Genomic DNA, 56675 nt, shown 5'->3' with positions numbered 1-56675 from the left:
CAAGTCCAACGGTGCCATCGGCTTCAACAGCACGATGCGCTATGTGACCAACAGCAAGGGTGAGCTGGTGGTGATCGCCCGTTCCGGCGAGATCATCATCCATGACGAGCTGGGCCGCGAGCGTGAGCGCCACAAGGTGCCCTACGGCGCTACCCTGGCCATCAAGGCCGACCAGCAGATCAAGGCCGGCACCATCTTGGCCAACTGGGACCCGCTGACCCGACCCATCATCACGGAATTCGCCGGCAAGGTGAAGTTCGAGAACGTGGAAGAGGGCCTCACGGTTGCCAAGCAGGTCGATGAGGTCACCGGCCTGTCCACCCTGGTGGTGATCGACCCCAAGCGCCGCGGCTCTGCCAAGGTGGTGCGTCCGCAGGTCAAGCTGATCGACGCTGCAGGCCTCGAGGTCAAGATCCCCGGCACCGACCACTCGGTGACCATCGGCTTCCAGGTCGGCGCGCTCATTCAGGTGCGTGATGGTCAGGACGTGGGCCCCGGCGAAGTGCTGGCGCGTATCCCGATCGAAGGTCAGAAGACCCGCGACATCACCGGCGGTCTGCCCCGCGTAGCCGAGCTCTTCGAAGCTCGCTCGCCCAAGGACAAGGGCGTGCTGGCCGAGATGACCGGCACCGTTTCTTTCGGCAAGGAGACCAAGGGCAAGATTCGCCTGCAGATCACCGACCCGGAAGGCGGCGTTCACGAAGAACTCGTTCCCAAGGAAAAGAATATCCTGGTGCACGAAGGCCAGGTGGTCAACAAGGGCGAGAGCGTGGTCGACGGCCCGGCCGATCCGCAGGACATCCTGCGTCTGCTGGGTTCCGAGGAACTGGCGCGCTACATCGTCGACGAGGTGCAGGACGTCTACCGCCTCCAGGGTGTGAAGATCAACGACAAGCACATCGAGGTGATCGTTCGCCAGATGCTGCGTCGTGTGGTCGTCGAGAACACCGGCGAGTCCTCCTACATCGCCGGCGAGCAGGTCGAGCGCTCCGAGATGCTGGATACCAACGACGCCCTGCGCGCCGCTCGCAAGATCCCGGCGACCTTCAGCAACCTGCTGCTCGGTATCACCAAGGCCTCGCTGTCCACCGACTCCTTCATCTCCGCGGCCTCCTTCCAGGAGACCACCCGCGTGCTGACCGAGGCGGCCATCATGGGCAAGCGCGACGAGCTGCGCGGCCTGAAGGAAAACGTCATCGTCGGCCGGCTCATCCCTGCCGGTACCGGCATGGCCTACCACGCGGCCCGCAAAGTCAAGGACGCCATGGACGACGCCGAGCGCCGCGCCATCGCCGAGGCTGAGGCGGCCGAGCTGGGCGGCGAGGAGGCTGTCCTGCCCGAGGCCAGCGAGGGCGCTGCGGCCGAATAAGCTACGTCCCTGGCACTTCGTGCCCCAAGCGCCCCGTGGTCGGCTCGCCGGCCCCGGGGCGTTTTTTCTTCTGTGGCGGAAGATCCCGCACTTGGCTTCTTCAGGCCGCTCCGCTAAGAGTCCGTCGAGCGTTTCGACCTTGTTAAGCTTGTGCCATGAGTGACTCCCTTCTGCTCTGGGCTCTCGCCGTGGTCGGCGTGGCCTGGGCCGTGGGCGCCTACAACCGGCTGGTCCGGCTGCGCTCGGAGGTCAACACCTCTTTCGCCGCGGTCGACGGGGAGCTGCAGCCTCTGGCCCGCCTGGTCGACGACATGCTGGCAGGTTTCAATCCGCAGGATGAGGACCGACAGCAGCCCTCCGAAAAATTCCTCGCGCCCATCCGTGAGGCCTCCTCCGAGCTGACCGCAGCTTTGGTCGCGGCGCGCGCGCGGCCGCTCGACGGCGAGCGCATCGCTGCGGTTCGGCTGGCTGGCGAGCGCTGGGCCCGTGCCTGGGACCAAGCCGAACGCCAGGACGCTCACGACCTGGCCGGCCCGCAGCTGCCGGAACCCGTGAGCACCGAGCGAGCCCTGCGGCTCAAGCAAGCCGACGTGATCGGGAGCCAGTTCAACGCGGCCGTCGACCGGTATAACCGCGCCATCACCCAATTCCCCGCCGTTTTGATCGCTTGGACTTTCAGCTTCCGGCGCGGGCGTCACCTTTGACGCAGGCGCGCACTCACTCCGCCGGGCCCACGCCTGCGCCCCCGCTGTGGCAGCTGCTGCAATCGACCGCGCGTGTCGTGCAGGCGGTGCGTCAGGGGCAGTCGGCCACGCCGGCGCTGGCTGCGGTACCCGCCGAGCTACGCGCGGGTACCCAGTCCCTGGCCTTTCAGGCGCTGCGCCAGCTCGGTCGGGCGCAGGCCCTGCGCACCCTCCTGGCCCGTCGCCCGCCGCCACCGGCGGTGGACGCACTCTTGTGCACCGCCCTGGCCCTGGCCTGGGACCCGGCCTCGGCGCCCTACGAACCCTTCACCCTGGTGAACCAGGCGGTGGAGGCGGCCAAGCGGAGCCGGGCCACCGCGCCCCAGTCGGCTTTCGTCAACGGCTGTATGCGGCGATTCCTTCGGGAGCGGGACCTGCTCGTGGCGGCGACCGACACCGACCTGGTGGCCCGCTGGAACCATCCGGACTGGTGGATCCGCCGCCTGCAGGCCGACCACCCGCAGCACTGGGAGGCCCTCCTGAGGGTCGGCAACGAGGCACCGCCGATGACGCTGCGGGTCAACCGCCGAAGGTCTACGCCCGATGCGTATCAGCGTTGCCTGGCCGACGCCGGCCTGTTGGCCCGTCGGGTCGGCGAAGACGGCCTGGTGCTGGCCAACCCGTGCCCGGTCCAGGCCCTGCCCGGCTTCGATCAGGGCCTGGTTTCGGTACAGGACGCCGCGGCACAGATGGCCGCCCCCCTGCTACTGGAGGGCCTGCCCCCGCCCCCAGTAGGACGCCAGCTGCGCATTCTGGACGCCTGCGCCGCCCCGGGCGGTAAGACCGCCCACCTGCTCGAGCGTGCCGATGCGCAGGTGATTGCCCTGGACGTGGACCCGCTGCGCTGCGAGCGCATCACCCAGACCCTGGCGCGCCTGGGCCTGCAAGCCCAGATCCTGGCCGCCGATGCCGCCCGCCCGCAGGACTGGTGGGACGGCCAAGCCTTTGATGCCATCTTGCTGGACGCGCCCTGCACCGCCTCGGGCATCGTGCGCCGCCACCCGGACGTGCGCTGGCTGCGCCGGGCCTCGGACATCGATGCCCTGGCCCAGGCCCAGACCCGGCTGCTCGAGGCGCTCTGGCCCCTGCTGGCACCGGGGGGCCGCCTCCTTTATTGCACTTGCTCGGTATTCCGCGCCGAGGGCGAGGCCCGCATCCGTTCGTTTGTTGCGCACAACACCGAGGCGGTTTTGCAGGCCGCGCCAGGCCATTTGCTGCCCCAAGCCAGTGCAATCGCGACATCCGTCCCGGAAAATCAGTCTGGTGAGTATGACGGCTTCTATTTCGCGCGCCTGGACAAACGGGTTTGAGCGGCTGCACAGGCTGCTAGCCTTGGCCGTGCTCCTGCTGGCCCCGCTCCTGACCTTGTTGCCCGGACCTGCCACCGCGACTGAGATCACCTCCTTGAGCGCCGAGCGGGTGGCCGAGGGCGTTGTCTTGTCTGCCCAGATCCGCATCGACCTGCCAGCCCAGCTTGATGACGCCTTGCAAAAGGGCCTGCCGCTCTTTTTTCTTGCCGAGGCCGCCATATTTCGCGATCGCTGGTACTGGACCGACAAAGAAGTTGCCCGCGCCACCCGCCACCTGCGCCTGGCCTTCCACCCGCTCACCCGGCGCTGGCGCCTGCTGGTCTCCAACAGCCCGATCACCAGCACTGGCGCCGCGCTCGGCCAGTCCTTCGAATCTCGCGAGGAGGCGATGGCTGCCATCGAGCGCATCGGCGGCTGGAAGATCGCCGACGGGCCCGAGATCGGCGCAGCGCCCCGCTACACCGTCACCCTGCGCTTTCGCCTCGATCTCGCCCAGCTCCCTCGCCCCGTGCAAATCGGCGCACTCGGGCAAGAAGACGCGGGCCTCGACGCCAGCCGCAGCGTGCGGCTGAACCCTGAACCAGCCCGCTGAGCGCGGACCGCGTCGCTTGTCCATGACCGAGCCCGATCGCGCCCTTGACCCGACCGCGCCGGCTTCGGCACCCCCGGCGCGGCTGGCGCCCCGGGTGCGCAACTCCCGCGTCTTCCAGTGGGCGGTGGCGGTCGGAGCGGCGGTCATCGCAGCCCTCGGCATCGTGCTGCTGTTCCTGCTGGCCCAAGCCACCGACAACCGCGATCTCTACGAGCGCAACTACCAGACGCTGTTCATCGTCAATGTGGTGGCCGCCGCCATGCTGCTGGCCACTATCGCCTGGATGGGCGTTCGCCTCCTCTCGCGCCTGCGGCGCGGCAAATTCGGCAGCCGCCTACTCGTGCGGCTGGCCCTCATCTTCGCTCTGGTGGGCTTGGCGCCTGGCCTGCTCATTTACGTCGTGTCCTACCAGTTCGTCTCGCGCTCGATCGAGAGCTGGTTTGACGTCAAGGTCGAAGGTGCGCTCGATGCGGGCCTGAGCCTGGGCCGCGCGTCCCTCGACGCCCGTTCGGGCGACCTTGTCAGCAAGACCCGAAATGCTGCCGCTCAACTTTCGGGCGTGTCCGACGCGGGAGCGGGCCTGGTGCTCGAGCGCTTACGTGACCAACTGGGGGCGGGTGAAGTGAATCTTTGGAGCGGTTCGGGTCAGCTGGTTGCCGGCGCCGGCCCGCTGAGTTTCCAGCTGGCACCCGACCGGCTCACCTCCAGCCAACTGCGTGCAGTCCGTATCCAGCGCACGTTCTCGGCCATCGAAGGCCTGGAGGAGGCGAGTGTCGCAGGCGCGTCAGGCGCTGCTCCCGCGATCGCGCCCCGTGTGCGGGTGCTGGTGCTGGCGCCGCCAGCGACCTTGGGCTTGTTGTCCGATGGGCGGGTTCTCGAGGTGACCCAGCCCCTGCCCACCAGCCTGGTCGCCAACGCAGTCGCGGTGCAGGAGGCCAACCGCGAATACCAGGAGCGCGCACTGGGCCGCGAGGGCCTGCGCCGCATGTACATCGGCACGCTCACACTCAGCCTCGTGCTGGCAGTGTTCGGCGCCATCTTGCTGGCCGTTGTCCTGGGTAACTCCCTGGCGCGGCCGCTGCTGTTGCTGGCGGCGGGTGTGCGCGAGGTGGCCGCCGGCGACCTCAGCCCCAAGCCAGTGCTGCAAGGCAAGGACGAACTTGGTGGGCTCACCCGCTCCTTTGCGCAGATGACGCAGCAGCTGGCCGATGCCCGTGCCGCTGTCGACCGCAGCATCGGCCAGGTCGATGCCGCTCGCGCCAACCTGCAAACCATCCTCGACAACCTCACCGCCGGCATCATCGTGCTCGATGATCAGGGCGGCATCCTCTCGTGCAACCCAGGTGCCACCCGCATCCTGCGGGCGCCCCTGGCCGCCTGCGTGGGAAAGCCGCTGGCCCAGGTGGAGGGCCTGCAGGCCTTCGGCGACTCAGTCACCCGGCGCTTTGACGAGTACCACGCCGACCGCCAACACGGCCTGGACCACTGGCAGCAATCCTTCGAGCTCGGCGGCCACATGCCAGGCTCGCCACTGGGCAACCACGAGGCGGTGACCGTGGTCGTGCGCGGGGCCGACATGCCCGCTGACGCCGGCGGGCGCAGCGCGCACCTGCTCGTGCTCGACGACATCTCCGAAATTGTTTCCGCCCAGCGCGCGCGGGCCTGGGGCGAGGTGGCGCGCCGGCTGGCCCACGAAATCAAGAACCCGCTCACCCCCATTCAGCTCTCGGCCGAGCGGCTCGCGATGAAGCTCGAGGGCAAGGTGGCCGAGCCCGAACGCGTCATCTTGGCCAAGTCGGTCCGGACCATCGTCGATCAGGTCGACGCGATGAAGCGGCTCGTCAATGAGTTCCGCGACTATGCCCGCCTGCCCGCAGCCGAACTTCGGCCAGTCGACCTCAACGAGTTGGTCAACGACGTGCTGCAGCTCTATGGCCGCGAAATCGGCGACGCGGGCGCTGCCTCGTCTGCCGCCCTGGTTCCCGTCCGGCTCGAGCTCGACCCAGCCTGCCCGGCCATCCTGGGCGACGCGATGCAGCTGCGGCAGGTGATCCACAACCTGCTGCAAAACGCGCAGGACGCAACCGATACGGTGTCAGCTAGCGCCGGCCCCCACGAGGTGGTGTTGCGCACCCAGTGGAACGAAGGCTCCAACCGGGTGCGGCTGGTGGTCAATGACAGTGGCGGCGGGTTCCCCGAGCACATTCTCAAGCGTGCTTTCGAGCCCTACGTCACCACCAAGGCCAAGGGCACTGGCCTGGGACTGGCCGTTGTCAAGAAAATCGCTGACGAGCATGGCGCCCGTATCGACCTCAAGAACCGTCTCGAGGACGGCCGTTTGGCGGGGGCACAAGTCTCGCTATCATTCAGCGTTGCGGCCTGACATCAATTCCGATTCGGGCCGTGCGTGGGACTTGGGCTTGACGCGTAGGCATCGCTTTTCAAAATGGCAAATATCCTGGTGGTTGACGACGAGCACGGCATCCGCGAGCTGCTCTCCGAAATCCTGAATGACGAGGGTCATCAAGTCGAGTTGGCCGAGAACGCCTCCCAGGCCCGTGCCCTGCGGCAGCAGGCCCAGCCCGACCTGGTGCTGCTGGACATCTGGATGCCAGACACCGATGGCGTCACCTTGCTCAAAGAGTGGTCCTCGACCGGCCTTTTGACCATGCCCGTCATCATGATGAGTGGCCACGCCACCATCGAGACCGCGGTCGAGGCCACTAAAATCGGTGCCCAGTCCTTCCTCGAAAAACCCATCACCCTGCAAAAGCTGCTCAAAGCGGTGGAGGCGGGCCTCAATCGCCAGGCGCCCGTACCGGCCGCAGGCGTCCGCAGGCCGGGGGGTGCTATTGCCCCAGCCCCTGCCGGCGCGGCGGCGCTTCCGGTCGGTGAGCTCACCGTCGAGAGCGCCATGACCGGCGGTCAGGGTGTGCCCGCCATGGCCGACCTGGGCCCGCAGGCGCAGCAGACCTTCGACCTCGACAAACCGCTGCGCGACGCACGTGACGAATTCGAGAAGTGCTACTTCGAATTTCATTTAGCGCGTGAAGGGGGCTCCATGACCCGCGTGGCCGAGAAGACCGGCCTCGAGCGCACGCATCTTTATCGCAAGCTCAAGCAGCTCGGGGTCGACCTGTCGCGTGGTCGGCGCAGCGGCGGCTGAACCACGGGCCGCCGTTCAAGGCGCGCCATCCGGGGGCCTCGGTCCGCATTTGCCAGTTCTGGCTTCAGAAGCACGGAAGGGTCCCTCCCTGCGGCCCGGTCTGAAATGCGTCTGCTATACTCCGCCGCTCTGGCCCGGTAGCTCAGTTGGTAGAGCAGCGGATTGAAAATCCGCGTGTCGGTGGTTCGATTCCGCCCCAGGCCACCACCCTTCCACGCCCAACCTCTATCGGTTGGGCGTTTTCATTTGCACCAGCCCTGCGCCCGACGGTCTTGCAGGCACTGCGCATGTGCCCCTCGCGTGTGCTCCCCGCGTGCGCTCCCCGTCTGTGGCCATCACCGTTCCAGATGTGGCGCCCAGAAGTCCGCAGGCGCTCCAGCTTGGCGGCTTCAGTCAAATCTCCCGCCACCGGTGACACGACACGCGGTGCTGCGCCGAGACCAACTCCACGGCGGGGGCGTCTTGGCGGCATTGCGCCTGCGCCTGCGGGCAGCGCAAATGGAAGTGACAGCCCGGCGGCGGTGCCAGCGGTGAGGGCAGCTCACCCTGGATCGGGACCGGCAGCGCGATGACGTCGGATTCGCTGTGGAGATCAAGCCGCGGCACGCTGTCGAGCAGGGCCCGCGTGTACGGGTGGCGGGGATGTGCATAGAGCGCGTCGGCGGGTGCGACCTCGACGATCCGCCCCAAGTACATCACCGCCACACGATCACAGAGATGGCGCACGACGCCCAGATGGTGGCTGATGAAGACCATCGTCAACGACAGGTCGGCCTTCAGCTGCAGGAAGAGGTTGAGAACCTGGGCCTGAATCGACACATCCAGCGACGCCACGGGTTCGTCGCAGATCAGGGTGTCGGGCTGCATGGCCAGTGCCCGGGCGATGGCGATTCGTTGCCGCTGCCCCCCCGAGAACTGATGGGGGTAGCGCTGGGCTGCCTCGGCCGGCAGGCCCACACGCTGCAGCCACTGGGCGACGTAGGCGGCTGATCCAGCGGCGTTCACAAGACCATGCGCAAGTGGCCCTTCGGCCAAGGCCTCCCCGATGCGCATGCGCGGATCCAGCGAGGCGAACGGATCCTGAAAGATCATCTGCACGCGTGAGGTGGTCTTGCGGCCTCGGGGGCCGGGCGCCATGACGGGCTGTCCCCCCAGCAGGATTTCGCCTGCGCTCGGTGGCAAGACCCCGGCCATCATGCGCCCGAGCGTGCTCTTTCCGCAGCCCGATTCGCCCACCAGCCCCAGCACCTCGCCGCGCCGCACCTGAAGGTCGGCCAGGTCGACCGCCCGCACCACGCTGGGCAGAGGGGCGGTGCCGAACCAGCCGGCGACGCGTTCGCTCAAGCCGGGGGGCGATTCGAAGCGGCGTGAGACCGCACGGGCCTCGAGGTGGATGGGCGCGGAATCGGACTTCATGGTGTAGCGATCAGCGGGTGCCGGAAGCGCCAGAAGCGCCGGAAGCGCGTGGTTCGGCATCTGCGAGATGCAGCGGAAAGTGGCAACGCCATGCGCGGTCACCGTCGCTCACGCGCGGGGGCGCCTCCTCCCGGCAGCGTGCCTGGGCATGGGGACAACGATCTGCGAAGCTGCAGCCCGCTGGCAGTGCATCCAAGGGCGGAGGCGAGCCGGGAATCTGGGCCAGGGGCTGGCCTGGCGTCGACGATTGCGGCAGCGATCCGAGCAAGCCGGCGGTGTACGGGTGTCGCGGGGCATGGAGCACCGCCCGCGTCGGCCCTTCTTCGACGATGCGCCCGGCGTACATGACCAGCACGCGCCTCGCGATCGCCGCCACCGTGGCGAGATCGTGGCTGATCCACAGCAGTGCGGTGCCGCTGTCTTGGACTAAACGGTGGATCTCGGTGAGGATTTGCGCCTGGATCGAGACGTCCAAGGCGGTGGTCGGCTCGTCGGCGACGATGACCTGGGGCTTGTGCAGCAAGGCGATGGCGATCGCCACCCGCTGGCGCATGCCGCCGGAGAACTGGTGCGGCCAGGCCTGTAGTCGTCGCTCCGGGTCGGGGATGCCCACCTGGCGCAGCACCTCGACGCAGCGCGCGCGCGCCTGGGCCTCGGGGATACGTCCGTGGGCCTGCAGGGCCAGTTGCATCTGGGCGCCGATGGTCAGCACCGGATTGAGCGTGGCCATCGGGTCCTGGAAGATCATCGCCAACTGGCGGCCCCGCACGGCTCGCAGACCGGCGGCGTCAAGGCCTACCAGCTGTTGTCCAGCCAGGTGAACCGAGCCGCCGACAATGCGCCCCGGCGCGTCGATCAGACCCAGCAGCGAGTACCCGGTGACGCTCTTGCCCGAGCCCGACTCGCCCACTAGACCGACGGTCTCTCCCGCGTACAGGTCGAAGCTCACCCCGTCCACCGCCTTGAGGGTGGCGTGGCGTTGCTCGAAATGCGTACGCAGATCCCGCACCGACATGACCGGCTCGAGCCCGTCGACGGCAGTCCCCGGCGCTGACGACAGCTGCGTGGCCTCGCTCATCGCCGCAGCCTTGGGTTGAACTGGTCGCGCACCTGGTCGCCGACGAGATTGATGGAGACGATGAGCAAAATGAGCGCGATGCCGGGGTAGATGGAGATCCAGTAACGCCCCGACAGCAGGTACTGGAAGCCGTTTGCAATCAACATGCCCAGCGAGGGCTCGGTCACAGGGAGCCCTAACCCGAGGAAGGACAGCGTGGCTTCCAACGAGATCGCGTTGGCCACTTGAACGGTACCGACCACGATCAGCGGGGGTAGGCAGTTGGGCAGGATGTGGCGCATCACCACCCGCCAGGCAGGCAGCGGCGTGGACAGGGCGGCCTCGACGTAGTCCTTGCTGCGTTCGGCCGCGGCGGCGCCGTGCGTGGTGCGGGCGAAGTAGGCGTATTGCGCGGCCACGAGCGCGGCAATCATCTGCCAGCGCCCCTGACCGAGGGCAGCGGAAATCACCAGCGCCAGCAGGATGGCCGGGAAGGACAGCTGCAGATCCACGATGCGCATGATCACCGACTCGAATCTTCCGCCCGCGAACGCAGCGGTGGCGCCGAGCGTCGCTCCGAGCGAGAAGGCAATGGCGCCGGCGATCAGGCTGATCTGGATGGACAGGCGCAGGCCGTGCAGGATGGCCGACAGCACGTCGCGGCCCTGCGCGTCGGTGCCAAGGAGGTAAGTGGTTCCTTCTGCATTCACATGCCCTGGCGGCTTGCGCGCGTCCATCAGTCGCAGGCTTGCGAGGTCATAGGGGTCCTGCGGTGAGATCCACGGCGCGGCGAGCGCTGCGGCCATCATCAGGAGGGCAACCACCAGCGCGACGACGGCGATCCGGTTGTCTCGGTATTCCATCCAGAAGCGGTCCAGCCTCATGTGCGTCGACTCCTCAAGCGCGGATCGAGCAGCGCGTACAGCAAATCGGCAACGAGGTTGATGGTGGTGAAGAGCAAGGCCACCAGCATCAAATAGCCCACCATGACGGGCCGGTCCAGCGCCTGGATGGAGTCGATGATGAGCTTGCCCGCACCGGGCCAGGAAAAGATGGTCTCAGTGACCACGGCAAACGCCAGGGTGGCGCCCAGCTCGAGTCCGAAGACGGTGACGATGGGGATGGAGATCAGCCGCAGCACATGCCGGCGCAGGATGGTGGCCTCGGATTGCCCGGTGGCGCGCGCCAGCCGCACCGTGTCGCTGAGCATCAGCTCGCGCGTGCTCGCGCGCGCCAGTCGCATCATCAGTGCCATTTTGAAGAGAGCCAGATTGACCGCTGGCAGCAACAGGTGCTTCCAGCCCTCGAGCGTGAGCACGCTCCATTCGATACCGAACCAGGCGAGCGTAGGCCCTCGCCCGCCTGCCGGCAGCCACCCCAACCAGACCGCGAACACGAGGATCAGCACCAGCCCGATCCAGAAGGTGGGCACAGAAAAGCCGAGCACCGACACCCCCATCGCCAGCCGCGACAGCGGATGGTGCGGCCGCCACCCGGCGAGCATGCCGATGGGCACGCCGATCAGGGTGGCTCCCAAGACAGCCAGCAGGGCGATCTCCAACGTGGCAGGCACGCGGCTCAGGATCAGGCTCAACACGGGCATGTTGAAAACGAAGGAGGTGCCGAGATCGCCGACCAGCAGGCGCTGGAGAAAAGCCAGGTACTGCAGCCACAAGGGTTGATTCAGCCCATACCGTTCGATGGTCTGCTGGCGGATCTCCTGGGTGACATCCGGGCCAATCAACACGTCGATCGGGTTGCCGACCGCGTAAACGCCCACGAAGACGAGCACCGAAATGACCAGCATCACCAGGCAGGCCTGGATAAGACGGCTGATCAGCAATCCCAGCATATCAATCCTGACGCGGCTGAAGCTCGCGACGTCGTGCGTGTCTCACCAGCCGCCTTCAATGAGCGATCGGGTTTCCTGCACGGCGGTTTCCCACAGCGCCAGTACCTCGTGGTCGGGGCGCTCGTACAGGCCGTGGTAGTTGCCGTCGCCCACCAGCTCCCGCACTTGCGCCGGGCTGGACATCTGCAGCTTGGCGTAGTCGACCACCGGCTTGGCACCGGTTGGCATCGTCACGCCAGGCAAGCGGGTCCAGGGGAAGTTTTCCATCCAGCTGGCATGCGAGGCCGCGGGGTCAATGCGTTGCACATGGGCCCAGGTCTTGGGGGCGTTCCACCAGTTGTGAAAACGCACCCGCATATCCCGCCGCCGGCCCATCCACTCGCTGATGAAGCCCTGGGCCGGGTTGTTCCCCCCGTGGCCGTTGACCACCAGCACCCGACGAAAGCCGCTTTGCCGCAGGCTTTCCAGAATGTCTTCGATGAGCGCAATGTAGGTGCCAACGCGCAACGACACCGTGCCCGGAAAGTCGGCGAAGTACGGCGTGATGCCGTAGGGCACGACGGGGAACACGGGCACGCCCAGCGGCTGCGCTGCGTCGGCCGACACGCGCTCCGACAGGATCAGGTCGACGCACAGGCTTAGGTAGGCGTGCTGCTCGGTGCTGCCGATGGGGAGCACGCAGCGGTCGTCGTGGCGCAGGTACTCTTCGACCTGCATCCAGTTCGTCTCGGCGATGCGCATGGGTATCCTTTTGAGGGGTCGCTCCTGCACCTTCTGCAGGGGTTTCCAAGCGGTCTAATTTAGCAAAGCGAGCGCTGCCGGACACCTCGCGTTCACCCGGATGGCGCGTCGCTGCCGCGCATGCTTGTGCCCAGGAGAGGCGGGGCGCTGCAGCCCCACCCAGGGCGCGATGGGTGGAAATCCCATTGACATGCACCGTCGTGCTCCTCAAAGTGACTAGCAGGCTCCTGCCGCGCCAAGTGGGTCGTTTGTGTCCGGCTTGGCGGGCTGGGTTTACCCCAATCAATAAAAGGTTCGCGATGTATCTCTTGCCCTCTCGATCCCGTCTGTCCCGCCTGCTGGCCGCATGCTCGCTGGGCATGGCGCTCGCCCTGCCGGTGGCTGCCCAGACCCTCACCATCGGTGTGCGCGCCGGTCCTGACTCCATCGACCCGCATTTCACCGCCGCCGGGACTCAGGCCGAAGCCCTCAAGCATGTGTTCGACACCCTCACCTGGTCGGGCAACGGCCTGGAGGTGCAGCCAAGGCTGGCGGAGAGTTGGCGCGCTGTGGACGCCTCGACCTGGGAATTCAAGCTGCGTCGCGGTGTCAAGTTCCACGATGGATCCGACTTCACCGCCGAGGACGTGAAGTTCTCCATCGAACGCATCCCGATGGTCTCCGGCCCGAACCCGACGACGATCTATGTCCGCCGCGTCAAGATGGTGCAGGTGGTGGACCCGTACACGGTGCGCGTGCAGACCGACGGCCCCGCGCCCACCCTCCCGTATGACTTCATCCGCTTGTTCATCGTTTCGAGCAAGGCGGCTGCGGGCCTGACCCGGGACACGGCGAACGCGGCTTTCAACTCCGGCAAGGCCGCCGTTGGCACCGGGCCCTACAAGTTCGTCTCCTGGACACCGAAGGATCAACTGGTACTTGACCGCTTCGACGGCTACTGGGGTCCCAAGGAGCCCTGGGCGCGTCATGTGCGCAAGGAGATCCCCAACGACGCCGCCCGCGTCGCTCAGTTGAAGGCCGGTCAGCTCGACCTGATCGTGCGGGTGCCGGCGGCGGATGTGCCGTCGCTCAAGCGTGACCCGAAGCTCACGGTGGAGACGATCGAGACCGTCTACGTCTTCAACATCGAGTTGGACCTGCGCGACAACTCGCCTCAGATCACCGCCAAGGATGGCAGCAAGCTGGCCAAAAACCCGCTGCAGGATGCTCGGGTACGCCAGGCCATCAACATGGCCATTGACCGCAATGCCCTGGCGGAGGTGGCGATGGAAGGCTTGGGCAAGCCGTCTTACCAGATGGTCACACCCAGCATCTTTGGCTTCAGCAAAAAAGTTCAGCCCTCCAAGGTGGACCCGGCGGGCGCCAAGCGGCTACTGGCCGAAGCCGGCTACCCGAATGGTTTCAAGATCGTCTTCAGCTTCACCAACGACCGCCTGCCCGGCGATCGCCAGGTGGGAACGGCGGTCACACAGATGCTGGCCGGTGTGGGTATCGACGTGCAGGCCAACGCCCAGCCTGTGGCCGTCTTCTTCCCGGCTCGTACGCGAGGCGATTACTCGATGTCCATGGCCGGTTGGGGCACGCTGACGGGCGAGTCGCATTACACGCTGTCTTCGGTGGCGCACTCCAATGACAAGGACCGCAAGATGGGGGCCTTCAACGTCATCGGCTACAAGAACCCGGTGATGGACAAACTCCTGCAGGATGCGGCCGTGGAGATGAACGAAGACAAGCGCCGTTCGCTGCTGGAGCAGGCCAATGAACTGCTGGTGCAGGATGGCTCGCGCATCCCCGTCGTGGCCATCGCCTCCGCTTGGGCCATGCAGAAAGACAAGGTCAAGATCACGCCGCGTGTGGACGAGGACACGATGGCGATGAACATCCGCCCAGCACGCTGAGCTGATGGAGATCGCCATCCACGGCGGCTGTGGCACGCTCGCGCCTGAGCTGCTGCCCGCCGCCGAGTGGGAGGAGGTGCGCGCGCATCTCGCCCAGTCCTTGCGTGCCGGCTGGGCCATCCTGGCTGCGGGTGGGCCCGCCGTCGATGCCGTGCAGGCAGCGGTGGTGGTGCTGGAGGACAGCCCGCACTTCAATGCCGGCTACGGCGCCGCGTTGACGCACGAGGCCGAGCACGAGCTCGACGCCTCCATCATGGAAGGCACCCAGGGCCGCGCCGGCGCGGTGTGCACCGTTCGGCGTGTGCGCAACCCCATCCTGGCTGCACGTGCCGTCATGGAGCACTCGGGTTGCGTGCTGCTCAGTGCCGAAGCGGCCGACCGCTATGCGCAGGCGCAGGGTCTGGCCATGGTCGACAACACCTACTTCACGACCCCTCGGCGGGTCAAGGCGCTGGCCGACATCCAGGCCGGCAAGGCCGGCGGAGCCATCCGGCCGATCACGGAGGCCGACCGTCATGGCACGGTGGGCGCCGTGGCGCGCGACGCTCGCGGTGGGCTGGCCGCGGCCACGTCCACCGGCGGCTTCAACGACAAGCCTCAGGGGCGAGTGGGCGACTCGCCGATCATCGGGGCCGGTACTTTTGCGCGTGATGGTGTGTGCGCCGTCTCCTGCACCGGCATGGGCGAACTCTTCATCCGTCATGCCGTGGCCTACGACCTGTGCGCCCGCATGGAGTACGCCGGGCAGTCGCTGCCGCAAGCGGGCGATCATCTGGTTCATCAGACGATGTCGGGGCACGGGATTGGCGCGGGCTTGGTTAGCCTGGGTGCAGACGGCACCGTCCACGCCCCCTTCAACACCCGGGGGATGGCCCGCGGCTGGATCACCGGCGAGGGCCGGATTTGCGTGGCCACGCATGAAGAGGTGTTTGATGTCGGGCACTGCTGATCTCGGATTCGTCACCGCTGACGACCCCGTCTTGGTCTGGGGCGGTGGGGCCATCGGCGGCACGCTGGCGGCCTATTGGGCCCGTGCTGGCATCCCCGTGCACATGGTGGACATCGATGCAGAGCATGTCCGCTTGAGCGCCGAGCACGGGCTGAAGATCCATGGCCCGGTCGCCAGCTTCGAGCAGCGCGTGCCCGGCAGCACACCGCAGGCGCTCAAGGGCCGCTATTCGCGCATCGTGTTGGCGGTCAAGGCTCAGGCGACGGAAGCTGCAGCGCAGGCGCTCATTCCGTATCTGCGCGACGACGGCTTCGTGCTCTCCGCGCAGAACGGCCTGAACGAAATCACCTTGTCGCGCCTGCTGGGCGCCGAGCGGGTGATGGGCTGCTTTGTCAACTTCGGGGCTGACTGGCACGGCCCCGGCGACATCCTCTACGGCAACCGCGGGGCCGTCGTGGTGGGCGAGGTCGACGGAAGCTTGCGCGCCCGCACACGGCAGATGCATGCCCTGTTGCAGGTCTTTGATCCCGATGCCGTTCTGACCGAAAACATCTGGGGATACCTGTGGGGCAAGCTGGCCTACGGTGCCATGCTCTTCGCCACCGCGCTGACACCCGACTCCATGACCGCGAACTTCGCCGATCCTGCGCGCTTCAAGGCCTTTGACACCCTGGCGCGTGAAGTCATGGCTGTGGCCCTCGAGCGGGGCGTCACGCCCATCGGATTCAACGGGTTTGATCCACGCGCCTTCTACCCGGGTGCGCCCGAGTCGGGTGCCCGCGAAACCATCGCGGCGCTGGCGGCCTTCAATGCCAAGACCAGCAAGACGCACTCAGGCATCTGGCGCGACCTGGCTGTGCGCAAGCGCAAGACCGAGGTCGATCCGCAGATCGGCATGATCGGCGAGCTGGGCCGCGAGGTGGGCGTGGCCACGCCGGCCATCGAGCGGCTGGTCGCGTTGATCCATGACATCGAAGACGGGCGGCGGGAGATGTCGCGCGAGACCTTGCAGTCCTTGATGGATGTGTGCGCTTGATGCCGGCGCCCGCATGGACCTGTACTCCCCCTGCTCCTTTTACGCGCAGAGGCTGCCATGCAGATTGATTTGACCGGCCGAGTGGCCCTGGTGACCGGTGCGGCCCAGGGGATTGCCCAAGCGATTGCGCTTCAGTTGAAGGCTTGTGGGGCGGAGGTGCAGGTGGCCGACATCGATGGCGATCGGGCCGGGGCCTTTGCGCGGGCGCACGGCCTGGCCTGTCACATCTTCGACATCGCCGATCGCCACGCTGCCCAAGGCGCGGTGGCCGAGGCGCTCAAGCGCACAGGCGGTCGTTTGCATATCCTGGTCAATGGCGCCGGTGGCGTGCGCGGTCAGGTCGGGCGTCCAATCGAGTCCATCACGGAGGCGGATTGGTCAGCTGTGTTCGACGCCAACATCCACGGTGCCTTCTGGATGGCCCAGGCCTGCGCGCCTGCGATGCAATCGGCGGGTTGGGGGCGGATGATTCATATCACCTCTGGCGCAGGGCTGCGACCGAGCTTGACGGGCATCCAGGCCTACACGGCCGCCAAGCACGCGCTGGTGGGGCTGGCCAAGCAACTCTCGCAAGACCTTGGGCCCCACGGCATCACCTCCAACGCCATTGCCCCCGGGTTCGTGTTGTCGAATCCGTCGACGCAGCTTCAGTGGGAGGCTTATGGCGCCGAGGGTCAGCAGCGCCTGATGCAATCCATTCACACGCGCCGCCTCGGCACGGCCCAAGACATCGCTTCGACCGCCGCGTTCCTCGCCAGCGACCATGCGGCCTGGGTGAGCGGTCAAGTGATCAGTGTGGACGGCGGACGGTCTTGACGAAGGGTCTGCTGCTAAGCCACTGGGTGGCCTCAGAGACCTGCCGCCAACCGCACCCGCTTACTTGGCGCCGCCGAGAATCCAGGCGGCCAGGGTCTTGGCGTCGGCCTCGCTGACCGAGGGCTGCGCCGGCATCGGCACGGGGCCCCATTTGCCCGTACCACCCGCCTTGATGCCCTTGGCCAAGATGGCTTCGGCGTCGGCTTGGCCTGTGTAGCGCTTGGAAATTTCTTGGTAGGAAGGGCCCATCAGCTTTCGCTCGACGGCGTGGCAGGAGGCGCAGGCGTTTTTCTGGGACAGGGCCAGGCTGGCCCAGGCAGGCGCTGAGAGCGCCAGAGCCAGGCAGCCCAGGACGATGGACTTGTTCATGGAATGTTTCCTCACATCAAATAGCTGAGCGACGACTGATGTTAACTGTGGGTTAGGGGCGTGCAGACCCATGTCGGGTTTTCCCGCGCTTCATGCCAAGGTGTCCGCCCAGATATTGCGGGCCCAGCCCATGGCGTATTGGCCCTCGAGCTCGCTGGCCGCTGATGAAACACCGCCCGAGCCGGCCACCGTGAGCATGGTCTTTTGGGCTGCGGCATAGCGGTGGACGCTGGCCACATGCACCACCTCCTCGTCGCTCACAAAGCTATAGCAGGTGTTGTTGTAAATCGGCAGCGGGTTGACCGGCTTGTCTGCCAACAAGGCCACCACCGCCGCAGCGCAGGTCTTGCCATGCTGGTTGGCCATGTGCGCGGACTTGGGCATGGCTGGCGCCACCTGGATGGCGTCACCCAGCACATGGATGTTCTTGGCCGCCTTGGACTCAAAGGTCAGAAAGTCCACCTCGCACCAGCGCTTGTTGGCCGTGGCCAAACCCGTTTTGACGGCGATGTCGCCGGCGCGCATGGGCGGCAGCACGTTGAGGACCGCGGCTTTGACGTCGTCGTTGAACTCGAACTTGAGCGTGCTGCCTGCCACATCGACGTCGGTCAGCGTATGCCTGGGCTGGTACTCGATGATGTTCTTGTAGCGATCTGCCCAGGCCTTCTTGAACAAAGGCCCCTTGGAGGTCACGTCCTCATTGGCATCAAGGATCAGGACCTTGCTCTTGGGTTTGGCCTTGCTGAAGTAGCTGGCCACCATGCAAGCGCGCTCGTAGGGGCCTGGGGGGCAGCGATAAGGCGCCAGCGGAATGGCCATGGCAAACACGCCGCCATCGGGCATGGCCTCGAGCTGCTTGCGAAGTGCCACCGTCTGCGCGCCAGCCTTCCAGGCATGCAGCACGCGGTCTTGCGCACCAGGGCGGGTCAGGCCGGGCAAGCCGTCGTAGATGAAGTCGACGCCTGGCGAGAGGATCAAGCGGTCGTAGGGCAGCTCGGCGCCGCTTGCGAGCTTGACGATGCGCTTGTCCGGGTCGATCGAGGCGGCAACATCGCGCACCACCCGCACGCCATGGCGCTGGGTGAGGTTGTCATAGGGCGTGGTGACATCGGCGATCGTTTTACTGCCGCCAATGACCAGGTTGGAGATCGGGCAAGACACAAAGGCCGTGTTGGACTCGACCAGGGTGACGTTGACGCTGTAGTCCGACCACATGCGCACGTACTTGGCGGCCGTGGCGCCGCCATAGCCGCCACCGACGACCACCACCTTGGGGCCCGAGCCACCGCTAGCGGTGGCATAGCCCGTCAAACCCATAACACCGGCTGCAGCACCGGCGCGGAGGAAGTGACGACGCGTCATGGGATCCCCTTAGTTCTTTTGAGCAGCGAAATAGGCCGCGATGGCTTCGATCTGGTCGTCGGAATAGCCCTTGGCCAACTGGTGCATGATGGTTGCAGGCCGGCGGCCTGCCTTGAAGTCCAGCATCTTCTTGACCATGTCGTCCTTGGAGGCGCCCGCCAGCGATGCCATGCCGGGCTGTGCACGGCCGTCCGTGCCGTGGCAGTTGGCGCAGGACGCGGCCCAGCTGCGGATCTGCAGCGGGTCGGGTGCCTGGGCCTGGACCCAGCCGGCTACTCCGAGCAAAGCGCCCAGAGTCAAGGTTTGAATCGCGGTCTTCATCGATGTCCTCCGACGTAGAACGCAAGCCCGTCTGACGATGTGGGGTGGGGCAGGGGGCCACTCGTCAACAGGGTCGCAGTTCTTGAGTCGCAAGTCTAAAGCCCCGAGGGCGCGGGGGATCACCAGCCGCCCTGCCCAAGCTGCCCCCTGAACGGGGCCACCCCATGAGGCTTGCCATCTTGAACGTCAATTCCCTCATCGCCCGCCGGCAACGTGCTGGACGGTTTGGCCGCCGAGCCGGTCGACGCCCTGTGCCTGCAGGATTTGAAGATGACCGACGACACATTTGCGCAGGAGGCGCTGGCCTCATCGGGCCATGCAGGGTTATCCCTCAAATCACGCCGCGGTCGGCGTGATCCACTAAGGGTTCCCAAAGCCCTTCACAAAACCGGCAAGGAGACAAGCATGCAGGTTGCACTCAAGGTCAACGGCAAGGCCGTGGCCGTCGATGCGGCGCCCCACACCCTTTTGGTCCAGGCGATCCGCGAACACCTCCACCTCACTGGCACCCATGTGGGCTGCGACACCGCACAGTGCGGCGCGTGCACCGTGCTGGTCGACGGGCGAGCCATCAAGTCTTGTAACGTGCTGCTGGCCCAGGTGGCAGGGCATGAGGTCACCACCATCGAGGGCGTGGCTGCCGCCGACGGCACCATGCACCCGATGCAAGCGGCCTTCAAGGAGTGCCACGGCCTGCAATGCGGCTTTTGCACGCCGGGCATGGTGATGAGTGCGATCGATCTGTGCCAGCGCCATCCCAAGGCCGATGCCACCCAGATCCGTGAGCAGCTCGAGGGCAACCTGTGCCGCTGCACGGGCTACCAGAACATCGTCAAGGCCGTGCAGCAAGGTGCTGCCGCCATGAAAGCTTGAGGAGACACATCATGGGTGCCACTGATCTTTCCAAGCTGCCGCATATCGGCGAGTCCCTGCGCCGCAAGGAGGACTACCGCTTCCTCACGGGCGCGGGCCAGTACACCGACGACATCGTGTTGCCCAACATGCATCACGCGGTCTTCGTGCGCTCACCGCATGCACATGCCGCCATCCGCAAGGTTGACAAGTCCGCAGCGCTCAAGGCGCCCGGCGTGGTGGGGGTGCTCGATGGCAAGGACGTCGCCGCCGACAAGATCGGCGGCCTGCCCTGTGGCTGGCTGATCACCGATACCAGCGGCCAACCCATGAAAGAGCCGCCCCACCCCATCTTGGCTCTAGACAAGGTGCGCTATGTGGGCGACCACGTGGCCATGGTCGTCGCCGACACCCTGGAGAACGCCAAGAACGCCGCCGAGTTGGTGGAGGTCGACTACGAGCCGCTGTCCGCCGTTGTCGATGTGCGTGACACCATGAAGCGGGACGCGCCCCAATTGCATGACGCCGCCCCGGGCAACCATTGCTACAAATGGGCCATCGGCGACAAGGCCGGCGTCGATGCGGCCTTCAAGAACGCCGCCCACATCACCAAGCTGGACCTGGTGAATAACCGGCTCGCTCCCAACCCGATGGAGCCGCGCGCGGCCATCGCCAGCTACAGCCGTGCGGGGGACGACTACACCCTCTATGTGTCCAACCAAAACCCGCACGTCGAGCGGCTGCTGATGACGGCCTTCGTCATGGGCCTGCCCGAGCACAAGGTGCGCGTGATCGCCCCCGACGTGGGGGGTGGCTTTGGCGCCAAGATTTATCTCTACGCCGAAGATGTGTGCCTGACCTGGGCGGCCAAAAAGCTCAATTGCCCCATCAAGTGGACCTGCGACCGCTCAGAGGCCTTCCTCAGCGACGCCCATGGCCGCGACCACGTCACCCACGGTGAGCTGGCCCTGGACAAGGACGGCAAGTTTCTCGCCTTGCGGGTGCACACCGATGCCAACCTGGGCGCCTACCTGTCGACCTTCTCGACCGCAGTACCCACCATTCTTTACGCCACGCTCCTGGCCGGCCAGTACACCACCCCGCAGATCTATGTCGAGGTGGACGCCTGGTTCACCAACACCTCGCCGGTCGACGCCTACCGCGGCGCAGGCCGACCTGAGGCAACCTACCTGATCGAGCGCATCGTCAGCCGCGCGGCCTGGGAGACCGGCCTGTCGCAAGACGAGATCCGTCGTCGCAACTTCATCACCCAGTTCCCCTACCAGACGCCGGTGGCCCTGCAATACGACACCGGCGACTTCCACGCGTGCATGAAGCAGGCCCGTGAGCTCGGCGATGCAGCAGGCTTTGACCAGCGCAAGGCGGCCTCCAAGGCCAAGGGGCTGCTGCGCGGCGTCGGCTACAGCAGCTACATCGAGGCCTGCGGACTTGCCCCTAGCAACATCGCTGGTGCCTTGGGCGCGCGCGCTGGTCTGTTTGAGTGCGGCGAGGTGCGGGTACACCCCACGGGCAGCGTGACGGTGTTCACCGGCTCGCACAGCCACGGCCAGGGCCACGAAACCACCTTTGCCCAGGTGGTGGCTGCCCGCCTCGGGCTGGACCCGTCCCAAGTAGACATCGTGCACGGCGACACCGGGCGCGTGCCCTTTGGCATGGGCACCTACGGCTCGCGGTCGATCAGCGTGGGCGGAGCCGCCATCATGCGCGCACTGGACAAGATCGAGGCCAAGGCCAAGAAGATCGCGGCCCACCTGATGGAGGCTGGCGATGGTGACGTCGAGTTCGCCAACGGCGAGTTCACCGTCAAGGGCACCGACAAAAAGGTGACCTTTGGCCAGGTGGCGCTCACCGCCTATGTGCCGCACAACTACCCGCTGGACAAGCTTGAGCCGGGCCTCAACGAAACCGCCTTCTACGATCCAACCAACTTCACCTTCCCCGGCGGCACCTACATCTGCGAGGTTGAAGTCAACCCCGACACCGGAGTGGTGCGCATCGACAGCTTCACTGCAGTCGATGACTTCGGCACCATCATCAACCCCATGATCGTCGAGGGCCAGGTACACGGCGGGCTGGTGCAGGGCATCGGCCAGGCCCTGCTCGAGCACTGCGTCTACGACCGCGAAACGGGGCAGCTGGTCACCGGTTCATTCATGGACTACGCCATGCCGCGCGCAGACGATGTGCCCGAGTTCCGACTCGGCCATGTGGTCACCCCCTGCACCACCAACCCCCTGGGTACCAAGGGCTGCGGCGAGGCCGGTGCCATCGGCGCACCGCCTGCGGTCATGAACGCAGTGCTCGACGCCCTGGCCCCCCTGGGGGTCAAAGACCTGGACATGCCCGCCAGCCCGCACCGCGTGTGGCAAGCCATCCAGACGGCCCAGGCAAGCAAGTAAGGAGACACAGCATGTACGCCTTCACTCTTGAACAGCCCAAGACTCTGGCCGACGCCAAGCGCCTGACCGCTGGCGGCGCGCAGGCCCTGGCCGGAGGCCAGACCCTGATCGCCTCCATGAAGCAGCGCCTGCTGCGGCCTGAAAACCTGGTCGATCTGGGCGGCATCGACGCACTGCGCGGCATCCAGGTCGATGGCAAGCAGGTGGTCATCGGCGCCATGACCACCCACGCCAACGTGGCGGCTAGTGCCGAAGTGCGCAAGCACCTGCCCGCGCTTGCAGCCCTGGCCGAGGGCATTGGCGACCGCCAGGTGCGGGCCATGGGGACGATGGGGGGCTCGGTCGCCAACAACGACCCGGCCGCCTGCTACCCCAGCGCAGTTCTGGCCTTGGGTGCAACGGTCGTCACCGACCGGCGCGAGATCGCCGCCGACGCTTTTTTCCAGGGCCTCTACACCACCGCCCTGGAGCCCGGTGAGCTGATCACCGCCATCCGCTTTCCCATTCCCGCCAAGGCGGCCTATGCCAAATTCCGGCAGCCCGCTTCCCGCTTCGCGATGCTGGGCGTGTTCGTGGCGCACACCGCCAGCGGAGTGCGGGTGGCCATCACTGGCGGCGGCAACGGTGTGTGCCGGCATGCCGGACTTGAGGCGGCCTTGAGCAAAAGCTTCACCCCGGAGGCAGTGGCTGGTGTGGCCATCGATGCCGCTGACTTCAGCGGCGACCTGCACGCCAGTGCGGCCTACCGCGCGCACTTGGTGAAGGTCCAGACGCAAGCCGCGGTGCGGCAGGCGAACGGATAGAGCGAGTGCCCGCGCCCCACAGCACCATCGACGACCTCACCCGCGCCCTCGAAGGGGCGGGCTATCACGCGCCGAGGCAGCTGGTGACGGCCGTTTTCCTGGCCATGCGGCTGCAGCGACCGCTGCTGCTGGAGGGCGAACCGGGCGTGGGCAAAACCGAGCTGGCCAAGGCCCTGGCCCAGGTGCTGGGCCGGCCGCTGTTGCGCCTGCAGTGCTATGACGGCATGGAGCAGCGCGAGGCGCTCTATGAATGGAACCATGCTGCCCAGTTGCTTCGGATGCGCGCCGCACAGGCCAGCGCTGCCCCCGACGAGATCGAGCGCGAGATCTACCAGGCGCGCTACCTGATCCGGCGACCGCTGCTGCAGGCCCTGGAAGCTCCCGCCCCGGGCGCTGTGCTGCTGATCGACGAGGTCGACCGCGCTGACGAACCCTTCGAGGCCTTTTTGCTCGAGTACCTGGGCGAGTACCAGGTCAGTATTCCCGAGCTGGGCACCGTGCGCGCGGTGGCCGCGCCCCTGACCCTTTTGACCAGCAACCGCACCCGCGACCTCAACGACGCGGTCAAGCGACGCTGTCTGTACCAGTGGCTGGACTACCCCGAGCGCGAACGCGAGCTGGCCATCGTCCGCAGCCAGGTACCCGAGGCGAGCGCCGCCCTCACCGAGCAAGTCACGCAGTTTGTCTCGCGCCTGCGCAGCCAACCTTTTGCCAACGCCTTCCAGCGCAGCCCCGGCATCGCCGAAAGCGTGGAATGGGCCAAGGCCCTGGTGGCCCTCGACACCCTCACCCTGGACCCGGAAGTGATCCAGGACACCGCTGGCATCCTGTTCAAACAGCGCGAGGATGTGGCGGCCCTGCAGCCGCTGATGGACCAGTTGCTGGAGGTGCAGTGATCCTTGGCGACGCCCGCAGCGGCAAGCTGCCAGAACATTTCACTGCCTTCGGACGCGCCCTGCGCCGCGCCGGCGTGGCGGTCGACAGCAGCCGCATCACCCTGGCGGTGCAGGCCGCGCAGACGGTAGGGGTGTCGCGCAAGGACGATCTGCGCGCCGCCCTGGCGGCGGTGATGGTGAGCCGCCAGCAAGACCTGGGTGTGTTCGATGAAATGTTCGACGCCTTCTTCCGCAACCCGGAGCTGGCGCAGCAGCTGCTGTCGCAGATGCTGCCCAAGGCCGGTCAGGCCCATCCGCCCCGGCGCAAGGCGCGGGTGCAGGAAGCCCTGACCCTGGCTGCACTCAAGCCCCGCCAGACCGCGCCCTCTGGCGAGAGCGAACTGCGCCTGGATGCCGCCATGACCGCCAGCGAGCAACAGCGACTGCGGCATGCGGACTTCCAGGGGTTGTCAGCCAGCGAGTTCCGGCTGGTCGAGCGCCTGGTGCGCGACATTCCCCTGCCCCTGCCACCCGTGCCTGCGCGGCGCCACCGGGTCGGCCCGCGTGGCCAGCGCCTGCACTGGCCACGGGTTTTGCAAGAGGCGCGCCGCCACGATGGCGAGCTGCTGCAACTGCCGCGCCTGACCCGCCGCCAGCAGCCCCTGCCGCTGCTGGTCCTGGTCGATGTCTCCGGTTCAATGGAGCGCTACGCGCGCCTGCTGCTGGCCTTTTTGCATCAGGCCACGCGAGGCGCACCACGCGCCGCCTTTGCCTTTGGCACGGGCCTGACCGATCTGCGTCCGGCGTTTCGTCTGCGCGACTCCGACCAGATGCTGGCCCTGGCCAATGAGGCCATTGACGATTTTGCTGGCGGCACCCGGCTGGGTGCCTCACTCGCACAACTGCGCCAGCAGCACGCGCGTTGCCTGGTGGGTCGGCGCACCGTGGTGCTGCTGATCACCGACGGCTTGGATACCGGCGAGCCAGCCACGCTCGATCAAGAGCTGGCCTGGCTGGGGCGCCACACCCGAAAGCTGATGTGGCTCAATCCGCTGCTTCGTTACGAAGGCTATGTCCCCCTGGCCAGTGGCGCGCAGGTCTTGCATCGGCACGCCGACGGGATGCTGGCGGTCCACAATCTGAGCCACCTGCACGACCTGGCCCGCGCCCTGGCCGACTTGATGGGACGAAGCGGGTCGAACACTGACCGGCCCGCTCTGACCCCTTGACCCCTGTGCACTGCACGACTGGAGACACCCCGTGGACATGCAAGGCAGCCGAATGCTCGCCGTCAACCGAGAACAAGCCTGGCAGGCCCTCAACGACCCTGAGATGCTCAAGGCCTGCATCCCGGGCTGCGAGCGCTTCGAGGCCAGCGACGCAAACGCCTACAACATGACGGCGGCCATCAAGATTGGACCCGTCGCGGCCCGCTTTAACGGACGGGTACAACTGAGCGACATCGTCGCTCCGCAGTCCTACACCCTGGGCTTCGACGCACAAGGCGGTGTGGCCGGTTTTGGTAAGGGCCGGGCGGCGGTACAACTGCTACCGACGGACGACGGCTGCGAGTTGCGCTACACCGTGCATTCCACCGTGGGTGGCAAGCTCGCCCAGCTCGGGCAGCGCCTGATCGACGGCGCCGCCAAGTCCTTGGCTGAAGATTTTTTCCGTCGCTTCGATGAGGCCTTGCAACGCCGCTACCCGGCGGCAGACACAGGCGCCGGGGTCCAGAACGCAGAGGCACCGGCGGGTGCCGCGGCGGCATCGCCCGCTGACGGCCTGCCCGCCGTACCCACCTGGCTTTGGGTCGTCGTCGCGGTGGGTGTGGCCTGCGGCCTGATCTTCATGGCGCGGGGCTGATCACCATGGAAAACCTCGATGTCACTGTCCTGCGGACCTTGCACGGGTGGCGCGCCCAAGGGCTGCGGGCCTTGCTGGTCACCGTCGTGCGCACCTGGGGCTCTTCGCCGCGTCCGGTGGGTTCGATCATGGCCTTGTGCGAGACGGGCGCCGTCGTCGGATCGGTCTCGGGTGGCTGCATCGAGGACGACCTGATTGACCGCTACAGCCGGGCCCAGGCGATTGGCGAGGGCCCGCCCCAGCGCGCGCGCTACGGCATCACGGCCGATGAGGCCCACCGCTTTGGCCTGCCCTGCGGCGGCACCCTGGAACTGGTCATTGAGTTCAACCCCGACACCCGCGCGCTGGCCGATCTCGTGCAGGCCTTGTCGGAGGGCCAGCTGATGGAGCGGCACCTGTCCATGGCCGACGGCGTGGTTCAACTGCGCCCCACCCACACCCCAGCCGCCCTGCACGATGAAGGCGCGTTCGTGCGCAACACCTTCGGGCCTGAGTACCGCATGCTCTTGATCGGCGCGGGCCAACTGGCCGAGTACCTCACGACGATGGCGCAGTTTTGTGGCTTTGCCGTGTGTGTGTGCGACCCGCGCGAGGAATACCGCAAGTCCTGGCAACTGTCCGGCGTGACGCTGCTGACCGGCATGCCCGACGATGTGGTGCGCGAGTTTCGGGTCGACCGCCGCACCTGCGTGATCGCCCTCAGCCACGATCCTAAGCTGGACGACCTGGCCCTTCTGGAGGCCCTGGAGACGCCCGCGTTTTATGTCGGGGCCATCGGCTCGCGACGCAACAACGAGGCTCGCCGCGTCCGCATGATCGAGCACTTCGACCAGACCGAGCAAAGCCTCGCGCGACTGCGCGGCCCCATTGGCGTCTATATCGGCAGCAAGACCCCACCCGAGATTGCCGTGAGCATCATGGCCGAGGTCTTGGCGGTCAAAAACGATGTGACCCTGCCCCGCGATCTTGATGTGGCCTGCGCCAAGAACGCGCAGAGCGTCGACCCCCTCCAAACTCAAGCCCCGGCCGACGCCGACGGGCCTGTCTGCGGCGTACGCGCATGACCACTGGCTTTGTCATCCTGGCTGCTGGCGCGGGCACCCGTATGGGCGGTGTCGCCAAGTGCCTGATCACGCTCGGCGGCATGAGCCTGATCGAGCGCCTGATGTGCCAGCTCGATGCGCTGGGCGCGCAGGCCTCTGATCGGGTGATCGTCCTGGGCCATCATGAAGCGGCGATTCGCGCCCATCTCGGGCAACTGCCGCAGGCCTTGCGCCCGCGCTGCGTCGTCAACCCCCATCCCGAAGAAGACACCGCCTCCTCCTTGCGCGCGGGCCTGCAGGCCCTGTCGCCCCGAGTCCAGCAAGTGGCCGTGCTGCTGGCCGACCAGCCGCTGATCGACGCCGACGACCTGCGCGAGGCGCTGCGCGCCTATCAGCAGCGTCCGACCGGCACGCGGGTGCAGGTGCCAATGGTCAAGGGCCAGCCGGGCCACCCGGTCCTGTTCGATGCCGGGGTGCGCGCAGACCTCGGCGATCCGGCGCAGCCCCATCCCCCCAGCCTGCGCCAGTGGCGCGCTGCGCACCCCAAATCCGTACACTTGTGGTCGGTGGACAACCCGCACTACACCCACGACCTGGATACCCCCGAAGACTTGGACGCCCTGGCGTCCGCCCGAACCACAGCCCACTGAAAAAGGAGAGCCTCCCATGCCGACCATTCATGTCAACGGCGCACCGCGCGAGTACCAGGCGGAACCCGACACGCCCCTGCTTTGGGTCTTGCGAGAGCAACTGGGCCTGACCGGCACCAAATTCGGCTGCGGCATCGCAGCCTGTGGCGCCTGCACGGTCCATCTGGACGGCGTGCCCACGCGCTCCTGCGTTCGCCCGGTTTCTACCGTGGAGCCCAACGAAAAAATCGTCACCATCGAAGGCCTCTCGCGCGACGGCTCGCACCCGGTGCAAAAGGCCTGGGTCGCCCTGGATGTGCCGCAATGCGGCTACTGCCAAAGCGGCATGGTCATGGCCGCTGCCGCCTTGCTCAAAGCCAACCCCAATCCCAGCGACGCCGACATTGACGACGCAATGACCAACATCTGCCGCTGCGGCACCTACAACCGCATCCGTGCCGCCATCAAGGCAGTGGCCCAGGGCAGCACCCGCCAGGCGGGTCTGAACATCCAACACACCGATGGGAGCGTGGCATGAGCGATACCTTCCACACCCCCACCGCCACCCCCGATTCCGCACCCGGCTCGACATCCGCAAGTGGTCTGAGCCGCCGCGGCTTTTTGCAGGTCACCGCATCCGCCGGTCTGGCCATCGGTCTGCACCTGCCCCTGGGGGCCCAGCAGGCCGCATCGGCGCCGGCTGAAATCAACGTCTGGGTGGTCGTCAAACCCGACGACACCGTCGTGATCCGCATCGCCCGCTCAGAGATGGGCCAGGGCACCCTCACGGGCCTGGCCCAATTGGTGGCCGAGGAGCTCGATTGCAACTGGGCCCGTGTCACCACGGAGTACCCCACCCCCGGCCAGAACCTGGCGCGCGCCCGCGCCTGGGGCAACTTCTCCACCGGTGGCAGCCGCGGCATCCGCGAGTCGCAAGACTACGTGCGCAAGGGCGGTGCAGCGGCGCGCCTGATGTTGGTTCAAGCAGCGGCCAGCGAGTGGAAGGTCCCCGCCGCCGAATGCCGCGCCGCCAACAGCGTCATCACCCATGTCCCTAGTGGGCGCACCGTCACTTACGGTCAGGTCGCCAGCGCCGCAGGCAAGCTGCCCGTTCCCACCGCGGTTCCCCTCAAGGATCCGAAGGACTGGAAGCTCGTGGGCAAGCGCCTCGCCCGCCTGGACACCGTCGACAAGGTCACCGGCAAGCAAGTCTATGGCGCCGACCTGATGCTGCCCGGCATGCTCAACGCCGCCATCAAGGACTGCCCGGTCTTCGGCGGCAAGGTCAAACGCTTCAATGCCGCAGCCATCGCCAGCCGGCCTGGCGTGAAGAAAGTGGTGCAAGTCGGTGACAGCGCTGTCGCCGTGATCGCCGATACCTGGTGGCGTGCCAAGACCGCGCTCGATGCCCTGCCCATCGAATGGGACGAAGGCCCCAACGCCAAGGCCTCCAGTGCGGAAGTCGCCGCCATCCTCAAGGCGGGTCTGGACGCCCCCGAGGCTGCCGTGGGCAACAGCCAGGGCAATGCCAAGGCGGCTCTGGCCTCGGCCGCCCGCAAGATCGAAGCGGTGTATGCCTACCCGCACCAGAACCACGCCACCATGGAGCCCATGAACGCCACCGTGCGTTGGACGCCCGAGCGCTGCGAGGTCTGGACCCCCACCCAAAACGGCGAAGCCGCCCTGGCGGCCACCGCCGAGGCGGCCGGCCTGCCCGCGCGTCAGTGCGAGGTCTACAAGATTCACCTCGGCGGCGGCTTTGGCCGACGCGGCATGACCGACTGGATCCGGCAGGCCGTCGAGATCGCCAAGCAAATGCCTGGCACGCCGGTCAAGCTGCTGTGGACCCGCGAAGAGGACATGCAGCATGGGCGCTACCACCCGGTCACCCAGTGCAAGATGCAAGCTGGCCTCGATGCCCAGGGCAATATCACGGCCTTGCACATGCGCCTGTCGGGGCAGTCCATCCTGGCGGGCGTCAACCCCCAGGGTGTGCAAAACGGGCGCGACCCGGTGGCCTTCCAGGGGCTGTTGCCCAGCGGAGCTGAGGGCACCTTCGGCTACACCATCTCGAACCTGCTGATCGACCACGCCATGCGCAATCCCCCGGTACCCCCCGGGTTCTGGCGTGGGGTCAACCTGAACCAGAATGCCATCTACGTCGAGTGCTTCATCGATGAGGTCGCGGTCGCCACCCAACAGGACCCGCTGGCCCTGCGACGCAAGCTGATGGCACAGTCTCCCAAGCACCTGGCCGTGCTCAATGCGGTAGCCGCACGCGTGGGCTGGGACAAGCCGGCCCCCGATGTGGGCGGCCAGAAGGTCTACCGCGGCCTGGCGCAGATCATGGGCTTTGGCAGCTACGTGGCCGCATGTGCCGAGGTGTCGGTCAACCGCGATGGCGAGCTCACCATCCACCGCATCGTCGCCGCGACCGACCCGGGATATGCAGTCAACCCGCAGCAGATCGAGGCGCAGGTCGAGGGCTCTTTTGCCTACGGCCTGTCCGCCGCGCTCTTTGGCGAGTGCACACTCAAAGATGGCCGCATCGAGCAGAGCAACTTCAACGACTACCCCGTGGTGCAGATGCGGCACATGCCCAAGGTCGAAACCGTCGTGGTGGCCTCCGGCGGCTTCTGGGGTGGCGTCGGGGAGCCCACCATCGCGGTTGCAGCGCCGGCGGTGCTCAATGCCATCTTCGCAGCCACAGGCAAACGCATTCGCGAGCTTCCTTTGAAGCACCACAGCCTGAAGTCCGCGTGAGCACAGGGACCCGCCAGCATGGGAAGGCGCCGGTCTCGGCGCTGACCCGTGCTGGGCGATTGTCCGTGATGCCTCTCGTGATGCCCCCCGTGACGCTCCTCCAGACGCTGGCGGTGTCTCTGCTTGTGTCACTGACCCCGGCCTGGGCCAGCGGCGTGGTGCCCGTACAGGTGCGCGGTGACGGCATTGACGCGCCGCTTGCCGCACCCGGGGACCCTGCTCGGGGTCGTGCCATCGCGGCCGACCGCCAGCAGGGTCTGTGCCTGCTCTGTCACCCCGTGCCCATCCCCGAAGAACGCTTCCAGGGTAACCTGGCCCCCAGCCTGGCGGGGGCGGGGGCGCGCTACACCGAGGCGCAATTGCGCCTGCGAGTGGTCGACATCCGGCGGGTCCACCCAGACAGCCTCATGCCTGCCTTCCACAGCACCGACGGGCTCACCCGCGTGGGCACCGCCTGGCGGGGCCGCCCTGTTCTCAGCCCCCAGCAGGTCGAGGACGTGGTGGCATGGCTCACCACCTTGCGATAATTTCTAACCATGGCTGATCCTCGCGCCCGCCCCCTGCACTTAGACCGCCGCGCGCTTTTGGGCGCGGGGCTCTCTCTGGCGCTCGCGCCAGTGGCGCGGGCCCAGGTGCAAGGCATGGGCATGGCTCCGGGCAAGCAAATGGCCGAGGCCATTGCCGCCTTCGCGCAGGGCCAGCCGGTGCGCACCGGGCGCGTGGAGTTTGAGATTGCCGAGCTGGTCGACAACGGCAATACCGTCCCCCTGCGCGTGCAGGTCGACAGCCCCATGACCGCTGCCGACCATGTCCAGCAGATCGCCATCTTCAGCGACCGCAACCCCCAGCGCGATGTCGCCGTCTTCACCCTGGGTCCGCGCGCCGGCCGCGCCCAGGTGTCCACCCGCATGCGCCTGGCCACCAGCCAGCAGGTGTCGGCTGTGGCCCGCATGCGCGACGGCAGCGTGTGGGTGGCCACGGTCGATGTCATCGTGGTGCTGGCCGCCTGCATCGAAATCGAGGACTGAAAACATGAGCACGCCACGCGTCCTGATTCAGGTCCCCGCCACCGCCCGGCGCGGTGAGGTCATCGAGGTGCGCGCCACCATTGCCCACCCCATGGAAACCGGCTTCCGCCCTGGCGCCGACGGGCGCCCGGTGCCGCGCGACGTGGTGCAGCGTTTCGCCTGCCGCTACAACGGCGAGCTGGTCTTCAGCGCCGAACTGCACCCGGCCATCGCCGCCAACCCCTACCTCGCCTTCCACACTGTGGCCACCGACAGCGGCACGCTCACCTTTGAATGGCAAGGCGACCGAGGCTTTGCCCACACCGAGCGTCGCGACCTGCGCGTGCTATGAGCTGGCGCCTGGCGCTGCTGACTGTCGCGGCCCTCGCCGGCTGCGCGCTGGCACCGCCGGCTACAGGCCCCTCGGCGCTCGCGCAGCCCGCCCGCTCCGGCTTCGAGGACATGGGTGCAGCTGTCCAGGCCATGCAGCGTGACGACGGCGCCAACCCCGCCATGCTCTGGGTCGAAGGCGGACGCCAACTGTGGGCCCAGGCCCCTGCGGCGCAATCGAAGGCCTGCATCGCGTGCCACGGCGAGATCACCGGCCTGCGCGGCGTGGCTGCGCGCTACCCGGCCTGGGACGCCACCCTGCAACGGCCCGTCAACCTGGGTCACCGCATCAACCTGTGCCGCCAGCGCCACCAGGGCCAGCCCCCCTGGTCCCCCGAGCACTCCGACCTGCTGTCTCTCGAGGCCGCCGTCGGCCTGCAATCGCGCGGCATGCCGGTCACGCCCAACCCCGACCGGCGGCTCGACCCCTCTCGCGAGCGCGGCGCGGCGCTGTTCCAGCAACGCATCGGGCAATTGAATCTCTCCTGCGTGGCCTGCCACGACCAGCTCGCCGGCGGCCGTCTGGCAGGTGTCCTCATCCCCCAAGGTCAGGCCAATGCCTACCCGCTCTACCGCCTGGAATGGCAAAGTATGGGCTCTCTGGGCCGCCGCGTCCGCAATTGCATGACGGGCGTGCGCGCCGACCCCCTGCCCCTCCACAGCGAGGAGATGGTCCAACTCGAGCTGCATCTGGCCACCCGCGCCCTCGGGCTCACGGTCGAAACGCCCGGGGTGCGGCCGTGAAGGCGGGTGTAGCCGCTAGGGTTTGAGCAGGCCCTCGGTGCGTGCGTCAACTTTCGCACGCAAGCGAGGGTCACTAGGCTGAGCGTGGGTATTGGGAAAACGCCAGACAGGGCAAAAACGCCGTGTGATGATGGTTCCTCATTTCAGGAGGCGCCCGACCATGCAATGTCCCGTCTGCAAGACCGTTCACCTCACCATGGCCGATCGAAGCGGTATCGAGATCGACTACTGCCCCCAGTGCCGGGGCGTCTGGCTCGACCGCGGTGAGCTCGACAAGATCATCGAGCGTGCAGCGCCTCAGGCGCGTGCGGCCCCGGCCGCCGCGCCGGCACCTCACTACCCCGCTGCGCCGCCCATGTACCCCCCGCAGGGCGGCTACTACAAGAAGAAAAAGCGTGAGGGCTTCTTGGGCGAACTGTTCGACTTCGACTGATCGGCGCAGCCGGAACTGCTTTGACCTAGCGCAGGGCTGGTCTCGGCCCTCGCCAGTCGCGTCAATCTTTTGACCCCACCGAGCGGGGTATTGCCAAACTCACTTGAGCAAGTTCGGCAGCCAAAGCGAAAACGCCGGCACATAGGTGACGGCCATCAAGGTCATGCCCAGTGCGCTGTAGAACGGCAAGATGGTGCGCATCACCTGACCGACTGAAATTCCCCCGATCGCGCAGCCCACGAATTGCACTGTTCCGACCGGTGGGGTGTTCAGCCCCAGCGCGCAGTTGATCAGCATGACGATGCCGAACTGCAAGGGGTCCATGCCGTACTGCATGGCGATGGGCATGAAGATGGGCGTGCAGATCAGGATGGTGGCTGCCATGTCGAGGAAGGTCCCCAAGATGAACAGCAGCACGTTGATCATGAGAAAAATGACCCACGGGCTGTCGCTCACCAGCTTCATCAGCTCACCGGTTTTTTGCGGCACTTCATAGAGGGCGAGGAAGTAGCCGAACGCGCTCGAGATGCCAATGAGTAGCAGCACCACACCCGTGGTCTTGCACGCCTTGGCGCAGGCCCGGATGAAGTTGCCCCAGGTCAGGGAGCGGTAGACCACTGTGGTGATCAGCAGCGCCCAGGCCACGGCGATTGAGGCTGACTCGGTGGCGGTAAAGGCGCCCGACAAAATGCCGCCCAAAATGATCACCACCACCAGCAGGCCAGGCAAGGCGGCCAGGAAAGCCGACAGCACCATGGCCCAGCCCGGGAAATGACCATGCGTCGGATAGCCGCGCTTGACCGCCACATAGTAGGCGGCGGCCATATTGCACACCGTGAGGATGATGGCGGGCACCAGTCCCGCCAAGATGAGTCCCAGCACACTCACCGACGCAATGCCGGCCGTGGCCAGCGTGAAGATGATCATGTTGTGCGAGGTCGGCATGATCGCCCCGACCAAGGAGGCGTGGGTGGTCACGTTCACCGCATAGTCGGTGTCGTAGCCCTCCTTCTTCATGAGGGGAATCATTACCGAGCCGATCGCCGACACATCGGCCATCGGTGAGCCAGCCACACCGCCGAAGATGGTGCAACCCAGCACGTTGCTCATGCCCAGTCCGCCACGCACATGGCCGACCAGGCTGTTGGCAAAACGAATGATGCGCTCGGCGATCCCGCCATAGAGCATCAGCTCGCCTGCAAAAATGAAAAACGGAATGGCCAGGAATGAGAACACCTGCATCCCGCCGACCATTTTCTGAAACACGACTGCAATCGGCAGGCCCGCGGCCACGATGGTGGCCACCGACGCCAGGCCAATGGCAAAGGCTACGGGCACACCCAGTATCAGCAACACGGTGAAGCTCACCGCCAAGATGGTCAGTTCCATGCGGGCTCCACTTCCTGGCCGCGGACAATGGCGACCGCATGCTCCAATGAAAACAGGACGATGAGCGCGCCGGCAATGATGATCGGCACGTAGTCAATGCCGTCGGGCACCGGCAGCATCGGCTTTTTCGAGCCCCATTTGACCGAGGCCCAGAGCCAGCCCGACTTCACCATGAGCACGCCGAAGCCGCCCACCAAAAGATGGATCAGGAATTCGATCCGGCGCTGCCACGCCCGCGGCAGCAAGATCACCAGCGACTCCAGCCCAATGTGGCCCGCATCCCGCACGCCCACCGCCACGCCGAAGGCGGTCACGAACAGAACTAGCAGCAGGGCCAGGTTTTCTGCCCAGGTCGGTGTGTCGTTGAGAACATAGCGGCCAAACACCTGCCATTGCACGCACAGGATCAGGACGATCAGCAGCGTCACCGCGATCATCAGGCTCAGCTTGGCGATGGCCGCACAAAAACGGGTCAGCATGGGGGCGCTTTCGGCAAAAGGCCCGGCGTGCAGCGGAAGTCCGCGCGCCGGGCCGGGGTCAAGCTACGGTGGGTTGGCTTATCGGGTGTCTTGAACGGCCTTGACCAGACGCTTCATGTCGGGCGTGGTGATGAACTTGTCATACACCGGCGTCATGACGGCCTGGAAGGAGCGCTTGTCCACCTCGACGATCTGCACGCCGGCGGCTTTGACGCGCGCGAGGGACTTGCCTTCCTGGTCGTCCCAGGCGGCGCGTTGCACCTTGACCGAGTCCTTGGCGGCTGCGCGGATCATGTCCTGTTCAGCCTTGGGTAGCTTGTCCCACGCCACCTTGGAGAACAGCAAGATCTCGGGGGCCATGGAGTGCTCGGTCTTGGAGTAAATCGTGGCCGCCTCGAAGTGCTTGGCCGTGTCATACGAGGGGAAGTTGTTCTCGGCGGCGTCGATCAGGCCGGTCTTCAGGCCGGTGTACACCTCGCCGTAGGCCATCGGCGTGGCATTGGCGCCCATGGCACTGACCAGACCCACCCACAGGTCGGACTGTTGCACGCGGATCTTCATGCCCTTGGTATCGGCCACGGTGCGGATCGGTTTCTTGGAATAGATCGAGCGGGCACCCGAGTCATAGAAAGCCAGGCCCACAAACCCGGCGGACTCGCAGGACTTGAGGATTTCGTCTCCGATGGCGCCGTCGAGCACCTTGCGCATGTGGTCGACCGACCGGAACAAGAAGGGCATGGTGGGCACCATGGTCATCGGGCACACACCGTTCATCGGCGCCACGTTCACACGCACCATGTCGAGCGCACCGATCTTCACCTGGTCGATGGTTTCCGTCTCGGAGCCCAGTGCGCCCTTGTTGAACACCTTGATCTTGTGCTTGCCGCTGCTGGCTTTTTCCAGCACGGTGCTCATGTGCTTGACCGCCAGGACCGTGGGGTAGTCGTCGGCGTTATGAATATCGGCCGAGCGGAACTCGGCAGCTTGGGCGCCAATCGTCAAGAAGGCCACGGCGGCGGCCAGTAGGGTGGTTTTGAGTTTCATCATGTCTCCTGCTTGGGGGGGTGAAGAAAGTCGACGACCCGCGTGGGGTTGTCGGGACAGCGGTTGGGAGGTGGGGATACTTCGAATAGTCGGTCATCCGACAACTTCGACTCATTATTCCTGAGATGCTTTTTTCTGGTCCAAGGGTTTTCTCCAATGAATATGCTCATTGTTGGACGCCGTGAGCCGTACCGTCTGGCTCAAGGCGAGGCTCATCGCGATGCCTGACTTGGTCGGTTGTATGATCTCTTGCTTGCGGGGCGCCATCGGCGCGATGAGCTGTCTGTCCATCCCTCGTTGACTGCCTGACCTAACCGCCCCCGGCCAAGCTGGGGCCTGACTCACTCAAAAGCCATCGTTATGAAACTTGGATTTATCGGCCTGGGCATCATGGGCGCGCCCATGGCCGGCCACCTCATCGCCGCCGGCCATGAGGTCTTCGCACAATCGCGCAGCGGCGTGCCGCCAACTTTGGTGGACGCAGGCGCGATCGCCTCCAAGACGGCGACGCAGGTCGCGCAAAGTGCCGACCTGATGTTCATCATGGTGCCCGACACCCCCCATGTGGAGGAGGTGCTCTTTGGCGAGCACGGCATCGCCAAGGGCCTGTCGCCAGGCAAGACGGTGGTGGACATGAGTTCCATCTCCCCCATCGCGACCAAGCAATTTGCGCAGCGCATTCAGGCGCTTGGATGTGACTACGTCGACGCGCCGGTGTCCGGCGGCGAAGTGGGCGCCAAGGCGGCGAGCCTCACCATCATGGTGGGAGCAACGGAGGAGGCGTTTGCCCGTGTCAAACCGCTGTTTGAGTTGATGGGCAAAAACATCACCTTGGTCGGCGACGTGGGTGCTGGCCAGACCTGCAAGGTGGCCAACCAGATCATCGTCGCGCTCAACATCGAGGCGGTGGGCGAGGCCCTGCTGTTTGCCGCCAAGGCCGGCGCCGATCCGGCCCGGGTGCGCCAGGCGCTCATGGGCGGTTTTGCTGCCAGCCGCATTCTGGAGGTGCATGGCGAGCGCATGATCAAGCGAACCTTCAACCCGGGCTTTCGCATCGAGCTGCACCAGAAAGACCTGAAGCTGGCGCTCGAGGGAGCCGGCGCCCTGGGCCTGTCCTTGCCACACACGGCCAGCGCTTTGCAGATGATGAACAGCTGCGCGGCCAACGGCGGTGCGCAACTTGACCACTCCAGCCTTGTGCGTGCCCTGGAGATCGCCGCCAATTTTCAGGTGGCACAGGCCTGACCTGATCGCCCTGTTTGTATTCAACTGAGCGAGGAGACACCGAATGGATCTGCCGATCAACCACTTCAAGCGCGCCCTCCAGGACGGCAAGCTCCAGGTCGGGTTGTGGTCGCACCTGTGCAGCCCGATCAGCACCGAAATCCTCGGCCACTGCGGCTTTGACTGGATGGTGCTGGACATGGAGCACTCCCCCAACGAGTTGCCGCATATCCTCAGCCAACTGCAGGCGCTCAAGGGCAGCCCGACGATGCCCGTGGTGCGCCCGCCCTGGAACGACATGGTCACCTTCAAGCGCCTGCTCGATGTCGGCGCGCAAACACTGATCGTGCCCTACATCCAAAACGCCGAAGAAGCGCGTCGCGCCGTTGCCGCCACGCGCTACCCGCCGCAGGGCTTGCGTGGCTACGCCGGCGCGCCGCGGGCCAGCGGCTATGGCCGTATCAAGGACTACGCCAAACGCTGCGCCGACGAAATCTGTCTGCTGTTGCAGATCGAAACCGTCGAGGGGCTCGGGCACCTGGAGGAGATTGCCGCCGTAGAGGGCGTCGACGGCGTCTTCATCGGGCCGGGCGACCTGTCGGCGGATATGGGCTACCTGGGCAGCCCGGGCCATCCGGAGGTGGTGGCCGCGATCGATGACGCCTTCCGGCGCATCCGCGCCTGCGGCAAGGCCCCGGGCATCCTCACCGGTGACGCGGCGCTGGCGCAGCACTTCATCGACATCGGGGGCCTGTTCCTGGCGGTCGGTGCAGACCAGAACCTTCTTCGCGACAGCGCCACTGCGCTGGCCGCCCGGTTCAAGAAGCCCTGAACGGGGCCCTCGGGGGCGGCTCGCCGTCGGGGTCACGCCTCGACGGTTGGGCATTTCCTGATTCAAGGCGACGAAAGCTAATCGTCCCCTTGCGCGGCGCGGAGTCTCCACAATCCGCGTCCGGACGCCCCGAACGCCGGGGTGGGTGCCACACGACACCGAGGGAATCATGGACCAAAACCCCGGCTGCCCCAGCGCAGCAGATGCCCGTCCTCAGGCCTGGGGCGCGGCCTGCATTTTGGGCCTGTGCCTGGCCTTGGCGGGCTGCCTGTACGGCGGCACTGAATTGCACAGCCAGCAAGAGCTCTCGGATGCGGCGGGCGGTTTTGCCGCCTCGCGGTACCTGGTCTACCGGAGCAGCGACGACTCCTATCACTACTTCCAAGAGACCGGAAAATTCGGCCCGCTGGGTCCCACCGGCAAGTTCCGGATCGACAAGCGCCATCTGGCGCTGCCTACCCTCTTGCCCGGCGCTGTCATCACCTACGACCAGAACCGGGGCGTCTTCCGACTCCGTGACGATCGCGGTCGATATGAAGTGAAAACCAATTTCGTCGAGCGCTACACCCGGGAAGAAGAGAGGTACCTGAAGGCCGTCGCCGCCCTGGCCCCCCTCCGTGCCGCAGGCTCTTTAAGGGAAAAGAACAATGCCTGGCTCGAAGCGCTTCGCGGGTCCTTCGCTGCGGGCCATCTGGAAGAGGCGGAGCGCTACGGCCAGGAGCTGCTGGGGCTGGAGCGCTCCGCCTCCTCGGCAGAACTCGGGTCGAGCAACATCCATGTCATCCATCAGTACTTGGGGAAGATCGCACTTCAACGCCAAGACCTCACGGCAGCCGGGCTGCACCTGCTGGCGTCTGCCGAAGAGACGCCGGCAACGCCCGTCCTCACGAGCTTTGGTCCGGGCATGGCGTTGGCGCGCGACCTCGCGCTGGCCGGCCAATGGGAGGTCGTCGCCCGGTACCTCCAGCTGTGCGAGCGGTTCTGGCCTCGGCGGGAGCTGCGGGACTGGCGATTGGCCATCGAGGACCACCGCGTCCCTCAATTCGGCAACCTCTTTTATGGACTCTGATCGCCCGGCCGCGCCCACCGCCCGCGAGGGCCTGGCACCCCACTCAGATGCTGTAGCTCTCGTAGGTTGCCGGGTGGAACAACTCCTCCACCGCCACCTTGCGCGCCGACAGGCCCTGCGCATGGTGGTGGTGCAAGAAGGCCTCCAGCGTGGGCCGCGCGGCGTCCACGCCATAGGCCCAGAAGTCTTCGCCCATGGTGCTGCGTGCAGCCTTGAGCTGTTCTTCCACGAAGGGCAGCGTGACCTTGGTGGCCGAAGTGTCGGACAGCAGGTCAAGCCCAGCCTGCTTCGACTGGGTGAAGGCCTTTTGCAGTGCGACGGGCAGCCAGGGGTGCTGGTCCACCAGGGTCTTGCGCACGCCCACCAGGTGCATGATGGGGAAGATGCCGGTGCGCTTGTAGTAGTCCTTGGCTACCACGGTCGGGTCGTCGAACAGCCAACCGATGTTCGGGTTGCGCGCCAGGATATGGGCGCTGGGCGGACGCGGCCCGATGAAGCCGTCGATGGCGCCTTCTTCCAGCAGCATCGAGATGGTCTTGCCTTCGGGAGCGGCTTCGACCTTCACGCCAGGGGGCAGTTGTAGCGCGATTTTTTCCGGGCGGTTGGGGGTGTCGATGCCACCGCGCACCCAGGTGACGTCCTCGGGGCGAACACCGTAGTCGTCTTGCAAGAGCGCCCGCGCCCAGACGTTGGCGCTCAGTTGGTACTCGGGCAGGCCGACCCGCTTGCCGGCCAAGTCACGCGGCTCACGGATACGGTCTTTGCGCACGTAGATCGAGGTGTGGCGGAAGGCCCGCGAGAGAAACACCGGGATCGCGATGTAAGGGCAGTCACCGCGCGCGTGCTTGACCAGGTAGCTCGAGAAGGACAGTTCGACCACGTCGAAGTCTTGGCTGCGCATGGCCCGGAAGAACATTTCTTCGGGGCTGAGCAGCATGTACACCGGGTCGACGCCGTCGACCTGTACCCGGCCGTCGAAGAGCGCACGTGTGCGGTCGTAGTCGCCCATAGCGATCGAGAGTTGCAGGCGGGCCATGGGCGTTTTCCTTGTCAGTGGATTGGGTGGGTCAGTTCTTCTGGACGGACTGCACCAGCGGAATCCAGCGGTCGGTCTCGCTGCGCATGAAGCGGGTGAAGGTGGCGGCGTCCCAGTCTTGGGACTGGATGCCTTCCTGCGTCATCATCTTTTGCATGCCGTCGGTCTTGAGGCCCTTGCGGATTTCGGCGTTGATCCGCTCGACCATCGCGGGCGGCATGCCGGGCGGGCCGGACACGCCAAACCAGGTGGTGGCCACGAGGTCGGGGTAGCCCGCCTCGGAGAAGGTGGGGACGTTGGGCATGTCGGGCATGCGCCGGGTGGAGGTGACCGCAAAGGCCTTGAGCTTGCCCGAGGTGACGAAGGCATTGGCGGCAGTGAAGGTGACGAAGGCCACCGGAATTTGGTTGCCCAGCAGGTCGTTGATCGCGGGGCCCGCGCCCTTGTAGCCCACATGGGTGTGCTTGTACTTGGCCTGCTTGGCGAACACCTCGCCAATGAGCTGCGCATGCGTGCCCTGGCCGGACGAGCCCCAGCTCAGGCCGTCCTTGGCTTTTTGCGCATAGGCCACGAACTCCTGCAAGTTATTGGCCGGAAAGCTCGGGTGCGCCACCAGGATCAGGGGCGGACCGCCGAGCAGAGCGATGTGGCTGAAGTCGGCGATGGGGTCGAAGGCCTTGTTCTCGGCCAGCGCGATCACATGGGAGGCAATGCCCGAGACGACCAGGGTGTAGCCGTCAGGGGCCGCCTTCGAGACCTGGGCCGAGCCGATAGTGCCGCCGCCGCCGCCTCGGTTGTCGATGACGAAGCTTTGCTTGAGGGCGTTTTGCAACTGCAGTGCGATGCCCCTCCCCAAAGTGTCAGAGGAGCCGCCGGCGGCAAAGGGAACCACGATCTTCACCGGCTTTTGCGGCCAGTCGGTCGTGGCGGGCTGGGCCCAGGTGACCAACGAGAAAGTGCCGGCCATGGCGGCAGCGAGGAGTTTGCGCAGCATGGGATTGTCTCCGTGCAATGTTGTGGAAAGCGTTGGGCTAATCTATCATCGTTCCGCCGAGGGGAAAATAGTTCCCCTACGAGGAACACAAGAAAACCGCGCAGGAGAGCCATGCTCAGAGCCGAACAAAACAAGCTGGTCACCGAAACCAACGCCGGCACCCCCATGGGCGAGTTGTTTCGCCGCTACTGGTTGCCGGCTCTTCTGTCAGAGGAACTGCCCGCACCCGATTGCCCGCCTGTGCGCCTCAAGGTTCTTGGCGAGCGGCTGGTGGCTATCCGCGATACCGAGGGCCGCCTCGGGGTGATGGACGAGTTCTGCGCCCACCGGGGCGTGTCTCTGTGGTTCGGCCGCAATGAAGAGGGCGGGCTGCGCTGCCCCTATCACGGCTGGAAGTTCGACGTCACCGGCCAGTGCACCGAAGTGCCTTCGGACGAAGAGGGCGGCAAGCTCTGCGAGCGCATCAAACTCAAGTCCTATCCGCTGGTCGAGCGCGGCGGCGTGATCTGGATCTACATGGGCAAGCCCGAGCACCAGCCTCCGCTGCCCGAATGGGAATTTGCCACCGTGCCTGCGAGCCACAGCTTTTCTTCCAAGCGTGTGCAAATTTGCAACTGGCTGCAGGCGCTCGAGGGCGGCATTGACTCCAGCCACGTGTCCTTCCTCCACAGCGGCGGCCTCAAAACCGACCCGCTGTTCAAGGGTGCCAAGGGCAACGAATACAACATGAACGATCTGCGGCCCAAGTTCGAAGTGGTCGATGGTGACGCAGGCCTGTTCATCGGCGTGCGCCGCAAGGCCGAAGCGGGCCACCTGTACTGGCGCATCACGCCCTGGGTCATGCCTTGCTTCACCATGGTGCCCCCGCGCGGCGACCATCCGATCCACGGTCACTTCTGGGTGCCGATCGACGACGAGAACTGCTGGGCCTGGAGCTTCGACTACCACCCCACCCGTCCTCTCAAAGAGAGCGAGGTGCAGGCCATGCGCGATGGCGCCGGCATCCACTGCAAGTACGTGCCCGGCACCTACATTCCGCTGGCCAATCACACCAACGACTACCTGATGAACCGCGAGAAGCAGCGCTCGGGCGAGTGGTACAGCGGCGTGGAGGGCATCGCGATCCAGGACGCGTCCCTGCAGGAAAGCATGGGTCCCATTGCCGACCGCAGCAAGGAGCACCTCACCGGCACCGACAAGGGCATCGTGCAGGCCCGGCGCCGTCTGATGGACGCGGCCACTGCGCTGGCCGAGCGGGGCGTGCCGCCCCCGGGCACTCGGCCCGAGGAGCAGCAGGTTCGCTCGGTGGCCATCGTCTTGCCCGAGGACCAACCCTTCTATGACGCTGCCCGCGACGCACTGCGCGCCGAGGCCGGCAAGCCGCACGCCACGGTATGACCGGCACACTGGCCGCAGTGGCCGTCGCGCCGGGCAAAACTGAACTGCAGCAACTGCCCCTGCCTCCCCTGGAGGCCTGGTCGGGCCTGCTGTCCGTGGCGGTCACTGGCGTTTGCGGCAGCGACTGGGGCTACTACCAAAACCTGCCCCAGTCACGGGGTCCGGTGGTTCTGGGCCACGAGAGCGTGGGCCATGTCTCCTCGATAGGCGCCCAGGCGGCGCAGCGCTGGGGAGTCAAAGAGGGCGACCTGGTGGCGCTGGAGGAGTACCTGCCCTGTGGCCATTGCCACTTCTGCCGCTCGGGCGACTTCCGCTTGTGCAATGCCACCGACTGGCGCTTGGGTGGCCTCCGCTACGGCGCCACCGGCTTGGGCGTGGCCCCGGGCTTGTGGGGCGGCTTCGCCAGGCATCAGTACCTGCATGCCAACACCGTGTTCCACCGCGTGCCCGCCGGTGTGTCACCGCGCCACGCCGCGCTCGCACTGCCGCTGTCAAACGGCATTGAGTGGACCTATCTTCAAGGTGGCGCCGGTCCGGGCCAGACGGTGGTGATTCAGGGCCCGGGCCAACAGGGCCTGGCCTGTGTGGTGGGCGCTCGCGAGGCGGGGGCCGAGTGCATCATCGTCACCGGGCTCTCCAACGAAACCGACCGCCAGCGCCTGGCGATGGCCCGCGCCCTCGGCGCGCATCACACCATCGACATAGAGGCCCAAGACCTGCTGCCCGCCGTGGCCGACCTCACCGGCGGGATGATGGCCGACCTGGTGATTGACTGCGCCTCGGGCGGTCCGCAGTCGGTGGTGTCGGCGATCGAGCTGGCGCGCAAGCGCGGACGCGTCATCCTGGGCGGACAAAAGCGCCAGAAGGTGCCGGCCTTCGACAGCGACCGCATCATTGCCAACTTCCTCACCGTGCAGGGCATGCGCGGGCACTCCTATGAGTCGGTCGAGTTGGCGCTGCAGCTGATCGCGGCCAACCGCCACAACGTCCACGCCATGAGCACGCACAGTTTTGGCCTCGACGGTGTGGACCTGGCCTTGCGGTCCCTGGTCGGTGACGGTGTGGAGGGCGCCATCCACATGACCATCGACCCGCACCGGTGAACGCCCACAAGTCACCGACGCCCAGCGGCCAGCTGTCCTCCGTCGGCAGCGCCTTGCGCCTGCTCAAGGCCTTCACCGCCGAGGAGCCCGAGCTGGGCATCACCGACCTGGCCAAGCGCCTGGGAGTCGCCAAAAGCACCGCCCACCGGCTGGCCAGCACGCTGGTGGCGGAGGGCTTCTTGGAGCAAAACGCAGCCGACGGCCGCTACCGCCTGGGCGTGCTTCTGTTTTCCATTGGCACCCTGGTGCGCCGGCGCATGAACGTGTCGGAGCAGGCGGTACCGCACCTGCAGGCCCTGTGCGAGACCTCGGGCGAGACGGTCCACCTGGCCGTGCTGCACGATACCGAGGTCGTTTTCCTGCGCAATATTGAGAGCAAGCAGGCGATCCGTCCCCGCTCTTACCTGGGGGTGCGCAAGCCGGCCTTCTGCACCAGCGAGGGACGGGCCTTGCTGGCTTTTGGTCCGCCGCAGCAGGTGAGCGCGGTGATGCGCAGCACCTTCGCTCCCCGCACCCCCAAGACCCTCACCGACAAGGCCGCCATCACCCGGCTGCTGCAAAAGATCCGCACCCAGGGCTATGCGGTGGACGACGAAGAAAGCGAAGTTGGAATGCGCGGTGTTGCTGCGCCCATCTTCGACGCCAGGGGCTTGGCAGTCGCTTCGGTCGGCGTCGTGGGCCCTGTGCAGCGCTTCAGCGCGCCCCGCCAGCGCGCCCTGGCGGCCATGGTGGCAGCCACGGCCCAGGCGATCTCGACCCACCTGGGGCACCAGGCGCTGGAGGTCTGATGGCGCCCACGCGCACTCCGGTCTGGCTCATCACCGGCTACTTGGGCGCGGGCAAGACGACCTTGCTGGCCCGCTGGCTCGCCGAGCCCGCGCTGGCGCAGGCGGCGCTGGTGGTCAACGAGATCGGTGAGGTCGGTCTGGACGACCGGTTGCTGGCGCGTGCGGTGGACAGCGCTTCGCTGGTGGCCAACGCCTGCATCTGCTGCACCGGCCTGCCCGGGCTCGAGCAAGCCCTGACCGACCTGTGGTGGGACCGGCTGCATCGCCGCCGCCCAGCCTTCGATTCAGTGCTGATCGAGACCACGGGCCTGGCCGACCCGTGCCCGGTGGTCCAGGCACTGGCGGCAGATGATTTCTTGCACGAGCGCTACCAGCTCGCGGGTGTGCTGGTGGCGGTCAGCGCCACCACGGCATGGTCCGAGTTGGTCTCCCGTCCAGAGGCGCTGGCCCAAGTTCGCAGGGCCGATCTGCTGGTGATCACCAAGACCGACCGCGCCGACCCCGCGCCTCTGTACCAGACCCTTCAGACCGAGCGTCCAGACGCGGCCCTGGCCTTCTCTGCCCAGGGCTCGCTCACCTGGGCGCAGGTGCAGGGGCACCTCGCCCAAGTTCGACCCGCCGCCGGCGCGCGCGCCCCGCAGGGCGCGCATGGCCACGAGGATGGCCACCAAGGCCACGATGGACACCACGACCATAACGACCACCAAGACCTCCACGAGGGTCACGCCGATCAACCGGGTTCGTCAGCGCACCCGCATCACCACGCCCATACCGCCCAGGCGCAGTTTCTGCCTTGCCCTCCGGGCTTGAGCCGCGAGGGCCTGCTCCGCTGGGCCGAGGGCCACCGACGCCCAGGTCTTCAGCGTCTTAAGGGTGTGCTGCAAAGTGCCGATGGCCACCTGTTCATGGCCCAGTGGGCCTTGGGTGACGAGGCGCTGGCGATGGTGGGTTTTGAGGGGCCGGTGCCCCGACTCGGTATGACATGCATCGCCTGAGGGCCGCGACCTGCGCTCGCCGGCTGCTGCGCCAAACCCCATCCAAGGAGTACCGAACGCCATGGGCCTGAATGTTCCCGACAACCTCGCCCGCGAGCTGGCGCTGGCCAACCGCATTCTTTATGACCAGCAAATCGTCGACGGCCTGGGCCATGTGAGCCTGCGCCACCCCGAGGACCCGTCCCTCTTCCTCCTGTCCTGCAGCCGTGCGCCGGCGTTGGTGAGGCCGGAAGACATCGTCTGCTACCGCGCCGACGGCAGCGCGCTCGACACCGAGGCGCCGCGGCCTTACCTCGAGCGCTTCATCCACGCGGAGATCTACCGCGCCCGTCCCGACGTGCAGTCGGTGGTGCATTCGCACTCGGTGAGCGTGATCCCCTTTGCCTGCGTGCAGCAGCCGCTGCGCCCCATCTTCCACATGGCCGGCTTCTTGGGCGAGGGCTCGGCGCACTTCGAGATCCGCGACGCTGGCGGTGACACCGACATGTTGATCAGCAGCTCCTACCTCGGCGCGGCGCTTGCCCGCTCCCTGGGCAGCCGCAGTTGCGTGCTGATGCGGGGCCATGGTTCGACCGTGGTGGGCACCAGCCTGCGCCAGGTGGTCTATCGCGCCATTTATGCCGAGACCAATGCCAAGTTGCAACTGAGCGCCCAGTCGCTTGGGGATCCGGTCTACCTGAACCCGCGCGAGGCGCAGCTGGCCTCTGATGCGAACGATGGGCAAATTGATCGTTCCTGGAACCTTTGGCTGCAGCGCCTGGGTGCGCTGGACTTCATCGCCTGAAGGTCTGATCGGCCCGGACCCGTCTGGGGTGGCCCTGTGCCGCTGTGCCGCGCTCTCGGGTTATCCCGCTTCGCTGCGCCGACGCGGGCCGGTTATGGTGGTTGTTGTCAGGTACCTACCCCCCCGAGGCTCCATGAAATACACCCCCATCCCCCTGGCCCTTGCGGCCGCCGCTTTCCTGCAGGCCTGCGCAGGAATTGACAACTACGCTGCCCCCGCGGCGGCGCGTGCTGCCAACCCCGAGGCGGCCTGCCAAGCCTTGGTCGGCATGCGCATCGACAAGGCAGCCATCGGGTTGCCGACCGCCGGCGCCAGCGTGACATCCGCGGTCCTCGTCAAGGCCACGGATGCGGGAAATGCCGCGGGCGAGTACTGCCGCATCCTGGGCGAGATCAAGTCGGTAGATCCCAAGGCCCAGGGCATTGGCTTTCGCGTCAACCTGCCCTCCAACTGGAATGGCAAGGCCTTGCAGTTTGGCGGTGGTGGTTACGACGGTGTACTGCCCAACACGGTCGGTCCGGCGCCCCTGGGCCACTACGCCAAGCCCAGCCCGCTCGCTTCGGGCTACATGACCCTGGGCAGCGACTCGGGTCACCAGCATCCGGACTCCAACGACGCCTCCTTCGGTCTGAATGACGAGCAATTGCTCAACTTCGCGCACATGCACATCAAAAAGGTGCGCGATGTGGCGTTCGGCCTGGCCAAGGCGCGTTACGGCTCGGGCATCCGTCGCATGTACTTCGCTGGCGGCTCCTCGGGCGGACGCGCCGCTTCGATGGCCGCGCTCAAGTACCCGGAGTCTTTCGACGGCGTGCTGGTGAACTACCCGGTCTCCAATTTCACCGAGGTGCGCTCCTGGGGCGCGTCCTTGCGTGCGGCCATCTATGACGACAATTCGGCCGGCTGGATTCCGCCCGCGCTGGTGACCAAGATCGCCGCGGATACCCGCGCCGCCTGCGACGAGCTCGACGGCGCCAAGGATGGTTTGGTGAGCAATATGGCGGCCTGCCGTGCGCGGTCGGCCGCCTACCTGGCGTCGATTACCTGCAAGAACGGCGAGACCGGCAGCCCGGCGCACTGCCTCACGCCCACCCAGATCGCGCGCACCATCAAGGTTTATCACGAGGGCTACACCGTGCCCTACGCCTTTGCGAACGGAGTGAAGACCTACCGCGGCTACAACATCCTCGAGGGCAGCTCGATGGCCATTGGCTCGCAGCCAAAGTACCTGGAACCCCCGACCAGCGGCCCCAACGCCCACCACGTCGCCCGAGCCGACGGCTTCTTCAAGTACATCATCGCCCGCGACCCGAAGTTCAGCATGACCACCTACGACGTGCAAAACCCCGGTCCGCACCTGAACCGGCTGCTCGCGGTCTCGGAGATGCTCGACGCCACCCACACCGACTGGACACCCTTCTTCCGCAAGGGCGGCAAGGTGTTGCTGGTGCACGGCCTGGACGATGTGAGCCTGAGCCCCTACCAGACGGTCGACCACTACCGCGCGATGGTCGCCAAGATGGGGCAGGAAACGGTCGACAAGTCCCTGCGCTTTTACCTGGTGCCCGGGCTTGGGCACGGCATTGGCGACTTCCTTCTGAGCTGGGACAACCTCAGCGTGCTCGACGACTGGGTCGACAAGGGCGTCGCGCCGCCGGCCGCCCCCATCGCCTACGACAGCAGCAAGGCCAACCTAGGTCGCTCCCGCCCGCTGTGCCCCTTCCCGACCTGGCCGCAGTACTCGGGCAGTGGGTCGCTCAACGAGGCCGCCAGCTTCCGCTGCGTGAACTGAGGCGCCTCTCCCGAGCCCGGATCGGGTCTGGCGCAGGCTGGGTGTGATGCCGCCCGGGATGGAACCCAGGCTGACCTCGCAAACTTATGCGGCTGTGCCCAGGTAGTGCAGCAGCCGCACGCAGGCGCTGTCGATGTGGGCGTGCAAGAGGGTGTGGGCCCGCGCCGCATCGCCCTTGGCCAGGGCTTCGAGCAAGCGCACATGGTCCTCGTAGGGGGTGAGGCCACGCGTGTCGTGGTAGCCCTCGACCCGGCGCTTGAGGATGATGCGGTCGAAGATGCCCTCGAGCGTGCGCACCAGGTGCGAGTTGCCGCTCAGGGACGCCAGCCGCAGGTGGAACTCTTTGTCCACCAGCACGCGTTCGTGGCTCAGGCTCTCCTTGCACAGGGCGGCGTAGCGCGTGTTCACCGCCTGCACCGGCTTGAGGTCGCGCGCCGACAGCCCGCGCTGCAAGGTCAGGCCCAGCGCAAATGACTCCAGGGCCTCGCGGGTTTGATACAGCTCCCGCACCTCTTGCTCATTGATCTCGGCGACGAAGTAGCCGCGATTGAGGATGCGGGTGACATAGCCCTCTTGGTAGAGACGTTCGAGCGACTCGCGCACCGGCGTGCGCGACACGCCCAGGTTCTCGGCCAGCATGCGGTGGGTGAGCTTGGTCCCCGGCCGCAGGCGGTTGCCCAGGATGTCGCGCTTGATCGCCTCGTAGGTGACATCGACCCGAACCTCTAGGGCCCGGGGGTCGGCATCAGCTACGGTTGCGGCGCGGGTGGCCTGGGCGGTGGGCATGGTGTCAGTCGACGGTTGCGCCCGATGCCTTCACGACCGGGCCCCAACGGACCGTGTCTTTTTGCAGCATGGTCTTCATCGTGTCGGGGCTACCGCCCAGAGCCACCATACCGGCGGTGTTGAGGACGTCCAGCACTTCTTTGTCGCGCAGTGCCTTGTTCATTTCGGCACTGACCCGCTGAACCACCGCAGCCGGTGTGCCGGCCGGTGCGAACAGGCCAAACCACACGCTCGACTCGAACCCGGGCAGGGTCTCGGCCACGGTCGGCACGGCCAGGCCGTCGACGCGTTTCTCGGAGGTGACCGCCAGCATGCGCAGCTTGCCCGTGTTGTGATGCTGCTGCAGGGTCGAGGCCGGGTTGAACATCAGTTGGATCTGGCCGCCGAGCAAGGCAGACAGCGCCTCACCGCCGCCCTTGAACGGGATGTGCGTGATTTGCAGGCCGGCCATGGTCTTGAGCATTTCCATCGCCATGTGGTTGGTGGCGCCGTTGCCGGAGGAACCGTAATTGAGCTTGCCCGGGTTGGCGCGGGCGTAGTCGATCAGTTCCTTGACCGAGCGGACCGGCAGCGAGGCGTCGACCGCCAGCACATTGGGCGCGGTGATCAGGGGAACGACGGGCGTGAGGTCCTTGATCGGGTCGAAGCTCATGGTGCGGTATAGCGCCGGGTTGATCGCCAGGCTGCTGGTGCCCATGAGGAGGGTGTAGCCGTCGGGCGTCGATTTGGCCACGTGGTCGCTGCCGATGTTGCTGGCCGCGCCGGGCCGGTTTTCCACCACCATGGAAATGCCGGTCTGATCTTGGAATTTCTTGGCCAGGATGCGGGCGACCACGCCGGTGGAGCCGCCAGGTGCGTAGGGACTGACCAGTCGCACCGGCTTGGCGGGGTACTCTTGTGCGAAGGCGGTTCCGCCGGTTGCCAGCACCAGGCTGGACGCGGCGATTGCCAGGAAGAGGCGCTTGCGGATCGTGGGGTGGTTCATGTTGTCTCCGAGGGGTGGGTGAGAGTGTGCAGGAGGGAAAGAATTTTCGCCACAGGGGCGGGGCTGTCCAGCGTACGAAGCGCGTCAAAGGCCTGGCTGCAGCCCTGTGGCCCCAGCACCGTTTCGGCGCAGTCGAGAAATTTTTGCTGCATGCGCTGGGTACTGAACCAGCGGGCGGGTTTGCCCATGGCCAGAGGCACAAAGCGCTCAAGGCGGCGCCCGGACGCGGTGACGACCGTGACCCGGGTCGCGAACTCGCCGTCATGCCGAATGTCGTCGTCCACTTCCATTGCGATGCGCGGGATCAGGGAGCGAATGCGCGCATCGGCGATTTTGTCCGGGGTGAAACTGGCCAGGCCGACGGCGCCCTCGAGCAGGGCCACCGCCAGGCAGTAGTGCAGGCTGAACTTGCCCTCCAGGGGCGCGTGGGGCATGACATGGATCAGGGGCGCGAAGGCCATCTCGCAAACCCCCGCCCGAACCGACTCTATCGGCTCCCCGCCAAGCTCCGCATGCAGTTGCAGCGCCGCTTCAATGCCCGGGTGGGTGGCGCCGCAGGCTGGGTAGGGCTTGAGCGCGAGGCCGTGCTCAGTGAGGATCTCCAGTCCCTGCCCAATGGCCAGCAGCGGTGCGGGGTCATGGCCGATGCCGGCGTTGAACACGGAGAGGTAGCCGTAGCCATGCTCCATCACCACCGCGCTCGCATCGTGCCCGGCCTGGGCCAGCAAGGCCGCTTGCAGGCCAGCGCGCGCGGCCAGGCCCGCATGCAGGGGCTTGACCATGCTGCCGAAGTTGGCGCGCAGCCCGCTGGCCGACGACGCGGCGATGCCCAGGGCGGTGACCATCTGCGTGGTGCCCAGGCCCAGCATCCGGCCGCAGGCCACCGCAGAGGCCAGCGCTCCGAAGGTGCCGGTGGCATGCCAGCCCCGCTTGTAGTGCTGCGTGTTGAGCGCTCGCCCGAGCTTGCCGAAGACCTCAAAGCCGGCGATGTAGGCGTCGACCATCTGCCCGCCGGTGGCCTGGCAGCGCGGCGCAATCGCCAGCAGCGCCGGCACGATCACCGCGCTGGGGTGGGCATAGGCCGGGTGGTTGGTGTCGTCGTAGTCCAGCGCATGGGCGATGGCGCCGTTGTAAAGCGCGGCGTCGCCCTCAGGTCCGTAACGGCGCGTGCCGACCAGAAGGGCGGGTGCTTGTGACAGGTGCGCTTCGAATGAGGGCAGTGTCGCCAGCAGCGGCCTTGCGAGCGCCTCGCGGCTCCCGGCCAGCATGCAGCCCACCACGTCGAGGATGGCGTCGGCCGCGCGCGACCGCGCCAGGGCGGGGAAGTTGTGGCGGCCGATGGCGAAGTCCGCCATGGCGCGGGTGACGCTGACCGCAGCCGCCGCTTTTTCTGGCGTGTCGGGCGATGACTTCAGGGGCGCGTTCATGGTCACTTCCCTCGCATTCAGAACATGAACTCGCCGCCGTTCACATGCAGCACCTGGCCGGTGACATAGCTCCCGGCCGGCGAGCACAGGTAGCTGCAGGCGCCGGCGATTTCTTCCACCGAGCCCAGGCGGCGCAGCGGCAAGGCCTGACGGCGTGCCTCGAAGCCGTCCGCCGCGTCCGGGTAATGGACCGGGTCGCGGCTCGTCTCGACGATGCCGGGCGCCACCGCGTTCGCGGTGATCCCGAACTCGCCGAATTCCACCGCAATGGCCTTGGCCAGGGCGAACACGCCGGCCTTGCAGGTCACGTTGTGGGCCCGGTTGGTTTTGGGCGCAAAGCCATCACGCCCAGAGATGTGGATCACCCGGCCCCAGCCCCGCGCCTTCATGTGCGGCAGGCTGGCGCGCGCCAGGAAGAAGGCGGCGCTCAGGTTGGTTTGCAGCACCCGCTCCCAATCTTCCACGCTGATCTCGAGCAGCGGCTGGTGCAGGCGCACCGAGACGTTGGACACGCAGATGTCCACACCGCCGAAGCGCTGCACCGCCTGGTCGACCATGGCCTGCACGGCTTTTGCGTCGCCGACGTCGGCCAGCACCGTCAGTGCCTGGCCGCCCAGGGCCCGCACCGCCTCGGCCACCTCGTCGAGCGCGGCCTGGTTGCGGTGTCCATTGAGGACGACGTTGGCGCCCTGGCGTGCGAAGTCGAGCGCGATGGCGCGGCCGATGTTCTGGCCGGAGCCGGTGACGATGGCCGTGCGGCCGGCGAGTGGAGCGTTGTTCATGTTTTCACCAGGGCATCGACCGCCACCAGGCGCTTGGATCCACGCGGGTGGACGAAAAGCGGGTTGATCTCCAACTCCCGTGCGCCTTGCAGGCCCAGGAAGCGATCGCCCAGCGCGCAGGCTGCGGCCAACAGGGCGTCTTCGTCGGCAGGCGGCTGGCCGCGCCATCCGCGCAAGCGCACTGCCAGCTTCAGCCGCGCGATGGCCTGGCGCACGCGCGCAGGGCTCGTCGGCAGCGCCACATAGGCCACATCCGCATCGAGTTCGGCGGCAATGCCGCCACTGCCAATGGCCAGCACCGGGCCGAAGTCCTCGTTGTGCAGGGCCGACAGCAGCACCTCAATGCCGCCCTTGTCCATCTCCTGCACCAGCACCCGGGCACCGGGCTGCCCGAGCCGGCTGCGGATCCCGGCCACCGTGGCCGCCAGATCTTGCGGGCCGATGTTGAGCCGCACCAGGTCCATCTCCGTCTTGTGGTCCACGTCCTCCGGCAGTGCCTTGACCGCCACCGGAAAGCTCAGCTCGCGGCAGGCTGCTTGCGCGTCTTCGCCTGCGCCGACGATGCACCAGGCCGGGATGGCAATGCCGCAGTCGGCCAGCAGCGTGGCCGCTTGCGACCAGCCACGGGGTGGCGGTGTGGTGGGCTGGGGTGCCGCCACGGGCCGAGCCGGCAGGGCCTGTGTAACTGCGCGTGCCCGCCACAGCCAGCCCAGGTAGCGTGCGGCTTCCACCGGGTCACGCGCGCACACCACGCCCTGAGCGCGCAGGCGCAGGCGCTCGCTGGTCGGCAAGCTGTCGCCCAAAAAGCTGGTGATCACTGGCACGCCGGTGCGGGCTGCGACGCGGCCCAGCAACTCGACCCGCTCGCTCACGTCCCGCGGTCCGCGGTTGGCCACCTGCACGATCAGAGCTTCGGTGTTGGGGTCGTCTGCAATCAGGTCCAGGCAGCGGTCGAACAGGCCCGGATGTGAGAGTACCTGGCCGGTGAGGTCGGTCGGGTTTTCGGTGCCGCCAAACTCGGGCAGCGCCTCACCCAGCGCCGTGACGGTGTGGCGCGCAAAGGTGGCCAGGGGGACCGCATGGTCCTCAAGCGCGTCGGCGGTCATCGCGCGCGTGCCGCCCGGGATCGAGAACACCGATACCCCGCCCTGCGCGCCTCGCACCGGGGGCGTGGGCAGCAGGGACAGCACCTGGGCGGCGTCGATCAGGTCGGTCAAGCTGTCCACCTGAATCGCGCCCGCCGCGTGCAGCAGGTCGCGGTAGACCGCATAGGGGGACGCCATCTTGCCGGTGTGGGAGGCGGCTGCCTCTTGGCCCTTGGCGGAATTGCCCGCCTTGAGCGCCACCACCCGGATGCCCTTGGCCGTGGCTTCTTCCACCAGGCGCAGCAGGCGCGCGCCATCGCGCAGGCCCTCGATGAACAGGGCCACCACCTGCACATCGCCCTGGGCGATGCACCACTGCAGGTAGTCCGCCACGGTGAGCACCGTCTCGTTGCCCACGCTCACCACATAGGCGCAGCCTACGCCGCTGTCTTGCAGATGGCGGGCCATCGCCCCGGCCATGGCGCCGCTCTGGCTCAAGATGGCGATGGGTGCCTGGTGCAGCACCTCGCGCTTGGCGGCGGTGCCGAAGGTGAGGATCACCCGGTCGGGTACCGACCACACGCCCTCGCAATTGGGTCCCACCACCGCAATGCCGGTCTCGCGCGCCACCTGCGCCAATTCTGCTGCGTGGGCGTGGCCCTCCTCGGTCTCCTCGAAGCCCGAGCTGAGTACCACCACCGCGCCGATACCTTTGCGGGCGCAGTCCCGCACCGCCTGTGGCACCCGGGCAGCGGCCAGCATCACTAGCGCCGCATCCGGCGCCTCGGGCAATGCGTCGATGCTGGGCCAGCAGGGCATGCCGCCCACTTCGGTGTAACGCGGGTTGACCGGGAAGATCCGGCCACCAAAGCCGGTCTGGCGCAGGATGCCCAGGGGCGCGCCAGTCATCTTGCCCATATCGGCCGACAGGCCGACCAGGGCGACCGAGCGGGCATGAAAAAGGCGATCGAGTCCTTGCATCAAATGACCTGCGCCTCTCGCAGCTGCGCGATCTGCGCGGGGCTGCGCCCCAGCAGGTCAGCGAGCACCTGCTCGGTGTGCTCGCCCAGCATCGGCGGCGGACGCCGCAGGTCGCCCGCGCAGTTGCTGAAGTGGAAGGGCACACCCAGTTGCGACAGCGAGCCCACGCCCGGGTGGTCGATGCGCTGGGTCATGCCAGGCGAGGTGGCCTCCAGTTCGCCGAACGCGGTCTGCAGGTCATTGACCGGCGCACAGGGAACGTCGGCCTTCTCCAGGAGCGTGATCCACTGCGCCGTTGTCTTCTGGCGGAACACCGCCGACAAACGCTCGACCAGGGCCTGCCGGTTTCGCACCCGCGTCTGGTTCGTTGCAAACAAGGGGTCGTCGGCCAGAGCGGGGTCACCGATGGCCACGCAAAACTCACGGTAGGTCTTGTTCGTGCCGGTGGCCACCACCACATGGCCGTCGGCGGTGGGCAGTGCCTGGTAGGGCGCAAGCTGGGGGTGGCCCGAGCCCAGGGGCTTGACGTCGGCCTGGCCGTCCATCACCGCCACCGAGTAGTTGATCAACAGGCTCATGGTGGCATCGAGCAAGGACACGCTGACCTCCTGGCCCTCGCCGGTGCGCTCGCGGTCATAAAGCGCTGCGAGGAGGGCGGTGGTCAGGTAGATGCCGCCGCCAAAGTCCGACAGCGAGGAGCCGGGTCGCACCGGCTCGCTCGAGCCGTGTGCGCCGGTGATGCGCAGCAGGCCGGCGCGCGCTTGCACCGCGATGTCCATGCCGGCCTTGTCGGACATATTGCCCTCGGTGCCGTAGGCCGAGATGTTGCCGTAGATGAGGCGTGGGTTGATTTTGCGCAGGCTCTCGTAGTCCAGCCCCAGGCGCTGGGTCACGCCCGGCCGAAAGTTCTGCACCACGATGTCGGCCCACTGGGCGAGCTCTTCGCAGATCTTGCGGCCCTCGGGAGATTTGAGCTCCAGCGTGATCGCGCGCTTATTGCGGTTGATGGCCAGGAAGTAGTCGCCGCCCACGCGGGGAATGTCCGTGTGGAACCGTTCGCTCACGTTCATGTAGCGGGTGGCGTCGCCCCGGCCCGGCTTTTCGATCTTGACGATGTCGCAGCCCAGGTCGCCCAGCACCATCGTGCAATAGGGGCCGGCGACGCCGTGGGTCAGGTCCAGAACCTTCAGGCCCTCCAGCGGCCGGCGGGTCTTGCGTGCAGGTGAATTCATGACTTTTCTTTTCGGGATTCAGTTGCGCAGTGAGATGTCGCGCGAGGGCAGTCGCACCACCGCGGTTCCGTCGCAGTTTTTCTCGCCGCGCTGGTTCTCGCCCCACCAGCGGATGTCGATCAGGGCCTCGCCGCCCTCTTTGCGCTTGCCGGTCACTTCGCCCTGCATCCGGGTCAGGTCGCCCACCAGGTTGGGGCGGGTGACGCGGCCATGGAGTCGGCGGGTGAAGCCCTGGTCGCCCTGCCAGTTGGTCAGGAGATGGCCGGCCCAGTTGAGGCGCTGCCATCCCTGGTCGTAGGCGCCAGGCATACCGATCTCACGCGCGATTTCGGCGTCGTAGTGGCCTGCCGCCGGGTGCATCGGGATGTTGCGGGTCGGGGAGTAGAAGACGTTGCGCGGGTGCCGGTCACGCTCTTGGAAGGCGAGCTTCATCACGCTGTAGACGGTGCGCCGCCCGGCGTAGAAGCCCACGATGTCGACCAGGGTCAGCGGGCCCTTTTGCACGACCGGCAGGTCGTCACCCGGCTGCACGTCCTCCCAGTACAGGGTGGCGGCGCCGCGGCGGTATTCGTCGCGGTAGCCCTGGGCGATCGCCTCGATCTCCTCGTCGGTGTAGCGGTAAGGTTGGGGCGCCTCGGCGGCGCTGTTCACCGCGAACTTGAAGCCCTCGCCGCTGCGTTTGCGCGGGATACGAAAAATGTCGCCCTCATAGCGGGTGACCAGGTCGCCATGCTGGTTGTAGTACAGCACCTCGCCCACTTGGTTGACGTAGCGGGCTACCTTGCTGCCTTCCTTGATCTGCACGTCGATCAGGCGGGCACGCGCGGTGATCGTGTCGCCCTCGTACACCGGTTTGAAATTCTCGAAGCGCGAGCCGGCAAAGATCCACTGGATGCCCGGCAGCCCTGGCGCCACGATCCCTGAGTCGACGGTGTAGAGGAAGGTGGGCGGCGCGATGATCCGGCCCCACCGCGTGCGCTTGGCGTAGTCCACCTCGGAAAACAGCGGGTTGTCGTCGCCGACGCTGTAGTGCGCCCAGCGGCGGATGTCGTGCACCGACACGGGCTCATAGATGGCGGGCGTGTGCACATCGCGGCGCAGCCACACGCCAATCAGTTTGCGGGCGTCATCGATCTGCGCGTCCGACAAGGCGGGGGATTCCTCACCGCTGCGCACCATGCGCGGCGCTTCTTCCAGCTTCTTCTCGGTCATCGGGCCAGGTCCTTTGATTCAGCTCGTGTCATTGCGCATCCGCCCTGGCGCTGAAGGGGGGCTTCCCGCCGGGGCTCACCATCGCCCAAACAAGGCCGGAGCGCAGTTTCGCGTGCAATTATGGATCCAAAAATGGATGTGATCAAAGAGGGGTGAGGGTGCTGAAGCCATCCAGGGCGTGCGCCGCGTCTTGGGCGATCGAGGGCGCCGCTCGCTGCAGCGAGCCTACGGCTGGCCGCTTGTCCTTCGCCTCTAGGGCTTAGAGGCGTCTGCGAACCAAGCGGCCCTGAAGGCCTTGGCCCGCCGGTGCAGTTCATCCAGCGCCACACCACTTTTGTAAAGCGCCGAGCCGATACCCGCACCAGCAACGCCGGCCGCACGAAACTGCCCCAGATTGCCCGCGTCGATGCCGCCCACCGCGAACATGGCAGTGCCGGCG

Annotated in this window: 54 protein-coding genes, 1 tRNA gene and 1 pseudogene (1 of these 56 running past the window's edge); 35 read left to right on the top strand and 21 right to left on the bottom strand. The window is 66.6% G+C overall.

Annotated elements, in window-relative coordinates; all coding sequences use genetic code 11:
- The 7 genes from rpoC to QE494_RS06155 form a co-directional block, all read left to right on the top strand.
- Nucleotides 1-1369 carry the 3' end of a DNA-directed RNA polymerase subunit beta' gene (rpoC, locus tag QE494_RS06185; RefSeq protein WP_300042042.1) on the top strand. The gene continues 2852 nt to the left of window position 1, outside the view, so 1369 of the gene's 4221 nt are visible here — the last part of the coding sequence; its start codon lies off the left edge, out of view; the stop codon is at nt 1367-1369.
- 155 nt (nt 1370-1524) lie between these two features.
- Nucleotides 1525-2073, top strand: a complete 549-nt coding sequence (locus QE494_RS06180; protein ID WP_300042041.1) for a hypothetical protein — start codon at nt 1525-1527, stop codon at nt 2071-2073.
- Nucleotides 2070-3422, top strand: a complete 1353-nt coding sequence (rsmB, locus tag QE494_RS06175; RefSeq protein ID WP_300042040.1) for a 16S rRNA (cytosine(967)-C(5))-methyltransferase RsmB — start codon at nt 2070-2072, stop codon at nt 3420-3422. Before QE494_RS06180 ends, rsmB begins: the two co-directional genes overlap by 4 nt.
- Nucleotides 3382-4014, top strand: a complete 633-nt coding sequence (locus QE494_RS06170; RefSeq protein WP_300042039.1) for a DUF4390 domain-containing protein — start codon at nt 3382-3384, stop codon at nt 4012-4014. Before rsmB ends, QE494_RS06170 begins: the two co-directional genes overlap by 41 nt.
- Before the next feature lie 22 nt (nt 4015-4036).
- Nucleotides 4037-6397 carry an ATP-binding protein gene (locus tag QE494_RS06165; protein WP_300042038.1) on the top strand — a complete coding sequence of 787 codons (2361 nt, stop codon included), beginning with the start codon at nt 4037-4039 and terminating at the stop codon, nt 6395-6397.
- A 63-nt stretch (nt 6398-6460) separates the two neighbouring features.
- On the top strand, nt 6461-7180 hold the full coding sequence (locus tag QE494_RS06160; RefSeq protein WP_300042037.1) for a response regulator: 720 nt from the start codon (nt 6461-6463) through the stop codon (nt 7178-7180).
- Between the two features lie 131 nt (nt 7181-7311).
- Nucleotides 7312-7387: transfer RNA gene (locus QE494_RS06155), tRNA-Phe, on the top strand.
- Between the two features lie 186 nt (nt 7388-7573).
- On the opposite strand, the gene QE494_RS06150 is transcribed toward QE494_RS06155, so the two are convergent.
- From QE494_RS06150 to QE494_RS06130, 5 genes are read right to left on the bottom strand one after another with little or no spacing between them, the layout of a single operon-like run.
- Nucleotides 7574-8596, bottom strand: coding sequence for an ABC transporter ATP-binding protein (locus QE494_RS06150; RefSeq protein ID WP_300042036.1), 1023 nt, complete (start codon nt 8594-8596; stop codon nt 7574-7576).
- 10 nt (nt 8597-8606) lie between these two features.
- On the bottom strand, nt 8607-9674 hold the full coding sequence (locus tag QE494_RS06145) for an ABC transporter ATP-binding protein (RefSeq protein ID WP_300042035.1): 1068 nt from the start codon (nt 9672-9674) through the stop codon (nt 8607-8609).
- The gene (locus QE494_RS06140) at nt 9671-10537 is read right to left on the bottom strand and encodes an ABC transporter permease (RefSeq protein ID WP_300042034.1); all 867 of its coding nucleotides are present in this window, start codon (nt 10535-10537) and stop codon (nt 9671-9673) included. Before QE494_RS06140 ends, QE494_RS06145 begins: the two co-directional genes overlap by 4 nt.
- Nucleotides 10534-11505: an ABC transporter permease gene (locus QE494_RS06135; protein ID WP_300042033.1), complete on the bottom strand. Its 972-nt coding sequence runs from the start codon at nt 11503-11505 to the stop codon at nt 10534-10536. The genes QE494_RS06140 and QE494_RS06135 overlap by 4 nt, the downstream gene beginning before the upstream one ends.
- Nucleotides 11506-11547: 42 nt before the next feature.
- The gene (locus tag QE494_RS06130; protein WP_300042032.1) at nt 11548-12246 is read right to left on the bottom strand and encodes a creatininase family protein; all 699 of its coding nucleotides are present in this window, start codon (nt 12244-12246) and stop codon (nt 11548-11550) included.
- A 299-nt stretch (nt 12247-12545) separates the two neighbouring features.
- Between QE494_RS06130 and QE494_RS06125 the strand changes: the two genes are divergently transcribed.
- From QE494_RS06125 to QE494_RS06110, 4 genes are read left to right on the top strand one after another with little or no spacing between them, the layout of a single operon-like run.
- A complete protein-coding gene (locus QE494_RS06125; RefSeq protein WP_300042031.1) occupies nt 12546-14144 on the top strand; it encodes an ABC transporter substrate-binding protein in 1599 nt (532 codons plus the stop codon).
- A 4-nt stretch (nt 14145-14148) separates the two neighbouring features.
- Nucleotides 14149-15093: an isoaspartyl peptidase/L-asparaginase family protein gene (locus QE494_RS06120; RefSeq protein ID WP_300042030.1), complete on the top strand. Its 945-nt coding sequence runs from the start codon at nt 14149-14151 to the stop codon at nt 15091-15093.
- Nucleotides 15077-16129: a ketopantoate reductase family protein gene (locus QE494_RS06115; protein ID WP_300042029.1), complete on the top strand. Its 1053-nt coding sequence runs from the start codon at nt 15077-15079 to the stop codon at nt 16127-16129. The genes QE494_RS06120 and QE494_RS06115 overlap by 17 nt, the downstream gene beginning before the upstream one ends.
- A gap of 57 nt (nt 16130-16186) precedes the next feature.
- Nucleotides 16187-16945 (top strand): SDR family NAD(P)-dependent oxidoreductase, encoded by a 759-nt coding sequence (locus QE494_RS06110; RefSeq protein ID WP_300042028.1) that lies wholly within the window; start codon nt 16187-16189, stop codon nt 16943-16945.
- A gap of 60 nt (nt 16946-17005) precedes the next feature.
- Here QE494_RS06110 and QE494_RS06105 read toward each other — a convergent pair whose 3' ends face one another.
- The 3 genes from QE494_RS06105 to QE494_RS06095 all read right to left on the bottom strand — a co-directional run bounded on the left by QE494_RS06105 (nt 17006) and on the right by QE494_RS06095 (nt 18997).
- Nucleotides 17006-17314, bottom strand: coding sequence for a c-type cytochrome (locus tag QE494_RS06105; protein WP_300042027.1), 309 nt, complete (start codon nt 17312-17314; stop codon nt 17006-17008).
- Between the two features lie 90 nt (nt 17315-17404).
- Nucleotides 17405-18676, bottom strand: a complete 1272-nt coding sequence (locus QE494_RS06100; RefSeq protein ID WP_300042026.1) for an NAD(P)/FAD-dependent oxidoreductase — start codon at nt 18674-18676, stop codon at nt 17405-17407.
- 9 nt (nt 18677-18685) lie between these two features.
- The gene (locus QE494_RS06095) at nt 18686-18997 is read right to left on the bottom strand and encodes a c-type cytochrome (RefSeq protein WP_300042025.1); all 312 of its coding nucleotides are present in this window, start codon (nt 18995-18997) and stop codon (nt 18686-18688) included.
- A 405-nt stretch (nt 18998-19402) separates the two neighbouring features.
- Here QE494_RS06095 and QE494_RS06090 point away from each other — a divergent pair, with 405 nt between their 5' ends.
- The 15 genes from QE494_RS06090 (at nt 19403) to QE494_RS06020 (ending at nt 32819) form a co-directional block, all read left to right on the top strand.
- Nucleotides 19403-19870: a (2Fe-2S)-binding protein gene (locus QE494_RS06090; protein ID WP_300042024.1), complete on the top strand. Its 468-nt coding sequence runs from the start codon at nt 19403-19405 to the stop codon at nt 19868-19870.
- Between the two features lie 11 nt (nt 19871-19881).
- Complete coding sequence (locus tag QE494_RS06085) at nt 19882-22269, top strand: xanthine dehydrogenase family protein molybdopterin-binding subunit (protein ID WP_300042023.1); 2388 nt, start codon at nt 19882-19884, stop codon at nt 22267-22269.
- Between the two features lie 11 nt (nt 22270-22280).
- Complete coding sequence (locus tag QE494_RS06080) at nt 22281-23072, top strand: xanthine dehydrogenase family protein subunit M (protein WP_300042022.1); 792 nt, start codon at nt 22281-22283, stop codon at nt 23070-23072.
- Between the two features lie 5 nt (nt 23073-23077).
- Nucleotides 23078-23968 carry a MoxR family ATPase gene (locus QE494_RS06075; RefSeq protein ID WP_300042021.1) on the top strand — a complete coding sequence of 297 codons (891 nt, stop codon included), beginning with the start codon at nt 23078-23080 and terminating at the stop codon, nt 23966-23968.
- Nucleotides 23965-25176, top strand: coding sequence for a VWA domain-containing protein (locus tag QE494_RS06070; protein ID WP_300042020.1), 1212 nt, complete (start codon nt 23965-23967; stop codon nt 25174-25176). Before QE494_RS06075 ends, QE494_RS06070 begins: the two co-directional genes overlap by 4 nt.
- Before the next feature lie 31 nt (nt 25177-25207).
- Complete coding sequence (locus tag QE494_RS06065; protein WP_300042019.1) at nt 25208-25810, top strand: CoxG family protein; 603 nt, start codon at nt 25208-25210, stop codon at nt 25808-25810.
- A 5-nt stretch (nt 25811-25815) separates the two neighbouring features.
- Nucleotides 25816-26874 carry an XdhC family protein gene (locus tag QE494_RS06060; protein ID WP_300042018.1) on the top strand — a complete coding sequence of 353 codons (1059 nt, stop codon included), beginning with the start codon at nt 25816-25818 and terminating at the stop codon, nt 26872-26874.
- Entirely contained in the window at nt 26871-27503 is a 633-nt protein-coding gene (locus tag QE494_RS06055; RefSeq protein ID WP_300042017.1) for a nucleotidyltransferase family protein, read from the top strand. The genes QE494_RS06060 and QE494_RS06055 overlap by 4 nt, the downstream gene beginning before the upstream one ends.
- Nucleotides 27504-27519: 16 nt before the next feature.
- Complete coding sequence (locus QE494_RS06050; RefSeq protein WP_300042016.1) at nt 27520-28020, top strand: (2Fe-2S)-binding protein; 501 nt, start codon at nt 27520-27522, stop codon at nt 28018-28020.
- Entirely contained in the window at nt 28017-30245 is a 2229-nt protein-coding gene (locus tag QE494_RS06045; RefSeq protein ID WP_300042015.1) for a xanthine dehydrogenase family protein molybdopterin-binding subunit, read from the top strand. The genes QE494_RS06050 and QE494_RS06045 overlap by 4 nt, the downstream gene beginning before the upstream one ends.
- Before the next feature lie 89 nt (nt 30246-30334).
- Nucleotides 30335-30772 (top strand): sulfur oxidation c-type cytochrome SoxX, encoded by a 438-nt coding sequence (soxX, locus tag QE494_RS06040; RefSeq protein ID WP_300042014.1) that lies wholly within the window; start codon nt 30335-30337, stop codon nt 30770-30772.
- Between the two features lie 9 nt (nt 30773-30781).
- Complete coding sequence (locus QE494_RS06035) at nt 30782-31273, top strand: SoxY-related AACIE arm protein (protein WP_300042013.1); 492 nt, start codon at nt 30782-30784, stop codon at nt 31271-31273.
- Between the two features lie 4 nt (nt 31274-31277).
- A complete protein-coding gene (locus QE494_RS06030; protein WP_300042012.1) occupies nt 31278-31604 on the top strand; it encodes a thiosulfate oxidation carrier complex protein SoxZ in 327 nt (108 codons plus the stop codon).
- Nucleotides 31601-32386, top strand: a complete 786-nt coding sequence (gene soxA / locus QE494_RS06025; RefSeq protein ID WP_300042011.1) for a sulfur oxidation c-type cytochrome SoxA — start codon at nt 31601-31603, stop codon at nt 32384-32386. The genes QE494_RS06030 and soxA overlap by 4 nt, the downstream gene beginning before the upstream one ends.
- Nucleotides 32387-32546: 160 nt before the next feature.
- Nucleotides 32547-32819: a zf-TFIIB domain-containing protein gene (locus tag QE494_RS06020; RefSeq protein WP_300042010.1), complete on the top strand. Its 273-nt coding sequence runs from the start codon at nt 32547-32549 to the stop codon at nt 32817-32819.
- A gap of 99 nt (nt 32820-32918) precedes the next feature.
- On the opposite strand, the gene QE494_RS06015 is transcribed toward QE494_RS06020, so the two are convergent.
- From QE494_RS06015 to QE494_RS06005, 3 genes are all read right to left on the bottom strand, one after another.
- The gene (locus QE494_RS06015) at nt 32919-34208 is read right to left on the bottom strand and encodes a TRAP transporter large permease (protein WP_300042009.1); all 1290 of its coding nucleotides are present in this window, start codon (nt 34206-34208) and stop codon (nt 32919-32921) included.
- On the bottom strand, nt 34199-34687 hold the full coding sequence (locus QE494_RS06010; RefSeq protein ID WP_300042008.1) for a TRAP transporter small permease: 489 nt from the start codon (nt 34685-34687) through the stop codon (nt 34199-34201). The genes QE494_RS06015 and QE494_RS06010 overlap by 10 nt, the downstream gene beginning before the upstream one ends.
- A 78-nt stretch (nt 34688-34765) precedes the next feature.
- Nucleotides 34766-35731, bottom strand: a complete 966-nt coding sequence (locus tag QE494_RS06005) for a TRAP transporter substrate-binding protein (protein ID WP_300042007.1) — start codon at nt 35729-35731, stop codon at nt 34766-34768.
- A gap of 360 nt (nt 35732-36091) precedes the next feature.
- Between QE494_RS06005 and glxR the strand changes: the two genes are divergently transcribed.
- The 3 genes from glxR to QE494_RS05990 all read left to right on the top strand — a co-directional run bounded on the left by glxR (nt 36092) and on the right by QE494_RS05990 (nt 38856).
- Nucleotides 36092-36976 carry a 2-hydroxy-3-oxopropionate reductase gene (glxR, locus tag QE494_RS06000; RefSeq protein ID WP_300042006.1) on the top strand — a complete coding sequence of 295 codons (885 nt, stop codon included), beginning with the start codon at nt 36092-36094 and terminating at the stop codon, nt 36974-36976.
- Nucleotides 36977-37019: 43 nt separating this feature from the next.
- Nucleotides 37020-37787 (top strand): aldolase/citrate lyase family protein, encoded by a 768-nt coding sequence (locus QE494_RS05995; RefSeq protein WP_300042005.1) that lies wholly within the window; start codon nt 37020-37022, stop codon nt 37785-37787.
- A 169-nt stretch (nt 37788-37956) separates the two neighbouring features.
- Nucleotides 37957-38856, top strand: a complete 900-nt coding sequence (locus tag QE494_RS05990; protein ID WP_300042004.1) for a hypothetical protein — start codon at nt 37957-37959, stop codon at nt 38854-38856.
- A gap of 43 nt (nt 38857-38899) precedes the next feature.
- Here the strand turns inward: QE494_RS05990 and QE494_RS05985 are convergent, their stop codons facing one another.
- Entirely contained in the window at nt 38900-39892 is a 993-nt protein-coding gene (locus tag QE494_RS05985) for an ABC transporter substrate-binding protein (RefSeq protein WP_300042003.1), read from the bottom strand.
- Nucleotides 39893-39923: 31 nt separating this feature from the next.
- The gene (locus tag QE494_RS05980) at nt 39924-40886 is read right to left on the bottom strand and encodes a tripartite tricarboxylate transporter substrate binding protein (protein WP_300042002.1); all 963 of its coding nucleotides are present in this window, start codon (nt 40884-40886) and stop codon (nt 39924-39926) included.
- Between the two features lie 111 nt (nt 40887-40997).
- On the opposite strand from QE494_RS05980, the gene QE494_RS05975 reads away from it, so the two are divergent.
- The 6 genes from QE494_RS05975 to QE494_RS05950 all read left to right on the top strand — a co-directional run bounded on the left by QE494_RS05975 (nt 40998) and on the right by QE494_RS05950 (nt 47746).
- Nucleotides 40998-42284: a Rieske 2Fe-2S domain-containing protein gene (locus tag QE494_RS05975; RefSeq protein WP_300042001.1), complete on the top strand. Its 1287-nt coding sequence runs from the start codon at nt 40998-41000 to the stop codon at nt 42282-42284.
- On the top strand, nt 42281-43387 hold the full coding sequence (locus QE494_RS05970) for a zinc-binding dehydrogenase (RefSeq protein WP_300042000.1): 1107 nt from the start codon (nt 42281-42283) through the stop codon (nt 43385-43387). The genes QE494_RS05975 and QE494_RS05970 overlap by 4 nt, the downstream gene beginning before the upstream one ends.
- Entirely contained in the window at nt 43384-44175 is a 792-nt protein-coding gene (locus tag QE494_RS05965; protein ID WP_300041999.1) for an IclR family transcriptional regulator, read from the top strand. Before QE494_RS05970 ends, QE494_RS05965 begins: the two co-directional genes overlap by 4 nt.
- A complete protein-coding gene (locus QE494_RS05960; protein ID WP_300041998.1) occupies nt 44175-45170 on the top strand; it encodes a GTP-binding protein in 996 nt (331 codons plus the stop codon). Before QE494_RS05965 ends, QE494_RS05960 begins: the two co-directional genes overlap by 1 nt.
- A 61-nt stretch (nt 45171-45231) precedes the next feature.
- Complete coding sequence (locus QE494_RS05955; protein ID WP_300041997.1) at nt 45232-45954, top strand: class II aldolase/adducin family protein; 723 nt, start codon at nt 45232-45234, stop codon at nt 45952-45954.
- A gap of 133 nt (nt 45955-46087) precedes the next feature.
- A complete protein-coding gene (locus tag QE494_RS05950) occupies nt 46088-47746 on the top strand; it encodes a tannase/feruloyl esterase family alpha/beta hydrolase (RefSeq protein WP_300041996.1) in 1659 nt (552 codons plus the stop codon).
- 84 nt (nt 47747-47830) lie between these two features.
- On the opposite strand, the gene QE494_RS05945 is transcribed toward QE494_RS05950, so the two are convergent.
- The 8 genes and pseudogenes from QE494_RS05945 to QE494_RS05910 form a co-directional block, all read right to left on the bottom strand.
- A complete protein-coding gene (locus QE494_RS05945; protein WP_300041995.1) occupies nt 47831-48532 on the bottom strand; it encodes a GntR family transcriptional regulator in 702 nt (233 codons plus the stop codon).
- A 4-nt stretch (nt 48533-48536) separates the two neighbouring features.
- On the bottom strand, nt 48537-49517 hold the full coding sequence (locus QE494_RS05940) for a tripartite tricarboxylate transporter substrate binding protein (protein ID WP_300041994.1): 981 nt from the start codon (nt 49515-49517) through the stop codon (nt 48537-48539).
- Nucleotides 49514-50944: an MmgE/PrpD family protein gene (locus QE494_RS05935; RefSeq protein ID WP_300041993.1), complete on the bottom strand. Its 1431-nt coding sequence runs from the start codon at nt 50942-50944 to the stop codon at nt 49514-49516. The genes QE494_RS05940 and QE494_RS05935 overlap by 4 nt, the downstream gene beginning before the upstream one ends.
- Before the next feature lie 17 nt (nt 50945-50961).
- The gene (locus QE494_RS05930; protein WP_300041992.1) at nt 50962-51726 is read right to left on the bottom strand and encodes an SDR family NAD(P)-dependent oxidoreductase; all 765 of its coding nucleotides are present in this window, start codon (nt 51724-51726) and stop codon (nt 50962-50964) included.
- Entirely contained in the window at nt 51723-53792 is a 2070-nt protein-coding gene (locus QE494_RS05925) for an acetate--CoA ligase family protein (protein WP_300041991.1), read from the bottom strand. The genes QE494_RS05930 and QE494_RS05925 overlap by 4 nt, the downstream gene beginning before the upstream one ends.
- Nucleotides 53792-55024, bottom strand: a complete 1233-nt coding sequence (locus QE494_RS05920; RefSeq protein WP_300041990.1) for a CaiB/BaiF CoA-transferase family protein — start codon at nt 55022-55024, stop codon at nt 53792-53794. The genes QE494_RS05925 and QE494_RS05920 overlap by 1 nt, the downstream gene beginning before the upstream one ends.
- Before the next feature lie 18 nt (nt 55025-55042).
- On the bottom strand, nt 55043-56236 hold the full coding sequence (locus tag QE494_RS05915; RefSeq protein WP_300041989.1) for a MaoC family dehydratase N-terminal domain-containing protein: 1194 nt from the start codon (nt 56234-56236) through the stop codon (nt 55043-55045).
- A gap of 252 nt (nt 56237-56488) precedes the next feature.
- Nucleotides 56489-56675: pseudogene (locus tag QE494_RS05910) on the bottom strand (2-dehydro-3-deoxy-6-phosphogalactonate aldolase); the annotation flags it as partial.

Source organism: Ramlibacter sp. (genome assembly GCF_029866045.1).
Classification (GTDB): Bacteria; Pseudomonadota; Gammaproteobacteria; order Burkholderiales; family Burkholderiaceae_C; genus Ramlibacter.
The sequence above is the reverse complement of the archived record's forward strand: the minus strand, read 5'-3'. Positions and strand labels throughout refer to the sequence as shown.

Coding starts and splice junctions, on each gene's coding strand:
- QE494_RS06180 (WP_300042041.1), top strand. CDS start 1,525: ATGAGTGACTCCCTTCTGCTCTGGGCTCTCGCCGTGGTCGGCGTGGCC.
- QE494_RS06170 (WP_300042039.1), top strand. CDS start 3,382: ATGACGGCTTCTATTTCGCGCGCCTGGACAAACGGGTTTGAGCGGCTG.
- QE494_RS06165 (WP_300042038.1), top strand. CDS start 4,037: ATGACCGAGCCCGATCGCGCCCTTGACCCGACCGCGCCGGCTTCGGCA.
- QE494_RS06160 (WP_300042037.1), top strand. CDS start 6,461: ATGGCAAATATCCTGGTGGTTGACGACGAGCACGGCATCCGCGAGCTG.
- QE494_RS06150 (WP_300042036.1), bottom strand. CDS start 8,596: ATGAAGTCCGATTCCGCGCCCATCCACCTCGAGGCCCGTGCGGTCTCA.
- QE494_RS06145 (WP_300042035.1), bottom strand. CDS start 9,674: ATGAGCGAGGCCACGCAGCTGTCGTCAGCGCCGGGGACTGCCGTCGAC.
- QE494_RS06140 (WP_300042034.1), bottom strand. CDS start 10,537: ATGAGGCTGGACCGCTTCTGGATGGAATACCGAGACAACCGGATCGCC.
- QE494_RS06135 (WP_300042033.1), bottom strand. CDS start 11,505: ATGCTGGGATTGCTGATCAGCCGTCTTATCCAGGCCTGCCTGGTGATG.
- QE494_RS06130 (WP_300042032.1), bottom strand. CDS start 12,246: ATGCGCATCGCCGAGACGAACTGGATGCAGGTCGAAGAGTACCTGCGC.
- QE494_RS06125 (WP_300042031.1), top strand. CDS start 12,546: ATGTATCTCTTGCCCTCTCGATCCCGTCTGTCCCGCCTGCTGGCCGCA.
- QE494_RS06120 (WP_300042030.1), top strand. CDS start 14,149: ATGGAGATCGCCATCCACGGCGGCTGTGGCACGCTCGCGCCTGAGCTG.
- QE494_RS06115 (WP_300042029.1), top strand. CDS start 15,077: ATGTCGGGCACTGCTGATCTCGGATTCGTCACCGCTGACGACCCCGTC.
- QE494_RS06110 (WP_300042028.1), top strand. CDS start 16,187: ATGCAGATTGATTTGACCGGCCGAGTGGCCCTGGTGACCGGTGCGGCC.
- QE494_RS06105 (WP_300042027.1), bottom strand. CDS start 17,314: ATGAACAAGTCCATCGTCCTGGGCTGCCTGGCTCTGGCGCTCTCAGCG.
- QE494_RS06100 (WP_300042026.1), bottom strand. CDS start 18,676: ATGACGCGTCGTCACTTCCTCCGCGCCGGTGCTGCAGCCGGTGTTATG.
- QE494_RS06095 (WP_300042025.1), bottom strand. CDS start 18,997: ATGAAGACCGCGATTCAAACCTTGACTCTGGGCGCTTTGCTCGGAGTA.
- QE494_RS06090 (WP_300042024.1), top strand. CDS start 19,403: ATGCAGGTTGCACTCAAGGTCAACGGCAAGGCCGTGGCCGTCGATGCG.
- QE494_RS06085 (WP_300042023.1), top strand. CDS start 19,882: ATGGGTGCCACTGATCTTTCCAAGCTGCCGCATATCGGCGAGTCCCTG.
- QE494_RS06080 (WP_300042022.1), top strand. CDS start 22,281: ATGTACGCCTTCACTCTTGAACAGCCCAAGACTCTGGCCGACGCCAAG.
- QE494_RS06060 (WP_300042018.1), top strand. CDS start 25,816: ATGGAAAACCTCGATGTCACTGTCCTGCGGACCTTGCACGGGTGGCGC.
- QE494_RS06055 (WP_300042017.1), top strand. CDS start 26,871: ATGACCACTGGCTTTGTCATCCTGGCTGCTGGCGCGGGCACCCGTATG.
- QE494_RS06050 (WP_300042016.1), top strand. CDS start 27,520: ATGCCGACCATTCATGTCAACGGCGCACCGCGCGAGTACCAGGCGGAA.
- QE494_RS06045 (WP_300042015.1), top strand. CDS start 28,017: ATGAGCGATACCTTCCACACCCCCACCGCCACCCCCGATTCCGCACCC.
- QE494_RS06035 (WP_300042013.1), top strand. CDS start 30,782: ATGGCTGATCCTCGCGCCCGCCCCCTGCACTTAGACCGCCGCGCGCTT.
- QE494_RS06030 (WP_300042012.1), top strand. CDS start 31,278: ATGAGCACGCCACGCGTCCTGATTCAGGTCCCCGCCACCGCCCGGCGC.
- soxA (WP_300042011.1), top strand. CDS start 31,601: ATGAGCTGGCGCCTGGCGCTGCTGACTGTCGCGGCCCTCGCCGGCTGC.
- QE494_RS06020 (WP_300042010.1), top strand. CDS start 32,547: ATGCAATGTCCCGTCTGCAAGACCGTTCACCTCACCATGGCCGATCGA.
- QE494_RS06015 (WP_300042009.1), bottom strand. CDS start 34,208: ATGGAACTGACCATCTTGGCGGTGAGCTTCACCGTGTTGCTGATACTG.
- QE494_RS06010 (WP_300042008.1), bottom strand. CDS start 34,687: ATGCTGACCCGTTTTTGTGCGGCCATCGCCAAGCTGAGCCTGATGATC.
- QE494_RS06005 (WP_300042007.1), bottom strand. CDS start 35,731: ATGAAACTCAAAACCACCCTACTGGCCGCCGCCGTGGCCTTCTTGACG.
- glxR (WP_300042006.1), top strand. CDS start 36,092: ATGAAACTTGGATTTATCGGCCTGGGCATCATGGGCGCGCCCATGGCC.
- QE494_RS05995 (WP_300042005.1), top strand. CDS start 37,020: ATGGATCTGCCGATCAACCACTTCAAGCGCGCCCTCCAGGACGGCAAG.
- QE494_RS05990 (WP_300042004.1), top strand. CDS start 37,957: ATGGACCAAAACCCCGGCTGCCCCAGCGCAGCAGATGCCCGTCCTCAG.
- QE494_RS05985 (WP_300042003.1), bottom strand. CDS start 39,892: ATGGCCCGCCTGCAACTCTCGATCGCTATGGGCGACTACGACCGCACA.
- QE494_RS05980 (WP_300042002.1), bottom strand. CDS start 40,886: ATGCTGCGCAAACTCCTCGCTGCCGCCATGGCCGGCACTTTCTCGTTG.
- QE494_RS05975 (WP_300042001.1), top strand. CDS start 40,998: ATGCTCAGAGCCGAACAAAACAAGCTGGTCACCGAAACCAACGCCGGC.
- QE494_RS05970 (WP_300042000.1), top strand. CDS start 42,281: ATGACCGGCACACTGGCCGCAGTGGCCGTCGCGCCGGGCAAAACTGAA.
- QE494_RS05960 (WP_300041998.1), top strand. CDS start 44,175: ATGGCGCCCACGCGCACTCCGGTCTGGCTCATCACCGGCTACTTGGGC.
- QE494_RS05955 (WP_300041997.1), top strand. CDS start 45,232: ATGGGCCTGAATGTTCCCGACAACCTCGCCCGCGAGCTGGCGCTGGCC.
- QE494_RS05950 (WP_300041996.1), top strand. CDS start 46,088: ATGAAATACACCCCCATCCCCCTGGCCCTTGCGGCCGCCGCTTTCCTG.
- QE494_RS05945 (WP_300041995.1), bottom strand. CDS start 48,532: ATGCCCACCGCCCAGGCCACCCGCGCCGCAACCGTAGCTGATGCCGAC.
- QE494_RS05940 (WP_300041994.1), bottom strand. CDS start 49,517: ATGAACCACCCCACGATCCGCAAGCGCCTCTTCCTGGCAATCGCCGCG.
- QE494_RS05935 (WP_300041993.1), bottom strand. CDS start 50,944: ATGAACGCGCCCCTGAAGTCATCGCCCGACACGCCAGAAAAAGCGGCG.
- QE494_RS05930 (WP_300041992.1), bottom strand. CDS start 51,726: ATGAACAACGCTCCACTCGCCGGCCGCACGGCCATCGTCACCGGCTCC.
- QE494_RS05925 (WP_300041991.1), bottom strand. CDS start 53,792: ATGCAAGGACTCGATCGCCTTTTTCATGCCCGCTCGGTCGCCCTGGTC.
- QE494_RS05920 (WP_300041990.1), bottom strand. CDS start 55,024: ATGAATTCACCTGCACGCAAGACCCGCCGGCCGCTGGAGGGCCTGAAG.
- QE494_RS05915 (WP_300041989.1), bottom strand. CDS start 56,236: ATGACCGAGAAGAAGCTGGAAGAAGCGCCGCGCATGGTGCGCAGCGGT.